Annotated in this window: 38 protein-coding genes, 5 tRNA genes and 3 pseudogenes (1 of these 46 running past the window's edge); 26 read left to right on the top strand and 20 right to left on the bottom strand. The window is 58.6% G+C overall.

Going from position 1 to position 57,671, the window contains the following annotated elements:
• The 3 genes from G471_RS0110285 to G471_RS0110275 form a co-directional block, all read right to left on the bottom strand.
• Positions 1-43, bottom strand: a tRNA-Ala gene (locus G471_RS0110285); it reaches 33 nt to the left of the window's first position.
• A gap of 853 nt (positions 44-896) precedes the next feature.
• Positions 897-1,784: a transporter gene (locus G471_RS0110280; RefSeq protein WP_028995269.1), complete on the bottom strand. Its 888-nt coding sequence runs from the start codon at positions 1,782-1,784 to the stop codon at positions 897-899.
• Positions 1,781-3,685 carry a sensor histidine kinase gene (locus G471_RS0110275; RefSeq protein ID WP_081700216.1) on the bottom strand — a complete coding sequence of 635 codons (1,905 nt, stop codon included), beginning with the start codon at positions 3,683-3,685 and terminating at the stop codon, positions 1,781-1,783. Before G471_RS0110275 ends, G471_RS0110280 begins: the two co-directional genes overlap by 4 nt.
• An 18-nt stretch (positions 3,686-3,703) precedes the next feature.
• Between G471_RS0110275 and G471_RS19145 the strand changes: the two genes are divergently transcribed.
• The 11 genes from G471_RS19145 to G471_RS0110225 all read left to right on the top strand — a co-directional run bounded on the left by G471_RS19145 (position 3,704) and on the right by G471_RS0110225 (position 25,500).
• Positions 3,704-4,420: a response regulator transcription factor gene (locus G471_RS19145; protein ID WP_051295435.1), complete on the top strand. Its 717-nt coding sequence runs from the start codon at positions 3,704-3,706 to the stop codon at positions 4,418-4,420.
• Between the two features lie 132 nt (positions 4,421-4,552).
• A complete protein-coding gene (locus tag G471_RS17360; protein ID WP_081700214.1) occupies positions 4,553-6,190 on the top strand; it encodes a TolC family protein in 1,638 nt (545 codons plus the stop codon).
• A complete protein-coding gene (locus G471_RS0110260; RefSeq protein WP_043421449.1) occupies positions 6,190-6,948 on the top strand; it encodes an efflux RND transporter periplasmic adaptor subunit in 759 nt (252 codons plus the stop codon). Before G471_RS17360 ends, G471_RS0110260 begins: the two co-directional genes overlap by 1 nt.
• A gap of 19 nt (positions 6,949-6,967) precedes the next feature.
• Positions 6,968-13,576 carry a DUF4347 domain-containing protein gene (locus G471_RS19140; protein ID WP_028995265.1) on the top strand — a complete coding sequence of 2,203 codons (6,609 nt, stop codon included), beginning with the start codon at positions 6,968-6,970 and terminating at the stop codon, positions 13,574-13,576.
• A gap of 258 nt (positions 13,577-13,834) precedes the next feature.
• Positions 13,835-15,733, top strand: a complete 1,899-nt coding sequence (locus G471_RS19135) for a hypothetical protein (RefSeq protein ID WP_157272500.1) — start codon at positions 13,835-13,837, stop codon at positions 15,731-15,733.
• Positions 15,730-17,841 carry an aldo/keto reductase gene (locus G471_RS18380; RefSeq protein ID WP_051295434.1) on the top strand — a complete coding sequence of 704 codons (2,112 nt, stop codon included), beginning with the start codon at positions 15,730-15,732 and terminating at the stop codon, positions 17,839-17,841. The genes G471_RS19135 and G471_RS18380 overlap by 4 nt, the downstream gene beginning before the upstream one ends.
• On the top strand, positions 17,838-19,268 hold the full coding sequence (locus tag G471_RS0110240; RefSeq protein WP_051295433.1) for an efflux RND transporter periplasmic adaptor subunit: 1,431 nt from the start codon (positions 17,838-17,840) through the stop codon (positions 19,266-19,268). Before G471_RS18380 ends, G471_RS0110240 begins: the two co-directional genes overlap by 4 nt.
• 6 nt (positions 19,269-19,274) lie before the next feature.
• Entirely contained in the window at positions 19,275-21,413 is a 2,139-nt protein-coding gene (locus G471_RS0110235; RefSeq protein WP_051295432.1) for a site-2 protease family protein, read from the top strand.
• A 1,316-nt stretch (positions 21,414-22,729) separates the two neighbouring features.
• A complete protein-coding gene (locus tag G471_RS0110230) occupies positions 22,730-23,533 on the top strand; it encodes a hypothetical protein (RefSeq protein ID WP_043421447.1) in 804 nt (267 codons plus the stop codon).
• A 279-nt stretch (positions 23,534-23,812) separates the two neighbouring features.
• Positions 23,813-24,442: a YkgJ family cysteine cluster protein gene (locus tag G471_RS18790; protein ID WP_081700212.1), complete on the top strand. Its 630-nt coding sequence runs from the start codon at positions 23,813-23,815 to the stop codon at positions 24,440-24,442.
• A gap of 353 nt (positions 24,443-24,795) precedes the next feature.
• A complete protein-coding gene (locus G471_RS0110225; RefSeq protein ID WP_028995260.1) occupies positions 24,796-25,500 on the top strand; it encodes a hypothetical protein in 705 nt (234 codons plus the stop codon).
• Positions 25,501-25,575: 75 nt separating this feature from the next.
• Here the strand turns inward: G471_RS0110225 and G471_RS0110220 are convergent, their stop codons facing one another.
• The 3 genes from G471_RS0110220 to G471_RS0110210 all read right to left on the bottom strand — a co-directional run bounded on the left by G471_RS0110220 (position 25,576) and on the right by G471_RS0110210 (position 29,760).
• Positions 25,576-27,216, bottom strand: a complete 1,641-nt coding sequence (locus tag G471_RS0110220; protein ID WP_028995259.1) for a nuclease-related domain-containing DEAD/DEAH box helicase — start codon at positions 27,214-27,216, stop codon at positions 25,576-25,578.
• A gap of 164 nt (positions 27,217-27,380) precedes the next feature.
• Positions 27,381-27,944: a lecithin retinol acyltransferase family protein gene (locus tag G471_RS19400; RefSeq protein ID WP_211226419.1), complete on the bottom strand. Its 564-nt coding sequence runs from the start codon at positions 27,942-27,944 to the stop codon at positions 27,381-27,383.
• Between the two features lie 151 nt (positions 27,945-28,095).
• Positions 28,096-29,760, bottom strand: a complete 1,665-nt coding sequence (locus tag G471_RS0110210; protein WP_028995258.1) for a GTPase — start codon at positions 29,758-29,760, stop codon at positions 28,096-28,098.
• On the opposite strand from G471_RS0110210, the gene G471_RS19630 reads away from it, so the two are divergent.
• Positions 29,753-29,932, top strand: coding sequence for a hypothetical protein (locus G471_RS19630; protein WP_425387152.1), 180 nt, complete (start codon positions 29,753-29,755; stop codon positions 29,930-29,932). The genes G471_RS0110210 and G471_RS19630 overlap by 8 nt on opposite strands.
• Positions 29,933-30,886: 954 nt before the next feature.
• Here the strand turns inward: G471_RS19630 and G471_RS19640 are convergent.
• From G471_RS19640 to G471_RS0110190, 4 genes and pseudogenes are all read right to left on the bottom strand, one after another.
• Positions 30,887-31,603: pseudogene (locus tag G471_RS19640) on the bottom strand (dynamin family protein); the annotation flags it as partial.
• 1 nt (position 31,604) lies between these two features.
• On the bottom strand, positions 31,605-32,153 hold the full coding sequence (locus G471_RS0110200) for a hypothetical protein (protein WP_157272499.1): 549 nt from the start codon (positions 32,151-32,153) through the stop codon (positions 31,605-31,607).
• 12 nt (positions 32,154-32,165) lie between these two features.
• Positions 32,166-33,011, bottom strand: a complete 846-nt coding sequence (locus G471_RS17345; RefSeq protein WP_081700211.1) for a GTPase — start codon at positions 33,009-33,011, stop codon at positions 32,166-32,168.
• A 315-nt stretch (positions 33,012-33,326) separates the two neighbouring features.
• The gene (locus G471_RS0110190; RefSeq protein WP_028995255.1) at positions 33,327-34,220 is read right to left on the bottom strand and encodes a helix-turn-helix transcriptional regulator; all 894 of its coding nucleotides are present in this window, start codon (positions 34,218-34,220) and stop codon (positions 33,327-33,329) included.
• Between the two features lie 90 nt (positions 34,221-34,310).
• Here G471_RS0110190 and G471_RS19515 point away from each other — a divergent pair, with 90 nt between their 5' ends.
• From G471_RS19515 to G471_RS17340, 3 genes and pseudogenes are all read left to right on the top strand, one after another.
• Positions 34,311-34,628 (top strand): transposase, encoded by a 318-nt coding sequence (locus G471_RS19515; protein WP_425387151.1) that lies wholly within the window; start codon positions 34,311-34,313, stop codon positions 34,626-34,628.
• 279 nt (positions 34,629-34,907) lie between these two features.
• On the top strand, positions 34,908-35,255 hold the full coding sequence (locus tag G471_RS18785) for a hypothetical protein (protein ID WP_081700210.1): 348 nt from the start codon (positions 34,908-34,910) through the stop codon (positions 35,253-35,255).
• A 312-nt stretch (positions 35,256-35,567) separates the two neighbouring features.
• Positions 35,568-36,755 (top strand): annotated as a pseudogene (locus G471_RS17340) (IS1182 family transposase); the annotation flags it as partial.
• A gap of 47 nt (positions 36,756-36,802) precedes the next feature.
• On the opposite strand, the gene cadR reads toward G471_RS17340, so the two are convergent.
• Positions 36,803-37,291, bottom strand: coding sequence for a Cd(II)/Pb(II)-responsive transcriptional regulator (cadR, locus tag G471_RS0110170; RefSeq protein ID WP_028995253.1), 489 nt, complete (start codon positions 37,289-37,291; stop codon positions 36,803-36,805).
• Between the two features lie 16 nt (positions 37,292-37,307).
• Positions 37,308-37,646 carry a YnfA family protein gene (locus G471_RS0110165; RefSeq protein ID WP_028995252.1) on the bottom strand — a complete coding sequence of 113 codons (339 nt, stop codon included), beginning with the start codon at positions 37,644-37,646 and terminating at the stop codon, positions 37,308-37,310.
• Between the two features lie 89 nt (positions 37,647-37,735).
• On the opposite strand from G471_RS0110165, the gene G471_RS0110160 reads away from it, so the two are divergent.
• The gene (locus G471_RS0110160; RefSeq protein ID WP_028995251.1) at positions 37,736-39,976 is read left to right on the top strand and encodes a heavy metal translocating P-type ATPase; all 2,241 of its coding nucleotides are present in this window, start codon (positions 37,736-37,738) and stop codon (positions 39,974-39,976) included.
• A gap of 36 nt (positions 39,977-40,012) precedes the next feature.
• Here G471_RS0110160 and G471_RS0110155 read toward each other — a convergent pair whose 3' ends face one another.
• Both G471_RS0110155 and G471_RS0110150 read right to left on the bottom strand, forming a co-directional pair.
• Positions 40,013-41,329 (bottom strand): heavy metal sensor histidine kinase, encoded by a 1,317-nt coding sequence (locus tag G471_RS0110155; RefSeq protein ID WP_043421473.1) that lies wholly within the window; start codon positions 41,327-41,329, stop codon positions 40,013-40,015.
• 11 nt (positions 41,330-41,340) lie between these two features.
• Positions 41,341-42,024, bottom strand: coding sequence for a heavy metal response regulator transcription factor (locus G471_RS0110150; RefSeq protein WP_028995249.1), 684 nt, complete (start codon positions 42,022-42,024; stop codon positions 41,341-41,343).
• A 145-nt stretch (positions 42,025-42,169) separates the two neighbouring features.
• On the opposite strand from G471_RS0110150, the gene G471_RS0110145 reads away from it, so the two are divergent.
• Positions 42,170-42,547 (top strand): hypothetical protein, encoded by a 378-nt coding sequence (locus tag G471_RS0110145; RefSeq protein ID WP_028995248.1) that lies wholly within the window; start codon positions 42,170-42,172, stop codon positions 42,545-42,547.
• 3 nt (positions 42,548-42,550) lie between these two features.
• Here G471_RS0110145 and G471_RS19395 read toward each other — a convergent pair whose 3' ends face one another.
• On the bottom strand, positions 42,551-42,925 hold the full coding sequence (locus G471_RS19395) for a hypothetical protein (RefSeq protein WP_157272498.1): 375 nt from the start codon (positions 42,923-42,925) through the stop codon (positions 42,551-42,553).
• A gap of 210 nt (positions 42,926-43,135) precedes the next feature.
• On the opposite strand from G471_RS19395, the gene G471_RS0110135 reads away from it, so the two are divergent.
• From G471_RS0110135 to G471_RS18780, 8 genes and pseudogenes are all read left to right on the top strand, one after another.
• The gene (locus G471_RS0110135) at positions 43,136-44,434 is read left to right on the top strand and encodes a TolC family protein (RefSeq protein ID WP_028995246.1); all 1,299 of its coding nucleotides are present in this window, start codon (positions 43,136-43,138) and stop codon (positions 44,432-44,434) included.
• A gap of 11 nt (positions 44,435-44,445) precedes the next feature.
• Positions 44,446-45,006 (top strand): hypothetical protein, encoded by a 561-nt coding sequence (locus G471_RS0110130; RefSeq protein ID WP_028995245.1) that lies wholly within the window; start codon positions 44,446-44,448, stop codon positions 45,004-45,006.
• Positions 45,003-46,025 carry an efflux RND transporter periplasmic adaptor subunit gene (locus G471_RS0110125; protein WP_028995244.1) on the top strand — a complete coding sequence of 341 codons (1,023 nt, stop codon included), beginning with the start codon at positions 45,003-45,005 and terminating at the stop codon, positions 46,023-46,025. Before G471_RS0110130 ends, G471_RS0110125 begins: the two co-directional genes overlap by 4 nt.
• 12 nt (positions 46,026-46,037) lie before the next feature.
• Positions 46,038-49,157, top strand: coding sequence for an efflux RND transporter permease subunit (locus tag G471_RS0110120; RefSeq protein ID WP_028995243.1), 3,120 nt, complete (start codon positions 46,038-46,040; stop codon positions 49,155-49,157).
• A gap of 25 nt (positions 49,158-49,182) precedes the next feature.
• The gene (locus tag G471_RS0110115) at positions 49,183-49,566 is read left to right on the top strand and encodes a hypothetical protein (RefSeq protein ID WP_028995242.1); all 384 of its coding nucleotides are present in this window, start codon (positions 49,183-49,185) and stop codon (positions 49,564-49,566) included.
• Positions 49,567-49,810: 244 nt separating this feature from the next.
• Positions 49,811-50,371 carry a recombinase family protein gene (locus G471_RS0110110; protein ID WP_028995241.1) on the top strand — a complete coding sequence of 187 codons (561 nt, stop codon included), beginning with the start codon at positions 49,811-49,813 and terminating at the stop codon, positions 50,369-50,371.
• Between the two features lie 2 nt (positions 50,372-50,373).
• Complete coding sequence (locus G471_RS0110105) at positions 50,374-53,343, top strand: Tn3 family transposase (RefSeq protein WP_028995240.1); 2,970 nt, start codon at positions 50,374-50,376, stop codon at positions 53,341-53,343.
• 52 nt (positions 53,344-53,395) lie between these two features.
• Positions 53,396-53,644 (top strand): annotated as a pseudogene (locus tag G471_RS18780) (transposase); the annotation flags it as partial.
• 166 nt (positions 53,645-53,810) lie between these two features.
• On the opposite strand, the gene G471_RS0110095 reads toward G471_RS18780, so the two are convergent.
• The 5 genes from G471_RS0110095 to gltX all read right to left on the bottom strand — a co-directional run bounded on the left by G471_RS0110095 (position 53,811) and on the right by gltX (position 57,243).
• On the bottom strand, positions 53,811-55,421 hold the full coding sequence (locus G471_RS0110095; RefSeq protein WP_169720492.1) for a site-specific integrase: 1,611 nt from the start codon (positions 55,419-55,421) through the stop codon (positions 53,811-53,813).
• Positions 55,422-55,521: 100 nt separating this feature from the next.
• Positions 55,522-55,598, bottom strand: a tRNA-Asp gene (locus G471_RS0110090).
• A gap of 13 nt (positions 55,599-55,611) precedes the next feature.
• Positions 55,612-55,687: transfer RNA gene (locus tag G471_RS0110085), tRNA-Glu, on the bottom strand.
• A gap of 23 nt (positions 55,688-55,710) precedes the next feature.
• A tRNA-Ala gene (locus G471_RS0110080) sits at positions 55,711-55,786 on the bottom strand.
• A gap of 62 nt (positions 55,787-55,848) precedes the next feature.
• On the bottom strand, positions 55,849-57,243 hold the full coding sequence (gene gltX / locus G471_RS0110075; RefSeq protein ID WP_028995238.1) for a glutamate--tRNA ligase: 1,395 nt from the start codon (positions 57,241-57,243) through the stop codon (positions 55,849-55,851).
• A gap of 98 nt (positions 57,244-57,341) precedes the next feature.
• Here gltX and G471_RS0110070 point away from each other — a divergent pair.
• A tRNA-Val gene (locus G471_RS0110070) sits at positions 57,342-57,416 on the top strand.
• Positions 57,417-57,671: the final 255 nt, after the last annotated feature.

Here is a 57,671-nt window from a genome sequence, read left to right as displayed (position 1 = left end):
CTTGCATGCCATGCAAGCGCTCTCCCAGCTGAGCTATACCCCCAGTTCAGAGAGACAGCCGAATCTTTGCTTCATGCCGTCGCCGTCGCGACTGGCAGAAAACAAACCGGATCAACCGGATTTGTAAATTGGCGGAGTGGACGGGGCACTACAGCCAATTCTAAAAATTCTTAAAAATCAAAAACTTGGCTAGAAACTTTTGACTGGATTTGTCCGTCTTTTGTACCCAGTTGCTGTCTCCAGCGCGGCGCGAACTATAGCACAGGTTTTTTGCGATTGGGTAGAGGGTTGATCGATTTTCTGAGAATGCTTTCAGCCGCAGCGCGAGGAAAAGATCGTTCAAGAGCCTTCGGAACCGCTACCGATCTGACCAACCAATCTTCTAAAGGAGAGCAGGCATGGTCCGGGGGCAACAGGCCACAAGCGGTAGTTGGTTCATTCAGGTGAGTTCTAACCTGCACGGCTGCTGCGCTCGGAAACCTGCAGAAAGGCCTACGGAAGGAGCTCGGTCAATGATGTCGTTGGACCTTCGTTCGGTATCGGGCAGGAATGGGGGCTCACCTGCCGTTCGGGTTGAAATCGATCTAATGGTAGCTTCTCGAGTCAGCGAATTCACACTTATCCCCAATCCGGACTTTAGCCTCTCTGGAGGTGGCAAGCTTAGCTTATTGAGCGCAGTAGAATCTTCTGCGAGTTCAGCGCTTGGCTGCTCATGGCCGTGTGTGCGTCGAGGGCATCCATGATGGAGAAAACGATGGCCTGTGAAAGGTCCGGTGAATTGGCGAATTACTCCTTGGAGTTGTTCGCTGCCTGCTGTGCCAGGGGTTCTGAATCGCCTCGCCAACGCAACCCCCTTGGTTGCCAGTTTTGTCTCTTGTTTTTTCACCTCCTCAGGCTCAAAACCGTCTACCCACTCGCAATAGCCATTCACGCTCCAGCCTGAAGCCGTTCCGGGCAACGGTGTCACTGCCATACCGTAGTGATAGCACCGTATTCTGGTCAAAAAAATAGCTGCCCCCCAGCATCAGGCGCTTGTTTCTCACCTCGTCATTTTGCTCGACGCCGTTGATGCGCGTCTCACCACCGGCGTTGGTCTGTGCACCTGCCATCAGCTCCCATTGCTGCGCCACGCGCCAACGCAGGTAGCCGGTGAGCGCGACGGAAACGTCCTGCTTGCGTTCGCGACCGACTAGATAGTCCTTGTTGGTACCATGAAAGGTGAGTTCAGGGATCAACTCAAGCCGCAGTGTGCTGGCAAGCGGCGTCGACCAACCTGCAGCAATCGACAGCTTTCGGCGGTTCTCGCCGATATTGAGAACACGCCGGTTGCTGTAATGACCGGTGGGCTCAAACCATGCCAGGGTTATGCCGAGATATTCGCCGCGCTCTCGGTCGGCCAGCGGCCAGATGGTGGTTGACAGACGCACATCGCCGGCACCCCGCGCTTCGCGGCCAAAGACCGCCGGCATCGTTCCCTCGGTCAACTGCGCCTTCGACCACAATGGCGTAACCGACCAGGCCCACGTCTTGCCGCCGACAAGACCATAGCCGCTGAAACGTAGCGCTACGGTGCCCGCATCCACGGTAGCGCGGTTACTCCGGCTGCCCGCACGATAGGGACCTTCCAGGCGACGGTCGTAAAAATAGGTGGTAACTCCATATTGGCCCGGCTGTAGCGCGACATAATCGCCCGGCAGGATGTCGAGGGCTGCCGCGTGGACAGGCGTAACGCCGTAGATCGTCGCAACAGCCAGCAGACAGCCAGCAAGGAATGATGGATTCATGGTGATGCGGGAATGGTCAAAGTAAAGGAGGTTTCGCTGCCGGTCTTACTGGCAAGCTGAATCGTGCCTCCGTGCAATTTCGCTACTTGATCGACAAGAAAGAGACCCAAGCCGGCACCCGGCGTGCTCTGGCTGTTACGACCACGAAAGTATTTATCGAAGAGTCGAGGCTGCTCGTCGGCCGGAATTCCGGGGCCATCGTCAGCGACACGAAAAGCCACGCCGCCGTTGGCCAGACCTTCCACTGAAAATCTCACGGGGTGACCAGGCGGCGTAAAGCGTAGCGCGTTTGCAAGGAGGTTGGCGAGTGCTACGCGTAGCAATGCCGGATCGCAGAATACTGTTGACGGCACATTGTGCTGCCGAAGCTCTATACGCTGTGTCTGCAGACCACCTAATACAGCAGCAAGGATTTCTTCGAGGCGAACCGATCCCGGCGCAAAGCGGCGAATCTGCCCTTCCATCCGGTCGCGCGTCAGAAACTCGTCCATCAGTGCCGTAAGGCGTGAGACTGCTGCACGTATATTCGCGCAGCGCTCCGACGTCTTTTCCGACTCAGCCTGTGGTTGACCAGCAATACGCTGGGCGCTGGTATCGATGATGGCCAGCGGCGTACGGAACTCGTGGGCGACCATCGCCATGAATTCCTGCTGTTGCTCGAGTGCCAGCTGTTCGGACTCCAGTCGGATTGCCGCCTGCTCCAGAGCATGTCTCTCGCGCTGGGCATGGCGTACTCGCTCGGCCAAGGCGAAGTTGAGCAATACGACATGAATGGCTGTGGCGGCCAGAATGAAATGGTCGAGTTGCACATCCAGCGGCCATAGACCCAGATTGCGCGAGAGCGCGGCGATCACGATCAAAAGCTGCGTACTGAAGGCCAGCACATACAACCAGAGATGCTTTTGTCCTCGCCATAGCAGCCAGGGACCGGCAGCGGTGATGGAGATGGTGGCGGTCAGTGCCACGAATTGCACCAGCGGCGCCACGGCAGCCCAATGCCCCGCCGCAGCGACCAGCGCCGCCGTGGCATAAATCGCCAGAATCACGGGAATCACCCGGCCGATACGCGGAAAGCTTTGCCGCAACTCGAGCACACGATCAAAGAACAACAGCCCGACCAGAAAGGTAAACGCAGCCATGAAGCCAATTGACCGATCGGCCAGCACCGGCCACTGCGGCCACAGCCATTGGGTTGCAAAACCACTGTTTGCCAGATTCAGGACCAGCAGGGTGACGAGATATACCGTGTAGGAACGATAAATACCCTCACGCAACCAAACCCAGAACACCAGATTTGAGAGCACCCCCAATGCAATCAGGCCAAATACCAGCCAGTAGAACGCGTTCTCGATCTGCGTGTTGGCCAACAGCCCATTGCGTTGCCAAAGGTGAAGTGTCTCCACCATCATAGTGCTGGTAGTCTTGACCCTGAGATAAGCAGTCACCGGTTGGCTATCAGCCAAATGAAACGGAAACACCAGTAGCCGATGCGGAATTGGCCGCTCCGCATAAGGAAAACGGTCTCCCAGTTGTAGCGATGCGAAGCCGCCACCAGCGCTGGGCAGAAACAGCGTAACGTCATCCAGATAAGGCATGCCTACTTCCAGCAGCCAATCCGGCGGCGCATCGGTTGCACGTTCCAGCGTAAAACGCAGCCAGCATGTGTCGCTGCTATACCCCTTGATCAACAGTTCCGGCAAGGCGACGAATTCGCTTGCCCGGTCAGGCCGGGCAAGCTCTTCGATCGTGGCACTATCATCAGCCAGGCAATGCGCCGCCAGATTTCCCGACAGTTTCACCGGCGCATGCAGCCCCGTTGCCGGTTCGAGCACGAGCGCCCAGGCCGCAAGCGGCCCGGCCAGAAAAAACCACAAGATCAAACGAAAGAAGCACTGCAACACACTCAGATTTCCTCAGATATGCTCGCGCTGGCTCATGCCAGAATCACGATTATGGCAAACATTATCCTGCTGGAAGACGAAAGCGTGCTCCGGGCCGAACTAGCCGACTTCCTCGGCGAGCAAGGTCATTGCGTCGATACGGCCGGCAGTATCGGCGAATTCGAGCAGAAATTTTGCCCGGAACGGCAACTCATTGCCATCGTTGATCTGGGATTGCCCGACGGGGAAGGTCTCGATCTCATTACCCGGCTCAGGGAGGATGGCGACCGCATCGGCATCATCGTCGCCACTGCAAGAAGTGGAGGACGCAACAAGGCAAAAGGGTTGATTCAGGGTGCCGACCATTACCTCAGCAAACCCTTCGAGCTTGACGAACTGGCAGCCACGATCACTGCACTCGCCCGCCGCCTCGAAGATGGCGCCATCCGGCCGCGCTGGCTACTCGACACCCTGCGCTGCCAATTGACTCCACCCGGCAAGGCCGCCATTGACCTTACTTCGCAAAGCTACATCGTTTTTCGCACCATCGTCAGCGGTGCAGGCAAACCCGTCAGCCGACGCAAAATAGTCGAGGCACTGGGTGAAAACTACCTGCATTACGACCAACGCCGCCTCGATACTCAGATGTATCAATTGCGCAAGCTGGTTCTGGACGCCTGCGGAATGGACCTGCCGGTCGCTACCGCACGGGGGCGAGGCTACCAAATCACCGAGGCAGTCGATTTGCGCGGTTAATTCCCTCTCAGATTTCCTCAGTTTCACCCCATCTCTTTTCCCTAGCATGGCAATTGCCTGAAGCCGGGCTTGGCAAGCCTCCCGGCCATGCCATGACGCTCGCAAAACGGGCCTTTCTTGAGGGAACCGAAAATGAAACAAATCCATCTGATCGCCTCGGCCTCCGGCCTGCTGCTCCTGCTTTCGGGCTGCGCCAGTTTACCCGAGCCGATGAGCCAGGCTGAGATCAAGGCCATTGCCCAAGCCGACCGTGAAGAGGCGCGCAAAGATGTCGCCCCGCTCATTGCGCCGCTCACCCTCGAAGAGGCCATTGCCCGCGGCCTAAAGTACAACCTCGACCACCGCACACGCTTGCTTGAACAGGCACTCGCCAGCGGGCAACTCGAAGCCGGTGGTTTCGACATGCTGCCGCGGGTACTTGCGAGCGCTGGCTATCGAAGCCGGGACAACAGTTCCAACAGCTTCGCGCCGATTCCCGGTACCGATAAACCCTCCAGCACCGAGTCGCCGATCAGCGCTGACCGCACGCACACCACCAGCGACCTCGGCTTATCCTGGAACATTCTTGACTTCGGCATTTCCTATTACAACAGCAAACAGAACGCCGACCGTGTGCTGGTCGCTGCCGAACGCCGACGCAAGGCCATGCATGTGTTGATCCAGAGCATCCGCTCCGCTTTCTGGCGCGTTGCCAGCGCCCAGCGCCTGCAGGCCGAGGTGAACAATACCATCAGGGAAGCAGAGGCTTCCCTGGCCGATGCGCGCAAGGTCAGCGAGGAGCGTATCAAGGCACCTGCCGACGCACTGCGCTACCAGCGCGCCCTGCTCGAGAACCTGCGCACTCTCGAAAGCATCCAGCGCGAAATGGCCACTGCCCGTATCGAACTGGCCCAGCTCATCAATGTCCCGGCAGGCAGTCTGATTCGTGTTGCCGAGCCTGCCAGCTTCCTGCTGGAAGACCGCCTCATGCGCGTCGACGTGACTCGCATGGAAGAACTTGCCATGGCGCACAACGCCGATATTCGTGAGCAGGTATACAACGCACGCATCGCCGCCACGGAAACCCGTAAGGCGCTGCTGCGTCTGTTCCCGGCACTGACCGTCAGCTTCACGGGCAAGCACGATTCCAACAGCTTCCTAGTTAACCAGAGCTGGCAGGAGGTCGCTGCGCAGGTCAGCTTCAACCTCATCAACCTACTTTCCGGCCCCAGCCAGATGGATGTCGCCGAAGCCGGCGTGCGTCTTGCCGAACAGCGCCGTGTTGCCATGCAGATGGCAGTATTTACCCAGTTGCATCTGGCGCGCCAGGATTTTGAAACAGCACTACGCCAATTCATGCGTTCCGACGCCATTTGGGAAGTCGATCGTCAGCTGTACGAGATGACCGCCAAGGGCGAAGCCCAGCAGACGCAAGGCGCCCAAGCCCGGGTTGCCGCGCGTACCGGCGCCATTCTTTCGCTGCTGCGTCGCTACCAGACACTGGCCCAGGCTCACGCTGCCGCTTCGCGCCTACAAGCCAGCATCGGGCTGGAGCCGCAGATCGGCAATCTCGACGCAATCTCTCTGCCCGAGCTGACCCAGACCATTGCCAAGACACTGGCTGACTGGGAGCGGCTCGACCAGTTTCCGCCAGAGGGCTCCATCGTCCCCGAGCCAATGCCAAGCCCCCCGCATGCCGAAGCCACACCAGTACCAACGCCGCTCGCAGCGACTGAAGCAGCCGGAGAAGCCGGCAGCGAAACCGCTATCGTCCAGCAACAGCAGCGCTGATGGCACGCTGGTTAGTCTTGCTGGTCACCTCGGCATGTGGCCTGGCCAGTGCGCAACCAGCGCAGCAGGCCTCTATCGTTCCTGCTGCGCTGGAGCGCGCTGACATCCGAGCGCAACTCTCGCCGCGCCGTTTCACTACGCTCTCCGCCGAAATTCCGGCGCGGCTGGCACGCATCGCGGTCAAGGAGGGCGATGCTTTCAAATCCGGCCAGACGCTCGCCCAGCTCGACTGCAGCCTGCAAGCCTCGGCCCGTGACCGCGCCCGGGCGGCGCTCGGCGGTGCTCAAAAGACGTTCTCAGCGCAAAAACGCCTAGATGAGTTGAACGCCACCGGCAAACTCGAAGTACAAACCGCTCAGGCGGAAGTCGACAAGCTCAAGGCCGAACTGGCGCAGATCAATACGACCTTGAGCAAATGCACGATCACCGCCCCATTCGCCGGGCGCGTGGCGGATCAGAAGGCGCGTGAGAACCAGTACGTTCAGGCCGGTCAACCGATTCTCGACATCCTCGATGACTCGACCCTGGAGCTGGAATTCATCGTTCCCTCGAAATGGCTACGCTGGCTCAAGGCCGGCCACAAATTTGAAGTGGAAATCGACGAGACGGGCAAGAAATATCCGGCCCATATCCAGCGTCTCGGGGCGCGCATCGACCCCGTCAGCCAAAGCCTCAAGGCCAGCGCCGTGATCGACGGCAAATACCCAGAACTCCTTGCCGGCATGAGCGGCCGTTTGCTGCTCAGCCCACCGCAATAAATCTCCCCGGAGAAGCACCATGAACGCACGCGACCCGAAAACCCCAAATCTTGCGCTGGTAACTGGCGATGTTGCCGAAACAGGCCAGAAAAGACGCCGTAAGCTCAAGGGCGGCGGGCCGCGTCCGATGGCGCTGGAACAGCGTATCGTATTCGACGGTGCCGGGGTGGATACGGCAGTGGCCGCCGCGCTGATCGCCGACAAGGCGGCACAAGACGCTGCGGCAGTCATTGATGCACCTGCGCAGGACACACCGACACCTGCACCAACGGCCGCGCCGCAAGAACAGGAAAACACCGCCGTTCCACTAGCGCCGACTTCTGTAGAAATCGCCTTCGTCGACACCCGCCTCACCGACTGGGAAACGCTAGTGGCCGGCATTCGTCCGGGCGTGGAAATCGTCCTCATTGATGGCAACGAAGACGGCCTCGCGCGCATCGCCGACAGCCTACAAGAGCGCAACGGCGTCGACGCCATCCACCTTTTCAGCCATGGAAATCCAGGTAGCCTCTTGCTTGGCAAAACCATCTTGAACAGCGCTACCTTGACGTATCACGCTGACACCTTGTCTTCCATCGGTTCGGCCTTGACCGCTGACGGCGATATCCTGATCTACGGTTGTAATGTGGCCGAGGGCGATAAAGGCCAAGCCTTCCTCCAATCCCTCCGCGCAGCCACCGGTGCAGATATATCGGCATCCGAGGATTTGACTGGCTCGCCCATGAAAGGGGGGGACTGGGTACTGGAATATCAGTCCGGAAAAATCGATGTTGCCACACTCCAGAGCGATGCCTACGCAGAAAATCTTGCCGTCATCAGCTCCAAAACCATTGCCCCCGGAGATAGTTGGAGTTTTGGCAGCGGCACGATCACGTGGTACGGCTCTGGGCCGGTTTATCTACTGGTTGGGTCAACGACGCATGGCGGAACGTGGGAACTGTCCGGACAAATTGGAGGGACCGAGCAGGGGGCGGCTCAATCGACCCTCGCGGCCCCGAGCACAACGGTCATTTCCGATGGTTCGACACATGATCTGGACAATGCCAGCAACTCACAAATCAATGTCAAGCTCTACTTGATGAACCTGACGGCGCCGATGGCTCCCGGCACCTACACGTACAATTTCTTCTTGCAAAACGCATCGGGTTGGGACCTGGATAACGACGGGACAGAGGATCCTGGTTTTGTCCAAAATCCATTCACGTTTGAACTCATCGTCCAAGATCCAAACCAAGCCCCCACTGCTGGGACCGCCGGTACGGTTTATGTCCCCGAAGGCCAGAACATTGGCCCCTACCTGACGAACGCCAACACCAACTCGTCCGACCCCGATGGCGACACCCTGAGCTACTCTAGCGCCTACACGGTGCCGACCAACGTCAGCCTTGCCGGAAACGTTTACCTTGGCATGCAGAACTACAACGTGTCCGACGGTTCGCTGAGTAATACGGGCTGGGTCCATGTTTACGGACAATACGTGGACAGTCCAATCTCTTGGGCCGGTAATCCAACCAACCAGACCTGGACGGCGTCGGGGACGAACAGCTACAACTTTGGTGGCGCTTCCGACCCGGACACGAGCGTTACTTACAGCTATGTGAGCGGCACGAAACCCGCCTGGATGACGGTTGCCAGCAATGGTGTGGTATCGGGCAATGTGGCGCCGGAATATGCTGGGCAGACCTACACCCTCACCGTGCGCGCTAGCGCCACGGGAACGGTGGACAAGACCTTCACGATTACCACCGGCACGGCAGCGCAGTTGAACGATCTTCCCACCTCGGCTGGAGGTTCGCGCTCGGTTGCCGAAGATGGCACACTCACCTTTGCCGCCAGCAACTTCAACTTCGCCGACCTCGACAACTCCGCCGGTGGTTCCACCGGCGTTGGCGCGGCGCTTGCCAGCGTGCGCATCGAGAGTCTGCCGGCGCACGGCACGCTGAAACTCAACGGTGTCGATGTCACGGCGTCCGACATCATCGGTGTCGCCGACCTCGGCAACCTGACCTACGAGCCAGGTGCCAATTACAACGGCAGCGACAGCTTCACCTACCGGGTCAACGACGGCATTGCCTTCTCAACCGCTGCAGCCACGATGACCCTGACCGTCACGCCGGTCAATGACGCACCGGTATTGACCGCCAGCGGCTCGGACATGACCGGTATCGACGAGGACGCCACGGCGAACGCCGGCCAGACCGTCGCCAGCATCATCGCCACTCGAACCGACATCGACACCGGTACCAACGGTGCGGGCGAAGGCACCGGGCAGGGTATCGCCATCTTCAGCACCACCGTGAACGGCCCTTCAACCGGCGGCACGTGGCAATACAAAGTAGGAGCCGGTGCCTGGACCGACATCGGGGCGGTATCGGATAGCACGGCCCTGCTCCTGGCCAGTACCGACATGATCCGCTTCGTGCCGGACGGCAAGAATGGCCAGACGGCGAGCTTCGATTACTACATATGGGATCAGGCCACGGGCAGTGGCAGTGCCGGCACCAAGATGGATGCAAGCACGCGCGGCGGAACGACTGCCTTCTCAACAGCCAGCGACGACGTGAGCATCACCGTCAGCGACATCAACGATGCGCCGACCATCGCCAAACCGGGTGCCCAGACCGTGGCCGAGGACGGTTCGCTCGGCATCACCGGCATCAGCTTCGGCGATGTGGACATCGCTGACCGCAATGACAGCGACACCGCGAATGACGGCATGGAAGCGACGCTCTCGGTCGCTCACGGCACGCTGACCCTGGCTGGAACGGCCGGCATCACCATCACCAGCGGCGCCAATGGCAGCGCCAGCATGACCATCACCGGCACCCGTAATGCGATCAACACGGCCGTAGCCACGCTCACCTATGCACCAACTGCCGACTATAGCGGTAGCGACACGCTCAGCATCGGCATCAGCGATCTCGGCAACGTCGGCAGTGGCGGTACGCTCACTGCATCGGATACCGTGAACATCACCGTGACCCCGGTGAACGACGCCCCGGTGCTGATCGATGGCATGCCGCTGTTGACCACTCGTACCGAAAAGGAAACCACCAATGCCGGCAACCTGGTCAGCGACCTGTTGGCCGGCACGGCGGGGGGCAGCAACCCGGGCGACAAGGCTGGTATAACCGATGTGGACACGCTCAACAACGGTGGCCTCGGCAATGCGCCCGAGGCGGTTGGAGAGGGTATCGCCATCTGGTCGGCAGTGAATAACCAGACCCCGGGGGGAGGCACCTGGCAATACTCGACCGACGGCGGCGGCACCTGGAACGCAATCGGCACAGTCTCCACCAGCCAGGCCCTGTTGTTGCGGGCCACCGACAAGGTACGCTTTGTACCGGATACACAAAACGGCACTGAAGCCACGCTCGGTTTTTATGCATGGGATGGCGCCACCGGTAGTTTCGGCAACAAGGTGGATGCCTCCAGCCGCGGTGGCAGCACAGCGTTTTCCACCGCCAGCGATACCGCCACCATCACCATCACCGCGATCAACGACGCGCCAACAATTACCGGGCTCGATGGTGCGCCGGCCTATACCGAAAACGCGCCAGGCGTGGTGCTCGATAGCGATGTAGTGATCGCCGACCCCGAACTTTCGGTGCTCAACGGCGGCAACGGCAACTATGCCGGCATGACGCTGACCCTGGCCCGAAACGGCGGCGCCATGGCCGAGGACACCTTCACCTTCGACACGACGGGGGCACTGTTCACCGTCGCTGGCAGCAATCTCCAGGCGGGCGGGCAAACCTTCGCCAGCTTCGGCAATAGCGGCGGCACCTTCACCATTACCTTCAACAGCAGCGGCACGCCCGCCACGCAGGCGCTGATCAATGACGTGGCCCGCCGCATTCAGTACAGCAATAGCGGTGACAATCCAGCCGCAAGCATCACCATCAACTGGATGGTTAGCGACGGTAACAGCGGCAGCCAGGGTACCGGCGGCGCATTGACCGTGGCTGGTAGCACCACGGTTGCGCCAATCACGGCGGTGAACGACGCACCAACTTTCAACGGCAGCCTCGATGCCACCACGCTCTTTTATCTTGGCGGCAACCCGGTGGTGCTTGATGCCAACGTCGCCCCCTTCGATGCTGAGCTGGCATATATCAACGGCGGCAATGGCAACTACGCAGGCATGACGCTGACCATCGTCCGTAGCGGCGGTGCCAACGCGCAGGATGTATTGGGCTTCGCCGGCAGCGCCTTGTTTACCGTTTCGGGTAGCAACCTGCAGGCCGGCGGCCAGACCTTCGCCACCTTCACCAATAGCGGCGGCGCGCTGGCAATCACCTTCACCAGCACCGGCACCGTTGCCACCCAGGCCCTGGTCAACGATGTAGCACGCCACATTCTGTATAGCAACGTCGGTGGCATCCCGCCCACCTCCGTAGCCCTGGAATGGACGCTGGCCGACCACAATACCGGTGCCCAAGGCATCGGCGGTGCGCTAACGGCGATGAACACCCTTTCCGTGCAGATTGTCGCCCCGGTAGTTGGCGGAACCGGGACCAGCACCGCGACGGGAACGGGCACCTCGACAAGTACCGGCACATCCACTGGGATATCTACCAGCACCGGCACGTATACCGGAACAGACACCGGTACCAGCACGTCGACCGGTCCTCATACCGGTGGCCCGACTGGCACAGCGACCGGCGTGTTTACCGGTACCGGAACATCAACCACCGGCACGCCGACCGGAACTGCGACCGGCGTCTATACCGGCACGGGAACCTCGGACACCGGCACGGGCGACAATCCAACCGGTACGGCAACAGGTGTTTACACCGGTACTGGCACATCAACTACGGGAACCGGCACCTTCACCAGTAGCGGTCCATTCACCGGAACCGGAACCTTCACCGGCACCGGCACTTCCGACACAGGAACAGGCACTTTCGGTACCGGCGGCACAGGAGGCACGGGTACTGCCGAAACAGGCACAGGAACAGGCGCCTTCACGGGCACCGGGACGTCTGACACCAGCGTTACGGGAAGCTTTACAGGCACGGGTACCGGAGCTTTCACCGGCACGGGAACAGGAACGTCGGATACGGGTACAGGCACTGGCCCATTCACGGGTACCGGCACCGGCACCTTTGCCACGGGTACCGGCACTTCCACTACCGGAACCGGCACGGGTACTTCCACCGGCACCGGTGGCTTCACCAGCAGCCTGCCGCCGAGCGGTACAGGAACCGGCACGGGAACAGCCGACAGCCCGACAGGTACCGGTACCATTGGCACTGGGACCACCGATGGCGGCGGTACCAGCACCGGCGGAGCAGGAGCCTTTACCGGGACGGGAACCGGAACCTTCACCGGCACCGGAACCTCCGATACGGGTACAGGCACTGGCCCATTCACGGGTGCCGGCACCGGCATCTTTGCCACAGGAACAGGCACTTCCACTACCGGCACCGGCACGGGTACTTCCACCGGCACCGGCGGCTTCACCAGCAGTCTGCCACCGAGCGGCACCGGTAGTACGGATACCGGCACAGGCGGAACGGGGGGCACTGGTGGCACGGGGACTGCCGACGCAGGTACCGGAACGGGTGGCTTTACCGGCACGGGGACAGGTCCATTCACTGGCACTGGAACAGGTTCGCCGGATACCGGAACAGGCGGTTTCGCAGGCACAGGTACGGGCACATCCACCGGTACCTCCACCACAGGAAGCGGGACAGGAACGTCGACCGGCACCGATACCGGAACCGGTGGATTCACCAGCAGCCTGCCGCCAAGCGGCACCGGCTCTGGTGGCACAGGCACAACCGACGGCACTGGCGGCGGTACGGGGACCGCAGACATTGGTACGCCGACAGGCTCGAGTAGAGGATCGGGAACGGGTACGTCGGACACCGGAACCGGAAGCACTGGCGGCACGGGGGCCTCTGACGGAGGAGCTACCGGCACAGGCAGTTCGGGTACTAGCGGAACTAGTACAGCAAACGCGGAAGATACCGGCAGATCAGCGTTGGGGGTTGGTGGCGCGGCCAACCGAGCTGGCGCAGGTGGCAGTTCGGAAGGTGGAGCCGGTGATCGCGATACCATCAATGCCGGTAGTGGAGCCCAGGGGCAGTTCGAAAACCGTAGCCTGACCCAGTCTCAAGGCTTCCAGATCGTGGTGATACGTGGCGAAGGTGAACAAGGCGAGGCATTGCGCGTCTTCAAGGGCATCCCGGACGTGGAAATTCCACAGGTGCGCCGGGTGGTCGATCTGGTCGTCCCGCGCGACGCTTTCGCTCACGGCCGATCGGACGTCACCGTAACGCTGGTGGCAACCCTGCTCAATGGTGATCCTTTGCCGGAATGGCTGAAGTTCGATCCGATCAAGGGGCACTTCCAGGGCGACGTACCGGAGGGCTTCGCGGACGAAATAACGATTCGCGTGATCGCCACAGACAATACCGGAGCAACTGTAGAGACGATCTTCCGTATCCGGATCGTCGAGGCCGAGAAGCAAGCGCCCATAGGCAAAGCATCGCTGACCCGACAACTGGCCGAAGCTGGCCGTGCTATGCGACTAGGCGAGCGCGATGCGCTGCTGGCGAAGATGCGCGGCGGCGAGTCGCTGGTTGGCCACGCGGTGCCGCTGAGAGGGCAGAAAGTCTGAGGCTGGTCCGAATTGTTGTTGCCGGATGGCCTGGTCGTACTTGCGATCAGGCCATCCCGGCACGCAGCACCAGAACCATTTTCTTCGGCAGAAGATAGAGATGCCGCGGGTTTAAGAGGGGCAATTCGAATAAGCGGGAGAAAGCAGCCGGGGATCATACCGGCTAATCCAATTCTCAGATTTTCTCAGTTTCGCCGCCTTCCCTTTACCTAACATCACCCCATCCCGGCGTAAGCCCTAAGCGATGGAAATCCCTCAATGAACCCCTCCCTCCGACGCAAGAAAGAACGCGCAACCTTGCGCGTTCGCCACCTCGGCCCGGAGGATGCCTGTGCGGTCCATCTGCGTACGCAATTAGCCGAGCAAGGCCATGCAATATCAGAGCTGGATGGAACTGCTCCCTGCGACGTACTGATCGACCGCACCTCGACTTCTCCGGCCGAGCTGCGGGCGGCCTTTCTGGCGGCAGGTCCGGTGGCGCATTACGTCCTGGTATCGAGCTTTCGCGTCTATCCCGCCGTGCCACGCCTGGCGCCGTGGCGTGAGGATGAGCTCACCCAGGTCAGCGATCTCGCTCCGTGGTCAGACGCCGGCATGGTGCAGGCACGTGCGCTGGAGCGTGAGTTGCGGCTGATTGCCGGCAAGACGCCGTTCACGATACTACGCCCGGCCCCGCTCGAAGGCGGGGAAACCGATTTGGGGATCACGAACTGGGCAGTCGAGCGTGTTCTGGAAGGCGAACTGCTGGTGCTTCCCGAAGGCGAATTGCCCAGTTACCGCATTTGTTCGCCTCTCGATCTGGCCAATGCGCTGGCTACCGTCGCAGGCCGGAAGGAGGCTTTCGGTCAGACCTGCAATGTGGTGAATCAGGGGTTGCTCGGCTATTGGGGCCACGCCGCGCTGATACGCGACGGACTGGGCAAGCACCTGCATTTTGGCTATGTAGGAGCAGGCCGCTGGCGGGCAGCGGGCCTGCAACTACCAGGCATCACGCTGGTTCCAGCCGCCCTGATGGCCGTATCCCCCCTATTGCTCAATCTGGGCTGGGAGCCGCAAGACCCGATCGAATTCATGCACCAGCGCGCGCGCGAAGCTGCGGAAAACCGTGATCCTGTCGCGGGTCAGACGCTGGCGCTTGAACGCCGCCTACTGGCGGAAACGGAAGTCCGAACCCGAATGCCAGCCCCCCGGGCGCAGCACGCTAGCCGGCAATGGAAGCTCTCGGCCTGGGCAGGGCAGCCGGCGAGCCTTTCGCTCACACGCCAGCCCGAGCCGCATGCCATGCCGAACCCGTTGGTCAAGGTTCGCGCTCTGGCCCTTCAGGCGGCCGAAGAGCGCTTTCTGCGCGGCGAATATCCGCAAGTGGGCGAGCGGGCAATCGGTCACAACGCGATTCTTGAAATCCTGCGACTGCCGCCCGATGAAACCGATTTGCGCGTTGGCCAGCAGGTCCTGCCGGTCTCGGCCATGCCCTGTCATGAGCCCGCCTGTCGCCTCTGTGGCGGGCATCATGGCGTTCTCGGCATCGGTTGCGACGGCTATGGTCTGGGCGTGTGCACCACGCCGCTCGGGCATTTGGTGCCAGTACCGGCAAACCTTGGCCAGATAGCACTCCTCGCCGATGCGCTGGCCAGCCTGATCGCCGCCCTCGACGAAGCGCTGAAAGCCGACAATACCCCGGTCTGGATTGCAGGGCGCACGGTCGAAGCCGCACTGGTCAGCTATCTGGTGCAGGATGCCGGACGCCATGCAGTGCATGTGGATCGCCGCGACTGGGGGCACGAGGAATTCCCAGTCACGGCCATCGACCCGCTGCTCGAACGCCTGAACCAAGGCGAATTCACCCGGCCCGGGTTGGCCGTCGATCTCACCGGCTGCGCCGAGGTGTCCTGGTCGCTATCGCATGCGCTCGCCAAGGGCGGGCACCTGTTCGTGCGCCGCCGCCCACCAGGCATCGCACACGGCATCCATTGGCACGAGATGCATGCGGCCGCGCCAAGCCGGGCTGCCTTGGAAAACGCTCTGGAACGCCTGCAACAATGGGCAAAGTTCCGCAACCTTGCCAAACGCATCGGTCCGGCCGTGCCACTAGATTGCTATTGGGATGCGCTCCTGCCGGCCCCCTTCTGCCAACCCTATCTAGAGGAAGCGGCATGAAGACACTGCTGCTCGGTGGCAACCGCTTCGTTGGCGTGGAAATGGCCTGGCAACTGTTGCAGGCCGGCCATCAACTGACCGTGCTGGCACTGGATTCGCCGCCAGCCGATCTACGCCCGCACATCCGCTGGCTGCGCGCCAACCGCGATGACGAAGGGGCGCTGGTCGCGCTCTTTGCCGGAGAAAGCTTTGACTGCGTGGTGGACAACATCGCCTATGTTCCCGAGCACATGAAGCCGACGCTGGCCGCATTGCGGGGCCGCATCGGCCGCTACCTGCTGACCGGCACGACCGACGTGTATCCGCATAACCACCCGCGTAGCTGGCGCGAGGAGGAAGTGGATATCCGCGACTACGACCTCACCGGTCTCTCCGGCCCGGCCCACTACAACTACGGCAAGCGTTCCTGTCAGGCACTACTGGAGGCGTCGGGCGTTGCCTGGACGGTGCTGCGCCCCTGCGTGGTCACCGGACCACGCGACAACCGAACCGGCGCGCCCAACGGCCGAAGCTTGCATTGGTTCGAATCCGGTTCGCGCAGCCATTTCTGGGCATCACGCATCCGGGATGGCGGGCCGATTCTGCTTGCCGCCAACGATGAGACATTGTTCAACTTGGTCTGGGTCGGCGATGTAGCACGCGCGGCGGCGCACCTACTTTCCCGTGATGACACAGTTGGTGAGGCCTACAACGTGGTAGGCGACGAGGTATGGACGAACGAGCGGCTGGTCAAGGGGTTGGCCCATGCAGCCGGGATCACGCCAGAACTGGTCCATTTACCAATGGCCGAGATTGAGGCGGCGGGGCTGGATTATTTCCCGGTCTACGGCACAGGGGCCGGCTGGACGCTCTACGAAAACGCCAAGTTGAAGAGCGTTGGCTGGCAGCCGACACCGGCCGCAGACTGGTTGCCGCGCCTGCTGGAAGCCGATCCGGAACCTGTCCTGAAGAGTTGGTATCACACACGGCTGGCGGAAATCGCGCTGGCAAAGAAGCAACAACGTGAGCGGATACAGGCGCCATCATTCGCATCTATTATCCCGCCAGCGCCGATTTTTTTGATTCGCCACGACGCGCCGCCGATTGCCGGGGTCGCCCGCGTCGAGCCTGGCCGCATCGGGGTTGGTACCTGGATGGGTGATTTGTCCGCCGAGACCGACCGGCGCTATGTTGAGACGCTGGTCCATGCCGCCACGCGCGGCCTCAATGTCTTCGACACCGCCATCAACTACCGTCACATGAAAGCAGAGCGTTGCGTTGGCGCCGCCTTACGCTGCCTCACCCGTCTTGGCATTCCGCGCGAGGCTTTGCTGGTATGCAGCAAAGGGGGATACATCACTCATGACGCCGACGCGGCGCAGGCCGCCGACGCCTGGTTGCGCGAACACTATCTGCTGCCCGGCTTGATCGATGAAGATGCGCTGATCCGCCGTCATTGCATCACTCCCGAATTCATTGCCCATCAACTCGAACAAAGCCGCTCCAACCTCGGGCTCGAAACCTTGGACATCTACTACCTGCACAACCCGGAGGACGATCTGGAAACGCTCGGCGAAGAAGCTTTCTACCGGCAACTCGGTCAAACCTTTGTCGTGCTTGAGGAGGCCGTGGCGGCGGGAAAAATTGCCACGTATGGCCTGGCTACCTGGGATGGTCTGCGGGTGAGCAGCGACGACGCCCGACACCTGTCGCTGGAACGCGCGGTGACCCTGGCTCAGGCTGCGGCCAAGCAGGTCGGCGTGAGTGAACACCATCTGGCCGCCGTGCAACTGCCATGCAATGTGCGCGATCATCAAAGCTACAGCCTGCCTACTCAGCGCGTCGGCAATACCCTGCTGCCGGCGATTGCGGCGGCAGAGCGGCTAGGCATGCACGTTTTCACCAGCGCGAGTGTCTTGCAGGGCCATCAGGCCCCGGCGCGCCTTGAAGCTTTGATGCCCGGACTGACGGCAACGACCGCGGCGCTGGGTGCCGTGGTAAGCATGCCCGGCGTGGGAACCGCGCTGGTGGGCATGAGGAGTCCCGCACGCGTCGAAGAGGCCATGGCCCTGCTGGCGAGACCACTGCTTGATGCGGCGCAACTTCGCAAGGCGCTGGTCGACGCATGAACATGCCCCACGAAGCGGCCACAGGCGAAGTCGTTGCCCTCGCCAACCTGCTGCACCTGACGCGGCGTGTCCGTCAGGCGCGCGATGCGGCCGAGCTCGCCTATGTGGCGATGAACGAAACCCTTCTGCTACTACCCTACCGGCAGGCGGTACTGTGGCTCGATGGCCGCGTGGCGGCCCTCTCTGGTGTGGTCAGCCCGGAAGCCAATGCGCCCTACGTACAATGGTTAAAGCGCCTGATTGCCAGCCTCGACTCGGGCAAAGCGCAGCCGGTTGATCAGACTAGCCTGCCGGACCAGGTGCGCGAGGAGTGGCAGGAATGGCTGCCGGAAAATGCGCTGTGGATACCGCTGCCAGCGGCGGGGAGGCATTTCACGGGCGGTGGCTGGTTGTTGGCCAGGGATGACCCATTCAACGAGGGCGAACTGGCACTGGTGCAGGAATGGGCTGAAATCTGGACGCCGGCCTGGGCGCTGATGCATGTACCGGGCTGGAAGGAAGCGTTCCGGGAATGGCGTGCCGAGTTGATTGCCGCGCTGCCCGACCGGGAGGACTGGCAACAACTCAAACCTGCCCTCCGCCAGCCGGGGCGCTGGCGTGCGACGATCAAAGCCGCCTGGGCGCAAAAACGCTTGAAATGGGCGCTTGGCATCCTGTTAGTGGCGCTATTCCCGGTGCGCCTATCGGTGCTTGCACCCGGCGAACTGGTGCCCGCCCAGCCGGCAGTGCTGCGCGCACCGCTAGATGGCGTTATCGACAAGATTCATGTGCAACCCAACCAGAAGGTGAAAGCCGGCGACCTGCTATTCGAGTTCGACCGAGCCACGCTGGCGAGCAAGCTGGCGGTCGCCGAGCAGGCCTATGCTACGGCCGAAGCGGAGTATCGCCAGTTTGCCCAGCAGGCTCTGCAGGACGACAAGATGAAGGGCAAGATGGTGATCAGTCTCGGCGCGCTCGAGGAAAAGAAAACTGAGGTGCTTTACCTGCGTGAAATCAATCAGCGCAGCAGCGTGACTGCACCGCGCGACGGTGTGGCCATCTTCGATGATCCTACCGAGTGGAGCGGGCGACCGGTGAGCACTGGCGAGAAGGTCATGATGGTGGCTGCCGAAAACGATGTGGAGATCGAAGCATGGCTCTCGCCCGCCGACGTGATCGAACTCGATCAGGGCAATGAGGTAACGCTGTATCTCAACACTCGACCTTTCTCACCGATCAAGGGCAAGGTCCGTTATCTGGCATTCGAAGCACAGCAACGGCCTGAAGGGCATTACGCTTACCGTCTACGCGCCGCCATTGCGCAGGATGACCGCCATGAACGCGCCGGTCTCAAGGGCACCGCAAAGGTCAATGGCAAACGAGTGCCAGCCATTTACTGGGTGCTGAGGAAGCCACTCGCCGCGTTGCGGAATTTCGTCGGGATCTGAAAACCGATGGAAGATACAGCCCCTCCCAACGGTTTTGAATCCCTACTGGCCCCGCTGCCGGAACTGCGTGAGGAACTGACGCTGCATCCGGGGCCACCGGGAGGCGACGGCTCGCCTACCTGGTCGTTGCAGGACCCGGTGCGCAACCTGTTCTTCCGCATCGATTGGACCAGCTTTGAAATACTCTCGCGCTGGTCACTGGGCACGCCCATCGCCGTCGCCGAAGCAGTAACAACGCAAACCACGCTTGATGTCGGCCCGGAGGATGTGTTCGAGGTTGTGCGCTTCCTCACCGAGAACGAGTTGTTGCGCATCGCCGATGCCGCCGGTTCGCAACGATTTGCAGCCATCGCACAGCGCCGCAAAAGCGGCTGGGCGAGATGGCTTCTTCATCACTACCTGTTTTTCCGCGTACCGCTGATTCGCCCCGATAGCTTGCTGGAGCGCCTGTCGCCCCTCGCTTCCTCCCTGTTTACCAGCAGTTTCATCAAACTTACCCTGGCGGTACTGGCTATCGGGTTGATCGAGGTAGCACGTCAGTGGGAGACATTTTCCGCCACACTGATCGACACGTTTAGCTGGCAAGGTCTGATGGGTTACGGCCTGGCGCTGATCTTCGTGAAAATCCTGCATGAATTCGGCCACGCCCTTATGGCCAAACGATTTGGTTGTCGCGTGCCGGTGATGGGGGTGGCTTTCCTGGTGATGTGGCCAATGGCCTATACCGACGTCAACGAGACCTGGAAACTACCTGACCGGCGCCGACGCCTGCTGGTCAGTGGTGCCGGCATCCTGACCGAACTGGTACTGGCCGCCTGGGCAACCCTCGCCTGGGCACTGATGCCGGAGGGGCCGCTCAAGGGCGCGATGTTCCTGTTGGCCACCACCACCTGGGTATCGACACTCGCCATCAACGCCAGTCCATTCCTGCGCTTCGACGGCTACTTCCTGCTGTGCGACTGGCTGGACATGCCCAACCTGCACCAGCGGGCGTTCGCACTGGCGCGCTGGCGCCTGCGCGAAAGTCTATTCGGTCTGGGCGACCCGGTACCGGAACATTTACCGAAGGCACGGCACAAGGGGCTGATCGTCTTTGCCTTCATCACCTGGCTGTATCGTTTGGTGATTTTCCTGGGCATCGCGGTGCTGGTCTATGAATTTTTCGTCAAACTGCTTGGCCTGTTCTTGTTCATCGTCGAAATCGTCTGGTTCATTGCCATCCCTATCTGGTCAGAGCTGAAGGTGTGGTGGCAACGCCGTGCCGACATTCGTGTCACGGCCCGTTCCCGCCGCACGGCATGGTTAGCCGGTGCGCTGATGGTGCTGGCGATCATTCCCTGGCGGCTGACGGTCGAATCTCAGGGAATGCTCAGACCAACCCAGAGTTACGCCGTCATCACACCGGCGGGAGCACGCGTTGCTGGTTTGCCCCACAAGCATCTGAGCACGGTTGCACAGGGCGACGAATTGATCCGGCTGGAGTCGCCGGAGTTGGCACTGCGTCAGGCTAATTTGCGACAGCGGCTGGAAACGCTCAGCTACCAGGCACGCGCCGCGACAGTGGATGACGAACTCAAGAGCCGGCGCCTCGTATTCATGGAGGAATTGGCCGGTGTCGAGGCACAACTGACCGCGATAGAGGATGAACTCCGCCGCCTGCGCCCGCTCGCGCCTTTTGATGGTGTCCTGCTGGATCTGCCGCCCGATGTGGAAGCAGGCCAATGGCTACCGCGCAACACGCATATTGCCACGCTGGCGCGACTCGATGGCTGGCGGGTTGAAACCTTCCTCCCGGAAGCCGAGGTGGCACGTATCGGCATCGGTTACTGGGGCCGATTCATCACCGAGACAGCCGGTGGCGGTAGTTTCTGGCTAAAGGTCGAACGGATTGACGAAGATGCCTCCCGCTCCTTGCCGGAACCGATGCTGGCAGCAACTCGCGGCGGACAGATACTGGCACGCGAAAAGGGCGCAAGCCTCGTTCCTGATCACGCAATGTATCGGGTGACGCTTCGTGCAACAGGACAGCCAGAAGCTCAGCAAATACTGCGCGGCAAAGTCATCATCCTCGGCAACCCGACTACCTTGGCAGCGGCTTTTTTACGGTCGACGTCAGGCTTGTTAATTCGAGAAGCCGGCTTTTGATAGAGCTTCTTAGCAAATTTCAATAGAACTGAGGAAGTGGCTCTGGCAACACTCTGTCCGCAGTCCTGACAGCCGGGGAACGAGAGCGCTCCCCGGCTGAGTTATAAATGTCCTTTCTGACTGAAACCGTAGCCATCAGGCCACGATTTCAGTCCCCAAATTTCCTGCAGCGCTAGTTCCGGCGCCAGCCGGAATTTTCGGATTTCGGGTGCCAACCCTAGATCCGACCCAAGACTGCATAGGCCGCCAGGCCTGATACACACTTTCGCAAACGCTCCCAGCTTTCGGTACGAGGTGCCAACCTCGCTGTTGCTTACGCAACTCCCGATGGACTTCGGTCGTATCGTCCAGTCGGTTTAAAACCTACTCACCAAGTCTCCCTCTCTCTGCGTCGCCCTGAACGGTGCCACCCGATCCAGTCGGCAGAGAGATTCCCCAATTAGATTGCAGCTACTGCGAAATACAACGCCACTGTCTCAGCAAAGCAACTAGCCATTCCGGCTTTCCGTAGATTTCCCCAACTCGATGTTCCATAGCAGTTCAGGTACTCATTGCTTGCGTCATCGACGACGAACCATGGCTCAGTGCCGATGGCTTTGTACTTCTCCGCACAGCACCCTCGAGGGGTGCCGTTACAGGGTTGAGCTATCCATTGACCCCGGATTTCTTCGGGTGCCGATATCGCCAGCTTTCGCCTTGATACCCTCACGCCTCACGACGTGCTCAAAAGCCTTCCTGTGCGGCAAACGTTGCACCCTTTCGGTATGCCCCGCCGGCGAGACTCGACTCGCTTTCACCTACAACCAGGTCACGTGATCATTGCCTATCACGCGCCGTTTCATGGTCGCCCAACACCCCGGTTTCGGTGATTGGGTCGAACAGGGGAATTGCACCCCCGAGCGCCCAGCGTAGCGCAGCGAGCCTGATTAGAGGCACTGCGCTTCAGCGTTTGCTCGACAGGAGATTGGCGATCTCCCGTCTGCTGGTCTGGCGGACCAGCGTGACTTTCGTCTGTGTGTTTTGCAGTTGGCGGCCTGCCTGCTGGAGACACGAACTGGATGGTTCGTATCGCCACGGAGCAGCCCGCCGGGCATGCGCCACCCCCGGTGATCACCGGGGCGCTGCCCTGCAAAAATGTTCTGTCCTGTTTGTGTATAACGCGGATTTTTGGAAATCCGCACACCTCCACATAGGAACATCAATACGTGTGGCTTCGCCACACCAAATCACACTGCAACGATGCGGGTTCGCAACGAACCCGCAAAATGGGACCTCCCCGCACTATACGGAGACATGTTCATCCATGGAGTATCGTCATGTCCCTGCCCAGACCAGCTTCAACCCCGGTCTCTCAGTCGAAATCTGCGGCACTTTCGCGCACGCTGGACTTGGTAACGCGTGGCTACACGCGATACATCACCGGCACCTGTCCCGCCCATAAGGCAATCGGCCTGGCCCAAAAATTCCACGACAAATACGGTATCGGGCGCTCGCCCGCGCAACGGATAACGCGCAAGCAGAAGGGGCTGGCGAATGCCGCGTTGGTCATGTACTGGCCGGGGTATGTCGGCTCTCGGGCTGAGCCCGATCTCTTGTCAGGGGCAGCGCCAATAATGGTTCCTGATTTGAGCACCAACCAGGAATCAACATTGGACATTCCGGTGCCCCCGGAAACCGCGCTGGCAGATTCCTGCAACAGCACCAAAAAGATTCCTGATTCAGTTCCTGAAGTGGCATGGGCGCTGCTCGTTACCGAAGGTGCCGGCCCGGTCGCAGAACAGGAAGAACTCGGTTCCGTATTTGGTCACCGCCGGCTGTCTTGGCTGGGCTATGAACTGGTGCGTCTACCGAAACGCGGAGGCACAAGCTGGACGTGGCGCCGGTCGAAGTCGGAGGTAGCCGAATGGTATGCCCTACTTGGCGACCAGCTTGCTCACAGAAAACAATCTGCGGTCGCCGAAACATTGCGCCTGATTGCACAGCAGCCAGGGTTTGCTGGCGTGCGGAGTCAGAGCTGGGAGCTGATTCAGTTTGCGCGTAGCCGGGGGTACTCCGGGGACGTCCCGTTCTTGTTCCACATGCAGAAGATTTGTCACGGTATCGCATTGAGACTGGGGTGATGCCCATGGTACTGGCTGATTTCCTTGACATCCGCTTCGCAGAGCGCCTAACCTGCGCCCGTTGCCGAAACAAAGGCAACCGGGGGTGGAAGCCCGAATGGAGTTTGACTGAGCTACTGCGCATGCGCAGTAGCTCAGTTGCGCTTGGCGTCCCAATGGGCGGCCGGGCGAGGGGAGCCTTCGGGCTCGCCGGTGCTCCATCGGTCTTCCAACCTTCGTTTCGGTCGCCCACCCGATTGGAAGCGGGTGTGGTGATTCATTTCATCACTGGAGCCGCTCATGAGCGAACAAAACTTATCCCCGGGAAGCAATCCTTCCCAGACATCCGAAACCTCGGCGGGCGAGCGTCTTGTGCGCCTGATTTCTGTCGAACCTTGGCTGCATCCGGCGGTCATGGAGGATGAGACAGCCAACATTGTTTCAATGAACGCTAGCTTTCGCGTTCGACACGCTCGACTGGAACAACTTGCGGATCGCGTCAATGCTGCCATCGCACCACTGGCGGCATGTCGTAAAGGCTGTCGCTACTGTTGCTCGATGGTCACGCTGATTTATCGCTTTGAAGCGGTCAGGTTAGCTGCCGTCACCGGACGGAAGATGGTGGAACTCCCTTACCGTTCTCACGACCAGGTCATTCACATCAATCGCCTGCGGCCTCAGCAACAATGCGTGTTCTTGAAAGACGGGAACTGCTCTGTCTACGAACACCGGCCGATGATATGTCGTTTGCACCATTCACTTGCGAATGATGCTGAGCCTTGCCGGACGTTGGTTCCGGGGCATACCAATGGGGTGATGATGTATGACCCTGATTTTGTCGAGGTGCCATATCACGCGCTGGTTCGTGCGACGCGACCCAGGGAACCCTGGGGCGCAATCACCGAATTTTTCCCGGTTGAGGGAGGGTAGGGGTTTTAGGGAACCCATATCTGCCTGATTGGCTGATTACTGAGGCTCATCGACTGCAAACCGGTTTGCAGTCGGTGGCTATTTCAGTAGATCGGAGGGCTTTCGGAGGTTACGCAGAGCGAAATGCATTTTTGAACTATACGGAAAGTCACCTTTCTGGGGGGGCGTCGACCCATTTGTACCCCCAGTGGGCTCTCGCAGGTGTTGTGGCTTAAGTACAGAAGAACTATAGCGGAGGCTCTAACATCAGAAAAACGAGATGTGGCAAATGAATACAAGGGAGGGCAATGACATCTCCTGTCATTGCGATAGGCGAAACTGACGACTCCTTCTCAACAACACAGGAGCCAGCAATGAACACCAATCTACAAGCAGTGTCGTCTGCGGGATATCGCCGCGCTAACAAAGAAGAGATTGAGCAAGCAGCAATGGCACTGCGTTCGGTCGATGGTGCCGTTGCAGGCCTCATAGAGTCCGACCATGCTCTTGCACTCGGCAACGATCTTGCCATTGTTGTTAGCGATTTTGGCGCGGTGCCGGAAGGTGCGCTTGTGCTCTTGGTTCCTCCTGGAAGGTACTGCGTACCTAGCAAAGTGCTCGAACAGGTGCAATACATCATAGGCCTGGCCTGGAAAGCGAGCGACTATCCGGTGCTTGAATTACAGGCTGAGCCTACTTCTGTGACCAGCTCGGATACTCTTGAAGTCACCGATTTATGCGTTGTTTATACCAGCGCCGGCCTGATCGGTCTTACCCTTGAGGCTTCCCGCCCCACGGTACTAGAACTCTTTTTGGGTGGCGATAGGCAGTTTTCGGATATTTTCTTCAACGTCCACTGGCAAGAAAACGTCGACGGCTACGATCAAGCAAATTGCCGTGCAGTGAACGGCCGGGATTGGTTGATCGCGGCTTATGGTGAAAGCATGTGTCGCCGCCGCAATGTCATCGAAAATGGGCTCGATGCCTTTCACCGGGGCATGATGAACACCATTGACGGTGTGTTCCGCCCTCTGGTTCGTGCTGCAGAAAAGGTTGACCGGATACTCGGGTTGAAATGACCGGATCGGAGCCCGTAAAAAAACTACGGGCTCCAAGTCAGGTCCTGTTGGCGGACTGTTGTCCGATATAACTCTTTACTCGGAGAAATCGGGAAACTCTTCGAGTGCCAGCAGATACAAAATAGCTCGAGCACGGCTCGCACCGATATACAGCCAGTCGGGGTGTTTTGCGGCGTTGGCATCAATACCGACCAGAATGACGACATCGGCCTCTAGGCCCTTGAAACCCTGTATCGTACCGACGCGGATTTTTCCGGTCGAGGGAGTAGCCATATCGGCAGAAGTATTGAATTGAGACAAACCGGTTCGCCATGCAGATTTCGCATTCTCCATCCGATACGGGGAAAGAATGACGATTTGTTCCGGGGTGATATTTTCCTTCTGGGTCAGCTCATGCAATAAGCTTCTCAATTGCCCAGACATTATGTCGAAATCCGCAGAGCGCAGGGTGATCGGCAGGGCTCCGCTCAGCACCCGGAATGCAGCTGGCATTGGATACTGGGCGATATGGGCGGCAAACTCGCCAATCGGCTTCGGGTTACGCAAATTGGTTTCCAATTGCATCGGCGCAGCTACGAAAGGAGCCTCCCAAGTGCTGCCATGTTGATAAATAGCCTGCTGCCTGTCGTAAAAACAGTACCAACCAAAATTGTCACGGCCCAATGCGGACAGCGCTATCCACCAAGTTGAGGCAAAGTCCATCGCCTCATCGACGATCAGGGTGTCAAAACGGACAGTCAGTAGCTCGCTGGCGTTGAGCAACAATTCTGCTGCCCCATCGCGGAAGAAGCGGGCGCGTTGCTCCGGATTGTCGATAATCTCGTAAGGCAAGCCTGCTTGTGTCGCCATCTGGTGCACAAGTTCATGAAAATTGGTGACCTGCACTTCATGGCAATCGGCTAGACAAGCAGCCAGATGGTTGGCCAGTTGCTTGTTGAAACAGGTAACCAAAACCGACTTTCCCTGTGCCGCGTGCTCGCGTGCCAACATGCAGGCGAGCAGCGTCTTGCCCGTTCCTGCGCCGCCTTCGACCAGTAAGCGTGACTGACTGCGCAACATTCGCAATACGGACATCTGCTGCTCGGTTGCCTGATGGAGTGATTCGAGGGTGCTATCAACCTGCACCGATAGCGGCACCAGCAAATGGCAATCCGGCGCTAGCAATTCCTTCAATGCTTGCTGTTGGCTACGACTCCACGCCGGGCCATTGGGAGCAGCCTCACGCAGCAGCGCGAGCAAAGCAGATTCGGGAGCTTTCAAAGCATTGCGGTCCAACAGGAAATGCCGCGAAGGGATTTCCATCGGCGCGGATGCTTTCCAGGTAATCTCGGGAAACCATACGGCATGCGTCACTATCAGCGCATCTGCACCCATCCCAAGGCGTTGCCTTAGTTTTTCCTGCAGGGCGTAGCGATTGCGGCGTGCTTGGGCCATCGGCGACTGCTTCATCGGCAATCCTGACCCGTAATACCAACTGCCGTTACGCACCGCGACTTCCCCAGCCTTGATCTCGAATACCACCAGTCCGTACGCAGGATGGAAAACCACGACATCTGCTTCACCAATGCTTTCGCCGTCACGCTGCAACAGCCGCCACTCCACCGTGGAAAAAAACAGCCATGGCGCGGGAAGGGTAGAAAGGGCAACAAATACGCGAGATTCCGCACGTTGACCGATGGTGTATAGGTGCTGGTTGGGGGCGTCGCTGATTAACATGCAATTAAAGTTCGGTGCTAAGGGGGACCTGTATTGAGTGTATTCCAGCTCCGCAAGTTGCTTCAGCTACTAGCACCATAGGATGCCTCTACTTGGATATTCCCCAAGTCTTTCACTCTTACTCATACCTCAGATAATGAAATAACAATGGCTATGGACAGCGGCTATATCTGCCATGCATCCCAATCCGTTGCCCCCAGGTTTATGCTGGCGGAAATTTTCAACATCCGAAGCAAGCTGTTCGGATTGTTGTAAATACCTGTCAGACAGCCCGAGGTGAATTTGTGGCAATTATTCAACACCAAATGGTACCCCACTCGTTTTCCGACTTGTGCAAGTGCTCGCTCGGCAACACTCGACGATCCGACAGCTTGACCTTTGCTGCTTGACACGCGAATTCGTAAGCCGAGTCCACCACTGACAAATTGCTCAGGGGCGACCAGACAGACATCTCCTTCACTGTTCAACTCAACGATCCGGTTGTCACCTACATAAATGCCGGAATGCTGCATATAGTTGGGGATCAGCTCGGTGTAAACGACGCTGCCGGGTACTGGAGAAACTCCGGACCCGGCATAAAGATCACTCGCTGCGAGACTTGCCAACAGCGGGTATGCTCCGACTGAAGTGTCGGTGAATTTACCAATATATCCAGCTGGGTTGCTTCTGAATTCCTCCAGCGTGCCTTGGACAATTTTTCCAAGCATTTCTGTGAGAACAAAAGACATGTTCGATGGCACCCTGAGTTCATACATAGATTGGCTTCCGGCGTGTCAGAAAAACTGCTTACAAACGGGGAGCGACTGCATCCTGAATGACGCTGGACGATACGTATCCCATCCCCGATACAACGATGACCAGGATTGGGATGTGTCAGTTTCAGGTAGCCAAAATACGTTGTTGGATTGCAGCCGCCTTTTCCATTATTTCGCTGTTGGCACGATCTTCCTTACTGAAACCTTCACGCAATGCATCAATCTGCATCGAGATATTGGCAAAAAAAGTATCGATCGATGGGGTAATGGCGGCTGTTGTTGCCGATTCAAAATCGTTTGCCAGCTTTCGGGCGAGATCGTCGATTTCTTGCAGAGCTCGTTCGCGTTGCTGACTTTGCTCGTCAATCTGACGTTCGAGCTGTTTTGTGTCGGAGTCGCCGGAAAAAATGTCCCACAATCCCATCACAACAGTGATGGCGGGGCCGATGTATGGCACTTTCGTCATGATGCTACCAGCCAGTTTTTCCATCGTTTTTGGGCCGATTCCTTTCATTAGGGTCGGGAGCCAATCCTTAGTCAGTTTTAGTGCCTCGACGATATGCCCTGGCTTAACTAATGCCGCAATCTGGGTCGCCATCTGGGCGACATTGTCAGGAGAGATTGTAGAAGCCGGTGAGGTACTTTCTGTGCCGGTATTTTTTTCCTGCACAGCACCTACAGTCGTTTGTTCGGGGATTGTGATTTTTTCTCCCCCCAAATTAATTGAGGGCAAAGCCGCCTGCAGTTCCTCGATGTCATCTTGGATTTTGTGCACGAAGACGGTAAGTTCGTTCTCAAGGGAAATCGAAATGTGCTGCCCTTTTTGCTGGATCAACACTTCGATGGCGTTCTGGCTACTTTTCGGCGAACTTCTGAGCAGCGCCTTACTGCTCTCGTAAATTGTTTGGCGGCAGCGGGAAATTTCCTGATGGATTTCCTTCCTTGTTTTATGCTTTTGTACTTCTGTTTGTTTCAGAAGCATGCCATATTTTTTCACTAGATCGGCGCTTGAAAGCCCCTTGAGTGCTTGTATATATTGCTCTGAAAACGTTCCCAGTTTTTCTTTTAATCGACAATAAACATCGTCGTGGGAAATACCTTCTAGAAAATTCAGAAGGTCAGCTTCGAACTCGGGGAAGCCACTACTTGCAAACAGCTTTTCCCAATGGGCCATTTTTTCTGTACGGCTTTGGAATGCTCGCTTTGCATTGACCTTGAGGATCGGAATATCTTTGAGTACCTCTGTGAGTCCGTGTTCCGTGGCTAGTTTTTGCAAACGTTGGCGAGTTTGATCCTTGAGTTTGATGTAATCCGCTTCGCCTATGGCATCTTTCTCGTTGAAAACCAGAAAGACCTGTTTTTTCTCCTTGACAAGCTCGATCAAGGTACTCAGGGTTTTTTCTTCTTCGGCAACTCCGATCGGGTTGACGACAAAAATTATCGCGTCCGCTTTCAGCAGCTGACTATTGGTGACATTTTCGTGTTCGATGGGGGCATCGATGCCTGGAGTATCCAGAATACGGAATTGCCGCCAAACGTAAGTAGCAACCGAATCGGTTGTCGGTACGTCGTCAACGACAGCGGCTTCCTCGCCGATCAGGGCATTGATCAGAGTGCTTTTGCCAGCGTTATAAACACCGTACACCATGATTGATGCATCTGGTTCGTTTTTTTTGGCTTCAAAAGCTGGTTTGATATTGCTGAATTCGCTTTCCAGCAGTGGTTTGGTAACAAGCAGGCTTTGCATTTCATCGTAGGCCCCAAACAATTTGGCAGCGTTGATGCTCATGGTGGTGTATTCCTTATATGTGGCTCAGTTTCATTTGGGTCTTGTCGATCAGGTTTTGCAGTGTCTTTTCGACGGATGCAATTTCGTTTCCCAAGTCGTCAGTCAATCGCTGTGCATCCTTGACCAAGGCGGTGAGAAGAATTTCAGCTTGTGTAGTGATCGTTTCCTCTAGGCAATGGATGCATACGGTCATTGCTGATTGCTTGATGGCTTGGAGGTTGTCTCCTAGAGTGATTTCAATAGTCCGAGTTTCCTTCGTTGCGTCGCTACCGGTCATGGCGCCGCCCGCACCACCAACTGCTGCCCCAATCGCCATACCGACCGGGCCGAACAGGGAACCCACCGTTGCCCCAATCAAACTTCCAAGGCCGCTATTGCGCTTGCGCGTCCCCCCCCTGACGCCGACTGGAATTTCCTCCTCTGCCGTGTCGATTGCAAACTCTGGGAGTTTGACTAGGTCGCTGGTTTGATAGGTATATATGACCGAATTGCGGAAATCCTGCATGACCTCGGTGAAGACTTGTGCCAAGCCATCTTCAATCAAGCCCTGTAGCTTTTCGCCGAGTTGCCCCTGCATTTTTTTGATGCTTCTTTGTGTAATTTCCCGATTGTTTCGGTTTTTTTCTAGCGCGTCGAATTGATGGTGTATTTCATTGCGCATGTTTTCTTGAGCAACGTGAATTACCTGCCTGAGCGCTCTAGGGATCTTTTTCTGAATTTCACTGATAGGTATTTCGAGATTCTGAATAAGCTGACGATAAGGTTTCAGGTCATCCATGCAGCCTTCCAGAAACTTCCGAAAATTAGTCATCGGCACTTGTTGCTTGAGCCTGATTCCTTCGGCATTGATAAGTTCGCCAATAGCACTGAACAGCTCCCCCATACCGCTGTCGGTAAGGGCTTTGGCATCATCCTCGTGTAATTGGGCGTAGCGAGCTGAGAATGAAACGATGCGGATATCCCGTGTTTCCGGCAAATTCAGCTTATTCAACTCGTTGCGCACGTGAGCATGCTGTTTTGCGCAACGGTCCTTGTCCTTCATGATTACGGTACGGATGGGCTGTTCGGTTGCTTCGTCCCATTCTTCGACGACATCGTCGCTACCGGTCAAAAGCAGTAGGGTTTTCTTGTCTTTTCTAACAAGTTCTTTGATTTCTGCGAGATCGCTTGCACGCCCCGGTGCATCAGATTTCATCGTGTAAAGAATCAGGTCGGCATGGTCCACATACTCTTTTGCCAGTTGTCCATTCTCCTTGTTGACCGAATGGAGACCGGGCGAGTCGACCCAAGTCAACCCAGAGAGCTTGAATCCCTGGATGGTGCTGGTTGCTTCCGTCGCTCCAACACGAAATTCGCGCTGCTGTTCCGCTTCCTTAGGCGCATCTCCACCTATGACACCGCTGTTGTCGTGCGAGAAATACTTGGGCAGAAGCGAGGGGGGTACTTTAGTTTTTTCGATACCCTTCGGGTCGGTATTGCCCCAGGCTATGTAGTTGCCCAAGGAGCTCTTGCAAGATTTGACCTTACCGTAGACGAAAACAAGTAGCGAATCATTGAAGCCGGCGCGGAATTCAAGACCCTTGTTACGGCTTGAGATTTTCCTGTCCCAAGCTTCGTTGGTTTTGCTTATCAACGAGATGAAACCTTTGATGTTTTCTGTCAAAGGGTTGTTGTCGGGAAGTTTTCCTTGTGCTTCGTACAACCTGCCGGTGAGGCGTTGTTGAAACGTTGTGCGGATACTTTCGAAATCTTCATCCTGCAGTTTGGCTTCGGTTAGTGCCTGACTGAACTGGATTTCGAGTTTTTCAAAGGTATGAAGCAACTCTTGGCGACAGATTGGCATTTTAATTAGTGGTGTTTTTTAATTTGTGTTTGATTTTCATCAAGGCCAGCTTCTTATGCTTCAAATCATTGATGGATGACGTGGATGCTTCGATTTCCTCGCTGAAATATTTGAATTGCGTGGCCGGAGATATATTAACTGAATAGTTTTGACCAAGAAACGAAAGGTTCGTTTGAACTTCAGGTGTGAGGTGCTTATGGGCCCAGAAAATCTGTTGGTCGCTGCCCGCCTGAAGTCCGCTGCGAAGGGTGTGACTAAATCCATGATTTTCAAATTGCAAGAAAATTAGGTCTTGTAGCGCATAAGTAATATCCCGGCTGAATTTTTCGCCGGTGCTGGCAAATTCAATCTCAAGAAGTTCGATTTTTTTGTCTTTTTCTGCTTTTCTGGCTTTTCTTTCGGCTTTTTCCTGTCGGCGACGCTCTTCTTCGTAAGATGAGTAGTCATCTCGGCTGCTAGAAGAGCTATCGTCCTCTGTCATTTTTTTGGCTGCATAGCCAACAACAGACGCAGTTATTGCACCGGCTATCCATAATAAAGGAAGTGGCATTTGTTGCTCCTTTTAAATGTTTTTGTATTGGTTTTCGAAGTTTTCAATAGTGCTGCGAAGCGTGTCGATTAGCCGATTGAAAGGAACGAAACTTTCGTGCAGTTTATTTTGGACGTTTACGCGGTAGCGCTCTAGTTCCGCTTCAGTCAGTTCCATCCTCTCTAGGAGTGCATCGATAGTCTGTATCACTCTGATATCGCGTGTTTCTACGCTGGCATCGGCAACGATTTTTATATGGCTGGCAAGGTCGTTAATGTGGCTGTGTCGGATCAGGCCATCCTTGTGCTGTTGGGTACCACTTTTGAAGCGCTGTCCGGATACCTTGAATATTCTTGGCGAAAAGTTCAGAAATTCGAGGCATTGCTGTTGTACCTTATCTGCAATTTCGTCAATTTTTTCCTGCTCTTCCTTGTCTGTCTTGCTTAAGACCAGAATGATGTTTTGCTCGGCAAATTCTCCGAATGATTGCTTGAGGCGGCACAGAAATTCCTTTTCGTTTTCCTCAAGCTCCCCCTGTGGCTGGTGAACAAAAAGAACGACATCGGCCTGATCAATGCCGGTCATTGCTTCCCCGGTATCTGAATCGCTGGCATCGAGGCCCGGAGTATCAACATAGATATAGTTATCCGTCTCCAGCATCTTGACTCGGGCCGTTTCCCTTTGATCGGCTACTGGGAAGAATTCATCATCGATATGCTGTGTAAGCATGTTTAGAAGATAACTTTTTCCGGCATTGACCAACCCGCAGGCTGCAATCATGGGTTTGTCTGAGCGAGATGACGGGGTGAGAATCAAATCTGCTTTCCGACACAGAGTTTCTTTTCGATCTATCAAAATTGCGATGTTGCTATTGACCATTTGATGTTTTAGCCTTATTCGGAATTGATGTTGACGTAATCTTCTGATCGCTTAGTGGCAGGATGTGTCGCCTTAGGCTCAATTTTTGATGGACGTTAACTTAAAGACGGCCTAATGGTTTCGAGAATAACGAGCTCAGCTTGTTCAGAAGGTTGGCTGGTGTTGCGTTGAGTGCGTCGCTACCGCACTTCCCGCATTTTTCGGGCGGCAGTTTGGTCAGGGCATCGGATGAGGGCGCATGCAAGGTACTCCATCCGCATTGTCGGCATTGGTACTGCATTGATTGGGGTTTGATAGGCATCTTTACTCCTTGTTTCAGGTGTTCAGGTAAGCTTGCAATTGCTGCTCCATCTGAACCTGCCATGCTTCCGGGCTGATGATTCGTACATGGGGTATCCAGTAGCGCACGATGGGCAGAATCTGGTTGGGATGGGCGAACTTGCCAGAAACGATCAGTCCCCCGTTTTCCAATTCCTTTTCGATGACCTGATGCGATATAAGCTTGCGTCGCTGAAAGTAGGGGGCTACGGTCGGGGTGATGGCGAGAATGACTTCGGTTTTTTTGGTGTTGAGCCAGATGCTGTCTTCTTGGTCAAGTTGCGCGCTGATTGCCGGGTCCGGGGCGTAACTTTCATCCAGGCAACTTAGTGAGGAAATTTTGGCGAAGGCGTAGGATTTTGCCTGCCCCCCGTCGTCAGCGGCGAGATACCAAATGCCTGCGTTATTTACTAGGCGATAGGGTGCGACCTCAACCCATTTTGGATCATCAGATTTCAGGTAGAAAAAGCGAACTTTGCTGCGTTCGCTGATGGCTGTCTGCAAGGTGCGGAAGTCGCCCATGCGCTGCCGGAGGTCTTCGCGGCCCCCTTCGTGAACGGTGAAGGTATCGTCGAGCCTGCTATCGAAAAGTTCCCGAAGGAATTGTGTATCGAGACCGGGAAATAAGCCGGTGACGCCGGCAAGGTTGGCGAAGCGCTCGACGTCGCGAAAGGTGATGCGCCCGAGATAAGCTGGATTGAGCGCGTACAAGCCGTTGGTTTTTTCCAGTGGCAAGAAGGCAAATCGCTCCTGCAGGTCGCGCTGGATCGTTCGTCTGTGTACGTTGAATTCCTCGGCCAAGCTACCAATGTCAAGACGTTCCCCCTGGTTAAGTTTCATCAGGATACTAGCGAGTCGCCAAGCAAGCAGATCGTGATCAGGTTGCGTCATACAGTTATCAGCCCCAAAGCATGTCGGTTTGACAGAACCTTAAAGTAGGAAAGTGACAGGTGGTGTCGCACGGCAGAGTAAGAGGGGGAAATTGAGAGAAAAGTGTCACAAATACGAAACGTCTTTAGCATAACCCAAATTTGCTTAATGTCATATCGGGCGCCGACCAAGAGGCCGGCTGGCGGAGTTCTGACGGAGGAGCAGAGAGCCATCAACCGGATGCTGCCCTCGGTGCGGGCAATTGTTGAACATCCGTTCCGGGTAGTGCAACGCCAGTTTGGCTTTGTGAAAGTTCGCTACCGTGGTCTGGCGAAGAATACGGGGCAGATCGTGACGCTGTTTGCCCTGGCCAATTTGTGGATGGCTCGCAGGCGATTGCTGCCTTTGGTGGGCGAGGTGCGCCCGTGAAACGGGAAGTGCAGGGAAAAACTCTGGGATTTCACGGTTAAGGGTCGAAGATCGCCGGTTTTTCAGCTTTTTTATGACAGCCTGCGCGGACGTTGCGGGTTGTTCAGAAAATCCTTAAGCTGGAACTTGGCGATCTTGCGAAACACAGGGAGTTGCTCGAACAACTCCTGAAGGCCGCCTACGAGAATCGTGGGTGAGGTCGAACCCATCATTCCTGACCTTGCGCATAAAGCTGCGCAAGGCCGGTGAATTTATACGTTATGCGCAAAGGAGAGGAGCATGCCCACTTGTCCAAAATGTCACTCAACCAACATCGATAAGCTGAATTATGGGAAGCGTGCAGGAGCTACCGTTGGTGGCTTAGGAGGTGCTGCTGGTGGTGCAGCAACTGCTATAGCTGGCGGAGCCGCCGGTGGCAAAGCAGGTGCTGCATTAGGTGCCTTTGGTGGCCCTGTAGGTATTGCTGCGGGCGCAACTGTTGGCACCATCGCAGGCGCAATTGCAGGAGCACTTGCTGGTGGCACGGTCGGGGTTACAGCTGGTGCAGTTGTAGGACGTGCTATTGATGAACACATCCTGGATAACTACAAGTGCATGGAGTGCGAACACAAATTTAACGAGGAGTGAGGTTCGCATAACAATTCATTTCAGCCGACGCCCGCTTGCGGGCGTCGGCTGAGTTTAAACGTTGAATGACCGTTTTCCCAATCTGTCGACTTCCGCATTGGGTCGGGAGCACTTATTCGCTAAATGAGAAAGCTGCTGGTCGCCATTAAGTATGGCCCCAACGGCAGCTTACTGCCGGACTGCTGAGCGATATTGACCGATCAGCCAACGTTGGCAAAGGCCGGAGACTGTGTGAAAACACCCGGACTGTGTACTCCAAACGGGTGGTTGATGCGTTAAATCCTCTATGACGAAGGGTGTCGGGAGGCTGGCATGAAGCGCTTCATTGAGGGTGACAATCGGCAGCAGATTACGCTCCTACCGGAGTCACTCGACGAGTACATCGATGCAGAGAATCCGGTCCGTATTGTTGATCTGTTTGTCGACCAACTCGATCTTGGCGGCCTGGGTTTCTCTGTCGAGCCTGCCGCTACGGGGCGGCCTTCATATCACCCATCGACGTTGCTGAAGCTCTATGTCTACGGTTATCTCAATCGCATTCAATCAAGCCGCCGGCTAGAGCGGGAGGCGCAACGGAATGTCGAATTGATGTGGCTGCTCGGGCGGCTATCTCCGGATTTCAAGACCATTGCAGACTTCAGGCGGGACAACGGCAAAGGCATCCGCAACGCCTGTCGTCAGTTTGTCGTGCTCTGTCGCCAACTGAATCTCTTTGCCCAAGCTATCGTGGCCATTGATGGCAGCAAGTTCAAAGCGGTCAATGCCCATGATCGCAACTTTACGCGGGGCAAACTCGAAAAGCGGATGCAGGAAATCGACCGTTGCATCGAGCGCTATCTGACCGAGATGGATACCGCCGATCGCCAGCCTGCCGAGATTGCCGAAGCGAGAACGACACGACTCAAAGAGAAGATGGCAACGCTGAAGGCCAGGATGGAGCAACTGAAGGAAATTCAGTCTCAATTGGAGCAGTCGCCCACCGGGCAAATCTCGCTCACCGATCCAGATGCCCGCGCCATGGCAACCAGTACCAGTCGGGGGTTAGTGGGCTACAACGTTCAAACGGCCGTCGATACCCAACACCATCTCATCGTTGCCCACGAGGTCACCAATATCGGTAGCGACCGGCGCCAACTGGCAAAGATGGCCAGACAAGCCAAGGTTGCGATGGCCGCGCCCGATCTCCAGGTCATTGCGGACCGTGGCTATTATCACGGCGAGGAAATTCACGCCTGCGAGGAAGCGGGCATCACCCCGTTTGTTTCGAAGCCCATGACTTCCTTGGCCAAAGCAAATGGCCGATTCGACAAGGAGGATTTCGTCTTCGAGCCAGAGACTGGTGAGTATCAGTGTCCGGCCGGTAGCCGACTGATCTGGCGTTTCTCAACCGTTGAACGTGGCGCACTGATCCATAAATACTGGAGCTCCGATTGCCCACGCTGCGCGATGAAGGAGAAATGTACGCCGAGCCCCTATCGGCGCGTTGCTCGCGGGGAATATGGGGTCAACTCACGAAACGGAAAAAATCGTACGCTAACCCAATGTCATCAAACTTGGTTGCCTTGATTACCCTTCGCCAAGCTGCGGTTTGCAGCATGCCGATGCGTTCCCTGAACGTGGGATGCCGTCTCGCCGCCAGGCACAATCGCTTGAGACAAGCCGTCAAGAATGCCGCAGTGCGCAGCTTCCCGTGCCTCGCCACACCGCTCACGCAGGTCTTTTAGTTGCCTTTCCAGTTCCTGAAGCTCTTGCATCCGTTGGGCGACGTGCCCAATGTGTCGGTCAAGCAGGCGATTCACATCCGCGCAGTTCTCCTGTGGTGACTCCTTGAAGTGCAGCAAGACCCGGATCTCATCCAGCGTCATGTCCAGACTGCGACAACGCCGAATAAAGGACAGTCGCTGGACATGGGTTTCCCCATAGATGCGGTAGTTGCCTTCGCTGCGGGCCGGTACGGGCAGCAGCCCATCACGCTCGTAATAGCGGATCGTTTCCACATTCGTCCCGGCAAGGCGGGCCAGTTCACCGATTTTCATCTTCGTCTCCTGATGTTCAAACGGGTCGAGCCGGTTGGAGCATGATGATCGCCATACCGGCCAGTGAGACCGCACTGCCGACAAGATCCCATCGGGTTGGCACGACGCCATCGATCCGCCATAGCCAGATCAGGGCAATCGCCACGTAGACTCCCCCGTAGGCGGCGTAGGTTCGCCCGGCGGCGCCTGGGTGCAGGGTCAGCAGCCAGGCAAACACACCCAGGGAAACGGCGGCGGGGATCAATAACCAAACTGAACGCTGCTGGGTCAGCACCAGCCACGGCAGATAGCAGCCGAGAATCTCGGCCAGCGCTGTTATGGCGAACAATCCCAGAACTTTGACGAACTCAAGCATTGCTTTGGCTCCAACTATTTTCCATTATTGTAATCACTTGACTCTGTAGTCACTCAAGGGTTTCTAATGCGGGAAACAAGGAGAACGCCATGAGTCTTGATCCCAACCCGAAGCCCCTTCAGGAAACCGCCCATAGCGGATGTGCAGGCGGCTGTTCCGCAGCAGTCCCCATGGCCGCAGAAATCCCGGCAGTCTTCGATCTCGCACAAAGCGATGGCGTGCCCGTCTTCGTGATTCCAACCATGGACTGCCCGAACGAGGAGAATGACATCCGCCGTGCGGTGGCCGGCATCGAGGGCATCCGTTCCCTGCGTTTCCAACTGTCGGCACGCACCGTTTCGATAGATGCGACGACGGATGCCCTCGATGCCGCCTTGGCCGCTATCCGCAAGGCGGGATTCAGCCCCAAAGCGGTCTCGGCAGACCAAGCGGCAACGAAAAACGTCGGCGTCAGTGAGCTATGGCGAAGCATTCTGGCGCTGGGGCTGGCCGTCGGTGCGGAAGCGCTGGATTTCTTCGCGCCCGACACATTGCCTTTCAAGGGCTTCGGTATGGCATTGGCCATCGCCGCCCTCTGGCTGTCCGGCATTTCCACCTATAGCAAAGGCGTGGCGGCATTGCGGCGCGGGCAGTTGAACATGAACGCGCTGATGGGCGTAGCGGTGACCGGTGCCTTCCTCATTGGACAGTGGCCCGAGGCGGCGATGGTTATGGCCTTGTATGCCATTGCCGAACTGATCGAGGCCCGCTCCGTGGATCGGGCGCGTAACGCCATCAAGGGCCTGCTTGACTTGACGCCGGAGACGGCGGAAGTTCGGCAGGTTGATGGAACATGGCGGGAAATACCCGCCGCAGAGGTAAAGCTGGAAGCCTGCGTTCGGGTCAAACCCGGCGCCAGGATACCGCTCGATGGTCAGGTGACGGCAGGAACCAGTGCGGTCAATCAGGCGCCGGTCACCGGCGAAAGCATCCCGATTGACAAGGTGGCCGGCGACCCGGTATTCGCCGGCACGATCAACGAAACCGGCATTCTGGAGTTCCGTGTGACGGCTGCTGCCGACAACACCACGCTGGCCCGCATCATCCACGCGGTCGAACAGGCGCAGGGGACGCAAGCGCCAACCCAACGCTTCGTGGATCAGTTTGCCGCAATCTACACCCCGGCTGTGTTCTGCATCGCACTTGCCGTGGCCATTTTGACACCCTGGCTCCTCGGCTGGACTTGGACGCAGGCGATCTACAAGGCCCTGGTGCTGCTGGTCATCGCTTGCCCCTGCGCGTTGGTGCTTGCCACGCCGGTAACGGTCGTCAGCGGACTGGCGGCAGCAGCTCGACGCGGCATCCTGATCAAGGGCGGTGTCTATCTCGAAGAGGCCCGAAAACTGCGGGTCATTGCCCTCGACAAGACCGGTACCATTACCGAAGGCAAACCCCGTCTGGTCGCCACGGAAATACTTCCCTCGGCGGTCCCCGAATCGCAAGTGCTTGCCTGGGCGGCCAGCCTGGCCGGACACTCGGACCATCCGGTCTCAAAAGCGATTGCGACCGGTCTCAAGCTTCCAGAGAACGGCTTGACCGATTTTGTCGCACTCGCCGGACGAGGTGTTGAAGCTCGCACGGATGGCCAACTCCTCTTTCTCGGCAACCATCGACTGGTTGAGGAGCGCAAGCTGTGCAGTGCCGAAATCGAGGCGCGCCTTCAGGTGCACGAGATGCAAGGCCGGACGGTGACCATGCTGGCGTCTGCACAGCAGGTGCTGGCGATTTTTGCGGTGGCGGACACCATCAAGGAAAGTTCGCGGGAGGCAGTGGCCGATCTGCACCGTCTCGGTGTCGTCTCGATCATGCTGACCGGCGACAATGTGGCGACGGCCGCGAGCATTGCCAAGGAAGCCGGCATCGACGACGCCCGGGGCAATCTTCTCCCAGAGGACAAACTGGCGGCCATCGAAGATTTGCAGCGTCGCTATGGCCCGACCGCGATGACCGGCGACGGCATCAACGACGCACCCGCGCTTGCCAGGGCCGACATCGGCGTAGCCATGGGCGCGGCCGGCACGGACACGGCGATGGAGGCCGCCGACGTGGTGATCATGAACGACGACCTGCGGCGCATTCCCGAGACCATTCGCCTGTCCCGGCGCACCCATTCGGTCCTCTGGCAAAACATCGGGCTGGCCCTGGGCATTAAGGCGATTTTTCTCGGGCTCGCGGTGTTCGGAAATGCCACCATGTGGATGGCGGTGTTTGCCGACATGGGCGCCAGCCTGCTGGTCGTCGCCAACGGTCTGCGGATATTGCGAACCTCTGCACCGCAAACCAAAGACTAAAGACCCATTGTTGGTTGGCAAAAAGCAGCGGGGCCATCAGCCGGCCAGTCGTACGCCTATTTCTGTCTCACCATGGGCGGATTTTGCGAAGGCCTCCCCGTCATGCATTCGGGCAATCGCGCCAACGATGGCGAGACCCAGTCCATGATTCTGATGGCCGTGGCTACGTGAGGCATCTACGCGGAAAAAGCGGTCGAAGATATGAGGCAGACTTTCAGCAGAAATCGGTTCTCCTCGATTGATCATCGAGAGCTTGATGTGTCCATGAGTTTCCACGACGATACGAATCACGATTGAACTTCCGGGATCGGCATACCGAGCCGCATTATTCAGCAGATTGGACAGTACGCGCCGGAGCAGCGCCGCGTCGTACTGGCCTGATGCATCGCCTTCGATAGACCATTGAAGGTCAGATTCGATCAGCACCGCTTCGTAGTAGTCGGCCACTTCGGCGCAGAGCTGGGCAAGGCTATGAATGGGCATCCGCCGGGCTTTAGCACCCCGGTCGGCTTGCGACAGAAACAGCATATCATTGACGATGCACGAAAGCCTGTGCATTTCTTCGAGATTCGAACCGATGCAATCACGCAGGTGTTCGTCCTTGTCGTTGCTACGCAAGGCCAACTCGCTGCTGGCGATGATGTTCGCCAATGGGGTTCTCAATTCGTGCGCCACGTCGGAATTGAACCCTTCGAGTTGCTGATAGGCCTTTTCCAGTCGATTCAGCAAGTCGTTGAAATGATCGATGAGAACTTGCAACTCGGCAGGGATCCCCTCTGTTTCCAAGCGCGTGTCGAGGGAAAGTATTGCGAGACTGCGCGTTTGCTCTGCCAGCGTCCGAATGGGGGCCAGTCCGTAATACACGATCAGGTAGCCGCCCAGGGTGATTGCGGCACTCCCGATCAAGGCAGCCCCCCAGAGGATGGCTGCGAGGCGATCCAGAATCGCTTCATCAGGCGCAATCTCAAGTGCCAATTCGGCAACGGCAAAATCTGTCCTCTGCGCTTCATCGGGGAGTGCAAACGAATAAAAACGAGCTTTTGATGGCCACGCACTTGGCGTCGAGATGAAGCGAGCCTCACCCAGCCTATCGATTAACTTGAGATGCGAGTCCCGATTGATTTTTAGAAGATCCTCCAGGTCGTGTTCAAGCGATCCCGGTTGCAGGTGTTCCGGTGTTTCTTCAAACAGGTGCCGAATTGCCGTGCTGAGCTTTTCAAGGCGCTGGTCCTGTTGTGTTCCAAGATTGGCTTTGACCGAAAAAAAAACGCCGAGGCACAAGCATCCCAGAACACCCAGGCTCAGCGAAGCGAGCCAGCGTATGAGGCGACCGCTCAGCGTCGGATTGATCATCCTTCCCAGTCTCATTCGCGCAGTTCAAGGACATAGCCCATACCGCGTACGGTATGCAGCAACGGTATCTCGAAGGGCGTATCTATTTTGGCGCGCAGTCGCTTGATCGAAACTTCGACGACGTTGGTGTTGCTGTCGAAATTCATATCCCAAACCTGCTCGGCAATCTCGGTTCGCGACAGCACCTCACCTTGTTTCCTGAGAAACAGAGAAAGCAACAGGAACTCCTTGGCGCTCAGATCGATGCGCTGACCGTTCCTGAGAACCTTGCGGCGGGCCAGATCCATTTCAAGATCGTGTAAAGCAAGACGGTTCGACGTGGCTTCCGGTTGCTGCGTGGCCGACCGGCGCAACAGTCCCTGAATTCGAGCAATCAGCTCGGAAAAGGCAAACGGCTTGACCAGATAATCGTCGGCGCCGGTTTGCAAACCGTTAACCCGGTCCTCCACTTTGCCACGCGCGGTCAGCATCAATACCGGTGTTTGCTTCTTAGTGCGCAAGGCAGCCAACAAGGAGAGCCCGTCCATGCCGGGCAGCATGGAGTCGAGGATGATGGCCGCGTAATCGAACTCCAAGCTCATGTGGAGTCCCGTTACGCCGTCGTGGGCAAGGTCAACGACAAAGCCTGCGGTACCCAATCCCTTTTGCAGGTATTGGGCAAGCTTTTGCTCATCTTCGACAACCAATAGTTTCATTTCTTCACGAATCGAAAGATGTCAATTTTGTAAACTTCCTGTTGGCGTTCTGTCAGTGCTGATTTTTTATAGTTCATCCATGCCGTTCAGTTGTTCGGCATACCCCAAACCCGATGAACCTAAACATCATTGAAGGAGTTCTATCATGAACGTCAAACAAGCCCTTTCCATCCCCGTTCTCTGTGCTGGTTTGGCCCTGTCAGGGCAAGTGTTGGCCGAGTCGGTCATGCACAGCACGCCGGAGGGTACGACAAAATTCTACCCGGCGCATGATTCGGGCAGCAAATCCGCCGCGCAAGTGCAACAGGAACTCGATAACTTCAAACGCAATCCGGTTAGCGCTGATGGCCAGTATCGTTACGTGGGCGGTGACCAAGGCTGGGCGCTGATTCCGCACGAATATGCCTATCGCGATGGGAAATGGCAACACGTCGACAAGCTCAGGCACGATACACCCGCACCATCCTTGGACATGACTTCGGAAGAAAGGAAGCAACGCGATGCCCTGTATCAAGGAGGTTAATCGTTATTTCTGACACACTCGACCGCCCATCCGACAATGGCCAGGACGCGAATTCTTGGCCATCTGTTTTTGCCCCCCAATAGTTCTGCTAACATCCGCCCAATGCGTCGCTGGCTTTCCATCCTTCTGCTCGCTTTTCTGCCGTTCCAGTTCACCTGGGCGGCGGTCGGTGGCTATTGCCAGCACGAAACCGGTGCGGCCGCTCAGCATTTTGGGCATCATGAACACAAGCATCATGCCGATGAGAGCGGTGATATCGACGCCAAAGCCTTGGGCGGCGGCATCGATGGCGACTGCGCCGCCTGTCATGCCAGTTGCGCCGCAGCGCTGACCGGCATTGCGGCGGTCCCCCTCATGGCTACGACTTTCGTCGATCATCCTTGGCATCCGGGCGTTTTAGCTTCGCCGCCCACGGTCCAACCCGAACGCCCCAACTGGTCCGTCCTCGCCTAATCGGCGGGGTGGATAGCACTTTTCTGCGCTTCTCCCTTGCGGCTGTGGTGGACTGATCCGCCCTGACGCATTGCGACGCTTCCCGGTCGCACCTCGCCGATTCCCCGTGTGTCTTTTTCATCACTGGAGAATCGGATGTCCAAAAGTAATTCTGTTCCACGAACGACATTTTTACCGGCCCGCCTGCTCGTTACCGGGCTGTGCTCGCTCGCTGCGCTATCGACCGGCGACCTATGGGCGCAATCGACGCCAGCCCCCGCTGGTGCCACGATTACCTTGCCGCAAGCCTTTGCTGCTGCCTGGGCAAGACAACCTGAGGCACAATCCATCGATCTGCGGCGCGATGCGGCCGAGGCGCGTCGGCAAGTTGCCGACAGTTGGACGGCTCAACCACCGTCGCTGGATTTGGCCGGCAAGACCGACCAACTGAGCAAGAATCAAGGCAGCCGCGAATACGCGGCCGGCGTCGCCTTGCCCCTGTGGCTGCCGGGCGAGCGCTCCCGTCAGGGCGCCCTGGCCGATGCCGAATCCAAAGCCCTGGATAGCCGGGTGACGGCGGCCCAACTGCGTACTGCCGCCGCCGTGCGTGATGCCTGGTGGAACTGGCAGCGGGCTCGCGGCGAACAGGCTCTGGCCCGCGAGCGCCTGGTCAGTGCGCAAAAACTGGCAGAAGATGTCCGCCGCCGGGTCAAGGCTGGCGACCTGGCCCGCTCGGACCAGCATCAGGCCGATGGCGCGGCGGCCAGCGCCGAGGTGACGCTGGCGGAAAGCGCCAGCCTGCTGGCCGCCAGCACTCAGCAACTGCGCGCCTTGGTCGGCAAGCTGCCGGATGAGAAAGCAGCCGACGGACCTGAAACCCCGCCGGCGGTGCCTGCCGACTTCACCGCCCTGGATGCGACCCACCCGGCGGTCGTCGAACTGTTCGACCGAGCCGAAGTCGCCCGCCGCAGCGCCGATCTGGCCAGTGTGCAGACAAGGAACAATCCCGAACTGTTGTTGGCCACCACCCGTGAGCGAGGCGCTTTCGGTGACGACTATCAGCAGACCGTCACACTCGGTGTACGCATCCCGTTTGGTTCGGATAGCCGAAATCGCGCCAAACTCGGCCTGGCCCGTGCCGAAGCCCTCGAAACCGAAGGTCAACTTCGCCTTGAACGCGAGCGCCTGGCAGCCGATCTGGAAGCGGCGCGGGTGCGCGTCGAATCCAGCCGCACGCAACTGGTGGCTGCCGAGAAGCGCGCTCAACTGGCGCGTGAGTCGCGGGGGTTCTTCGAGAAGTCCTTCCGTCTGGGCGAAAGCGATCTGCCAACCCGCTTGCGTATCGAACTCGAAGCCGTCGAAGCTGAACGGCAAAACGCTCGCGCCCGGATTGATCTGGCCGCCGCGATCTCCGCCCTGCGCCAGGCCTTGGGCCTGCTCCCCGAACAAAAATGAGGAACCCGAACATGAGAGCAACAAACACGCTGGCCGCTTTGGGATGGGCCGCCTGGATCGCCTTGGCCGCGCCACTGGCCTGGGCCGGTGACGGGCACGACCACGGCGAGGCGCCTGCTTCATCCGCCGGTCCCGCCGCGCCACGTTTTGCGGCAACGTCCGAAACCTTTGAACTGGTCGGCGTCGTCAATGGCAAGCAACTGACGCTCTATCTCGACCGCTATGCCGACGGCAGCCCGGTCAAAAACGCCCAGCTCGAACTGGAACTCGGCGGCGTCAAAGTCCCCGTCGAACCGCATGCCGACGGGGAGTTCGAGGCGACGCTGGCGCAGGAACTCAAGCCGGGGGTCGTGTCGGTCGCGGCGACCGTTATCGCCGGCGAGGAAACCGACTTGCTGGCTGGTGAACTCGACATGCACGAGGAGGCGCATGCCGAAACGACCGCCCACACACATGGCTGGAAGGAATACGCCCTGTGGGGTGGTGCCGCCGGAGGGGGGCTGTTGATCCTTGCCGCTCTATTGCGCCGCCTGCGTGCTTCCCGTAAACCGCATTTCGGAGGTGCCGCATGAAGCCCCGTCTGTTATTGAGCGCCCTTTGCCTTTCCCTCTTGTTCTCTCCAATGCCGGCTCTGGCCGGCGACGGCCATGACCACGGCGACGCCCCGCCCGTTGCCAGCGGCAACGGCCCGAAACGCCAGCCGGACGGCAGCGTCTTCCTGCCCAAACCGGCGCAACGCCAGATCGGTGTTCGTACCCTGCTGGTTGAACCCGGCGAACTGCCCCGTACCCATGAACTGGCCGGCAAGGTGGTCATGGACCCGAATGCCGGCGGCAAAGTGCAGGCCATCGTCGCCGGCCGTGTCACGCCGGGGCCACGCGGTCTGCCGCTGCCCGGCCAGCAGGTCAAGAAAGGAGAGGTGCTGGCTTACGTGACGCCAGAAGTCGGCGGCAATAGCCGCTCGCTGGCGGAAAGCCGCCTGCGCCGCCTACGCGAACTGTCCGATACCGTGCCGCGCAAGCTCATCGAGGAAGCCGAGGCCGCCGTGGCCAACGAACAACTGGTGGCGCCGGTCAGTGGCGTTATCGCCTCGGCCAACGTCGTTTCCGGTCAGGTGCTCGAAGCCCGCGAAACCCTGTTCGAGATCGTCAATCCGGAACGCATGCTGATCGAGGCGCTGGCTTTCGATATGGCCGTCGCCAGCGATGTGGCTGGTGCCTTTGTTGCCGTTGGTGAGCAGAAGCTGCCGCTACGCCTAGTCGGCGTCGCCCGCAGCCTGCGTGAGCAGGCACTGCCGCTGACCTTCCGGGGTGAAGGCGGCGCTTTGGCGGCGTTGGCCGTCGGCCAGCCAGTTCGGGTCTTCGTGCAGACGCGCAGCACGGTGCCGGGCATCCGCGTGCCGATGGCGGCGCTAATGAAGAACCCTGCGAACCAGAGCATCGTCTGGGTCAAGACGGCGCCGGAACGCTTTGAGCCGCGCACAGTCACCGCCGAGCCGCTGGACGGCACCCACGTGGCGGTGACCAGCGGTCTGAAAGCCGGGGATCGGGTTGCCGTCCGCGCGGCCACTCTGATTAACCAGATACGCTGAGCGGAGCCAATCATGTTCAAGTGGCTTCTCGACAACAGCCTTGCCAACCGCCTGCTGGTCATCATCGCCAGCTTGGTGCTGATGGCTTATGGGGCATTCACGCTCTCCCGCACACCGGTGGATGTGTTTCCGGACCTCAACAAACCGACGGTCACCATCATGACCGAGTCCGGCGGTATGGCCGCCGAGGAAGTGGAACAACTGATCACCTTCCCGCTGGAAACGACCATGAACGGTCTGCCAGGGGTGGAAAGCGTGCGCTCGGTCTCCAGCGCCGGCCTCTCTTTCATTTATGTGACCTTCAACTGGAAAACAGAGATTTTCCGGGCTAGGCAGATGGTGTCTGAACGTCTTTCCTCGATGGAGGAAGGGCTGCCAGCGGGCGTCACGCCGCGCATGGGGCCGATCAGTTCGATCATGGGCGAAATCATGCAGATCGCCATTCCCATCGACACGGCGAAGATTTCGCCGATGCAGGTGCGCGAATACGCCGACTGGGTGCTGCGTCCGCGTCTGATGGCCATCGCCGGTGTGGCTCAGGTGATCCCCATCGGCGGCGAGGTCCGCCAGTTCCAGGTGCAACCGAACACGACACGCATGGCGGAACTGGGTATCACACACGAGCAGTTAACCGGGGCGCTCAAGGGCTACTCGGCCAACACCTCCGGCGGCTTCCTGGAACTCAACGGGCGCGAATACCTGATTCGCCATCTCGGCCGCACGTCGCGTCTGGATGACCTGAAGAACCTGGCGCTGACGGCCCGCCACGGTCAACCCGTTTTATTGCGGCAAATCGCCGACGTGACCTTCGCACCGGCCATCAAGCGGGGCGATGCCGGTTTCGAGGGCAAACCGGCGGTGATTCTGGGCATCCAGAAGCAGCCGACGGCCGATACCATCCATCTGACCCGGAGCATCGAGGCCGCCGTGGAGGATCTGAAGAAATCGCTGCCAGCCGGTATGGAGGCGCCCAAGGTGACTTTCCGCCAGGCGAGTTTCATCGAGTCGTCGATCAGCACGCTGCAAGGCAAGCTGATCGGGGCATCGGTCTTCGTCGCGGTCATCCTGTTCTTCTTTCTGGGCACCTTGCGCCCGACGGTGATCGCCCTAACCGCTATCCCGGTGTCGATTTTCATGACGGCGCTGGTTTTTGACTATTACGGCTTGTCGATTAACACCATGACCCTTGGTGGCCTGGCCATCGCCATCGGTGGCCTGGTCGATGACGCGGTAGTCGGTGTCGAGAACGTGCTGCGACGGCTAAAGGAGGACCGGGCCAAACACCACGATCACCGGATGCACCCGATTGAACTGGTGGCCCATGCGACGATGGAGGTGCGTTCAGCCATCCTCTACGCAACGATCATCATCGTGCTGGTTTTCCTGCCGCTCTTCGCGCTGCCCGGCATGGAAGGGCGCTTGTTCGTGCCGCTCGGCATCGCTTTCATCGTTTCGACGCTGGCTTCGCTGGTGGTGTCGGTGACGGTGACGCCGGTGCTCTCCTTCTACCTGTTGCCAAGCATGAAGTCGCTCGATCATGGCGACACGAAACTGCTGGCCTGGCTGAAGGCCGGCTACGGCCGCAGTTTGCAGACGGTGCTCAACCATCCCAAAGCGGCGTTGGCGGCCGGTGCCGTCGCTATTTTGGTGGCAGCAGTCGCGGTGCCCTTCTTCCCCAAGACTTTCCTGCCGCCCTTCAATGAGGGGACGCTGCTGATTGGCATGCGCCTCAACCCCGGCGTCACGCTGGCCGAGTCGTCGGCTCTGGCGCAACAGGCCGAGGTGCTGGTCAAGGCGGTGCCTGAAGTGGTGCACGTCGGGCGACGCAGCGGCCGGGCGGAACTGGATGAGCATGCTGAAGGTGTTCATGTTAGCGAACTGGATGTCGGTCTGAAACCGGCGTCCGAAATGACGCGCACAATGGATGAGATTTCGGCGGACATTCGCGCCCGCCTGATCAACCTGCCGGCGGCGATAGCCATTGGCCAGCCCATCTCGCACCGTATCGACCACATGCTGTCCGGGGTGCGTTCGCAGATCGCCATCAAGATTTTTGGCGATGACTTGGACACCCTACGCGGTCAGGCCGACGTCTTGCGCGGCAGACTGGCCGGTATCCCCGGCATCGCCGATCTGGAAATCGAGAAGCAGGTGCTGGCGCCGCAGATCAAGGTCAGCGTCAATTACGCGACGGCTGCACAGTACGGCGTGCCGACGCCGCAGATTCTGGCGACGCTGCAAAGCCTGGTCGAAGGCGAAAAGGTAACGCAGGTGGTCGAGGGCGGTCGGCGCTTTGCGCTGGTTGTGCGCTTGCCCGAGTCGTCCCGCTCGTTGCAAGGGCTGGGGCAGATCTTGCTGGAAACGCCCGGTGGGCCGATTCCCTTGGCCAAAATCGCCACCATCGAGGACGGCGACGGGCCGAACCAGGTCAGCCGCGACGACGGCAAGCGGCGCATCGTGCTTTCAGCCAACGCCCAAGGGCGGGCGCTGTCCGAGATCGTCGAGGACATCCGTAAGGTGGTCGGCGACAGCAAGCTGCCGGAGGGCTACTTCATCACCCTGGGTGGGCAGTTCCAGGCGCAGGAGGAGGCGTCGCGGCTGGTTGGCCTGCTCTCCATCGTCTCGCTGGTGCTGATGTTCGTGGTGCTGTTCAGCCGCTACAAATCGGTCGTGCTATCGGCGCTGATCATGGCCAACATTCCGCTGGCACTGGTCGGCGCGGTGCTCGGCTTGTGGCTTTCCGGGCAGCCGCTGTCGGTCGCCGCGCTGGTCGGTTTCATCACGCTGGCCGGCATTTCGGTGCGCAACGGCATCCTCAAGGTCAGCCACTACATCAACCTGATGCGCATGGAAGGCGAGAACTTCGACCACCAGATGATCCTGCGCGGCTCGCTGGAACGTCTTGCGCCCGTCTTGATGACGGCGCTGGTCACCGCCTTCGCGCTGGCGCCGCTGCTGTTCGAGGCCGAGCGGCCGGGTACGGAAATTTTGCATCCGGTGGCGGTGGTCATCTTCTCTGGCCTGATCAGTTCAACCCTGCTCGACACCTTCCTGACACCTGCCATGTTCTGGCTGTTTGGCCGCAAGGATGTGGAACGCCTGATGGCCGACCGCGATGCCGGTGCGCTTTGATTATTACTCAACGAAAGGAAATCTCATGAAACCGATTCATCTTCTCGCCGCTTTTGCCTTCTCCATATCCGGCCTTGCCTTCGCCGCTGGTGGCCACGAGCACGATCACGAACACAAGCCGCTCCACGGTGGCGTGGTCAGTGAGGTCAAGGATATGGATTACGAACTGGTTGCCAAGCCGGATTTGATTCAGTTGTATTTGCGCGATCATGGCAAGCCAGTGGATGTTTCAAAGACCAACGCCAAACTGACCATCCTCGTCGGCGCCGACAAGCAGGAAGTCGAGTTGAAACCGGCTGGTCAGCAACTGGAGGCCACAGGCAGTTTCAAACTTGCCAACAGCAAGATTGTGGCCTTCGTATCCGTCCCGGGCAAAGCCCCGGCAACGGTTCGCTTCGTGTTGAAGTAGAAGGCGAGCCTGTTTCGGGAAGCATAAAAAGCCAAAAAGGCGACAAGCCCATGGTTTTGGTTCGTGCTTCCCGAATAGCGGATTTTCGTTGTGTGGCCTCATGGTGTCATTTTGAGCTACACCCTAACCGGATGTCAGGCTAAGCCATCTGGAAGCGTCAGAATAGAGCCGCGATTGCAATTTCTTGACGTATGCCGCACAAGGCCATAGATTTCTGCCTGACACTTTCAGCTCGGGAGGCATCTTGCAGGGGCATCGCATCGGCTACGTCCGCGTCAGCAGCTTCGACCAGAACCCGGAACGGCAACTGGAACAGGTCCAGGTGGACAAGGTGTTCACCGACAAGGCGTCGGGCAAGGACACGCAGCGTCCGCAGCTCGACGCGCTGCTCGGGTTCGTGCGCGAGGGTGACACGGTGGTGGTGCACAGCATGGACCGCCTGGCCCGCAACCTGGACGATCTGCGCCGCTTGGTGCAGGGCCTCACGCAACGCGGCGTGCGCATCGAGTTCGTCAAAGAACACTTGACCTTCACCGGCGAGGACTCGCCGATGGCAAACCTGATGCTCTCGGTGATGGGCGCATTCGCCGAGTTCGAGCGCGCCCTGATCCGCGAGCGGCAGCGCGAGGGCATCGCGCTCGCCAAGCAGCGCGGGGCCTATCGGGGCCGCAAGAAGGCGCTCGCGCCGGAGCGGGTGGCTGAGTTGCGGCGTCGCGCTGCGGCCGGCGAAAAGAAGGCACAACTTGCCCGCGAGTTCGGCATCAGCCGCGAAACCCTGTACCAGTATCTGAGAACGGATGACTGACCATGCCCCGTCGCAATTTACTGACGCCAACTGAGCGCACCGGCCTGCTCGCCTTCCCGACCACCGACGACGAACTCATTCAGCATTACACCTTTGCCGAACCCGACCTATCGGTGATCCGCCAGCGGCGCGGCAGCCACAACCGACTCGGCTTCGCGGTGCAGTTATGCTACCTGCGTTATCCCGGCTTTGCCCTGCCGACTGATGCAGAGCCGCCCGCCTCCCTGCTGAACATCGTCGGCCGCCAGTTGCGCATCGAGCCGGACATCTGGCCGCAGTACGCGCAGCGGCCGGAAACCCGGCGCGAGCATCTGTTGGAGTTGCAGGCGTGGCTGAAGCTGACGCCGTTCGCTGTCGCTGACTATCGGCACTTCGTCCACCTGCTCGCTGATCTGGCCCAGCAGACCGACCGGGGTATCGTGCTGGCCGAAGCGCTGGTCGAGTTGCTGCGGCAGCAACGCATCATCCTTCCGACCGTCGATGTCATCGAGCGCGTGTGCAGCGAGGCGCTGACACGTGGCACGCGCCAAGTCTATGAAGCGCTCACCGCGCCGCTTGGTGATTTCCACCGCCGCTTGCTCGAAGGCCTGCTGGCGATCCGCGAGGGCACCAAGGGCAGCGGGCTGATCTGGCTACGCCAGCCGCCCGGCCCGCCGAAGCCCAAGCATGTGCTGGCCCACCTGGAACGGCTGAAAACCATCCGCGACCTGGCGCTGCCGGGCGACCTGGAACACGCCATTCACCAGAACCGCCTACTGAAGCTCGCCCGTGAAGGCGGACAAATGACGGCACAGCACCTGCGCGACCTGGAGCTGAACCGTCGCCATGCAACCTTGGTCGCGGTGATCCTTGACACCCGCGCTACGCTGATCGACGAAATCATCGACCTGCACGACCGTTTCATGGGCTCGCTATTCAGCAAAGCCAAGCGCAACCACGCCGACCGCTTCCAGCAGTCCGGCAAGGCGATCAACGACAAGGTGCGGCTGTACTCGCGCATCGGGCGCGCCCTGCTGGAAGCCAAGCAATCGGGCTACGACCCGTTCGCCGCCATCGAGGCGATCATCCCCTGGAATGTATTCAGCGAAAGCATCACTGAAGCGGAAACGCTGGCCCGGCCGGAAGACTTCGATTTCCTGTCCCTGGTCGGTGACGGCTTCACCCAGCTCCGGCGCTACACGCCGACCCTGCTGGAAGCATTGACCGTGAAGGCCGCGCCGGCAGCGCGCGAACTGCTGGCCGGCGTCGAAGTGCTCAAAGGGATGAACGACCGTCAGGCGCGCAAGGTGCCGGACGACGCGCCCACGTCGTTCGTGCGCAAGCGCTGGGAAAACCTGGTGCGCACGGAAGATGGCCTGGATCGGCGTTTCTACGAGCTATGCGTGTTGTCGGAACTAAAGAACTCGCTACGCTCGGGTGACATATGGGTGCAGGGATCGCGCCAGTTCAAGGATTTCGAGGAATACCTGCTGCCAGCGCCCCGCTTCGCGGCGCAGCGCCAGCAGCAGGAGCTGGGCCTCGCGGTCGAAACCGACTGTGAACGCTTCCTGGCGGCACGGCTGGCTGTGCTGGAACGCGAGCTGGCCACCGTGGAACGGCTCGCCGCCGCCAACGAACTGCCCGACGCGGCGATCACCAGCGCCGGCCGCCTCAAGATCACGCCACTGGACAACGGCGTGCCCGACGAGGCCGAGGCGCTGATACAGCAGGCGTATGGCATGTTGCCGCACCTGAAGATCACCGAGTTGCTGCTGGAAGTCGATAGCTGGACCGGCTTCACGCAGCACTTCAAGCATCTCAAGAGCGGTACGGCGGCCGAAGACCAGCATCTGCTGCTGACCACCATCCTGGCCGACGCCATCAACCTGGGCCTCTCCAAGATGGCGGAATCCTGCCCCGGCACGACCTACGCCAAGCTGGCCTGGTTGCAGGCGTGGCACATCCGCGACGAAACCTACTCGGCTGGGCTGGCCGAGTTGGTCAACGCGCAGTTCCGCCAGCCCTTCGCTGCTTATTGGGGCGATGGCACCACCTCATCGTCGGACGGCCAGAACTTCAAGGCCGGCGGCCGAGGCCAGTTCGCCGGCCAAGTGAACCTGAAGTATGGCCAAGAGCCGGGGGTACAGTTCTACACCCACATTTCCGACCAATATGCGCCATTCCATACCAAAGTCATCAACGCGACCGTGCGCGACGCCACCCACGTCCTGGATGGACTGCTGTACCACGAGTCCGACTTGCGGATCGAGGAGCACTATACCGACACAGCCGGCTTCACCGACCATGTGTTCGGGTTGATGCACCTGCTCGGGTTCCGCTTTGCGCCGCGCATCCGCGACCTGGCCGACAAGCGCCTGTACGTCCACGGCGATGCGAAGCAGTATCCAACGCTGGCCGGCCTGATCGGCGGCAGCATCAACGTGAAGCACATCCGTGCACATTGGGACGAAATTCTCCGGCTGGCAGCGTCGATCAAGCAGGGCACCGTCACCGCCTCGCTGATGCTGCGCAAGCTCGGTAGCTACCCGCGTCAGAACGGCCTGGCGGTGGCGCTGCGCGAACTGGGACGGATCGAGCGCACGCTGTTCGCGCTCGACTGGATGCAGAACGTCGAACTGCGCCGCCGTGTGCAGATCGGCTTGAACAAGGGCGAGGCCAAGAATTCACTGGCCCGCGCCGTGTTCCTGAACCGGCTCGGCGAGATCCGCGACCGGAGCTTCGAGAACCAGCGCTATCGCGCCAGCGGTCTCAACTTGGTGGTAACTGCCATCGTACTGTGGAACACGGTCTATCTGGAACGAGCGGTCCAGGCGCTGCGCGACTCCGGTGTGAGCATTGACGAGAAGCTGTTGCCGCATCTGTCGCCGCTGGGCTGGGAGCACATCAACCTGACCGGTGACTACATCTGGCGTCAAAACAAGCAACTCGGACAGGGCCAGTTCCGGCCGCTACGGATGCCCGGCGAAGCTTAGCGGCAATGCCGATGTCTTAGCGTACGATTTTTTCCGTTTCGTGAGTTGAACCCAATATGAATCTAGCCTGGAAGCGATGCAGAAACGCCTCGATAAGAAACCCGAAGCCATGCGGACGCGACGACAGACTGTTGAGCATCCATTCGGCACGCTAAAGGATTGGATGGGTGCCACCCATTTCCTGACCCGGACCCTGGATCGGGTCAGTACCGAAATGAGCCTGCATGTCCTTGCCTACAATCTGAAACGAGTCATGAAAATCATCGGCATTGCAGATCTAAAGGCAGCCATGCAGGCCTAACCAGGCCTTTTTGCCCTTCCTATTCGGAATGCCAACCGGAAAACCCGAAATTAGCCGGCAGAATTTCTGCCCCCAACCTGTAGCAGCCAAAATTTCCGAACGTTTCCACACAGCCTCGCCGATGAGCGGTAATAGCTTTAAAGAAGCCGGCGAGAAAATGTTGCCGCTATTTGACCATTATCTTCGGCAGTGATACCGGTGGTATTACACGTTGCAGTTCTTCCGCTAGCACATCAACACGCCGCCCGGCACCATACTTGCCGCCCACCGTCCCCGGTTCGTGGCCGCAAATCTGGTCAATTACGGCATCCTCGATCCGAGCGTTCCGGCACAGGTCTTTGAACAGGTGTCGGAAACTGTGAAATACCTTGGATTTCGCGGATATCCCGAGTCTGTCGAGGTGGCGCGCCCACCATTTCGAGAACGATGCGCTCTGCACCTCATCCTTGGATTTGACCTTGGGAAAGAGGCGGTCGTGACAACTGCGCACATACTCCAATAAGCCGGCCCGGATCAGTTCAGGGTGGATCGGAACGTCCCGATCAGCGCTGTTCTCATTCTTGCCGTCGAGGATGTGAATGTAGTGGTTGCCCTTGGCGTCGACCTGGAACTGCTTTTTGGTGAGCGTGGCAATTTCTTCGAGGCGCATTCCCGTCAGATATGCGATGGCTGGAATCCAGGCACAGGCTTCACCAGCGCCGCCGGCCGGGCGCTTGTGTTCGGTGTATATCGGGCTGTTGAAAATCATCTTCAGCTCGGCATCGGTGAAAGGCTGTCGCTTCTCACCTGCAGTGCCACGCTGGGCACGCTTGACCTTGATGTCGGCAAACGGATTCTCGGGAAGTCGCTTGACCAGGGTTGGGCTGTCGCGTCCAGTGGCGAACAGGGTGCCAACAAAGCCCAGTTTGTTGGCGATGGTGCCGGGGGCAAGCTTCTTTTCGTCACGCAGAAAATCGCGGAAGGCGAGGGCGTCCTCGCGGGTAACTTCGGTAGGGTTCTTGCTACAGAATGCAGAGAACAGATTCATGGCAGCAAGGTAGGAAGCCCTGGTGTTTTCGCGCCTTTCGCATTCCTTGTCCCATATGTCGTAAAGCATTTGCCAGGAGATGGTGTCATCGGTGGTGGCGACAGCCTTGCTGGCGTTCTGGGCGATAAATTGGCTGGGCAGTATCTCGGCTTTGTCTTCGCCAACGATAGCGCCTTCATGGCGCTTTCTGATGCCTTCGTAGGCTTCCAGGTTAGCTTGGGTGGCGACATACGCGATCTTTCGCCAGTCGCTTTCAGAGAACTCGGGTACATAGCCACGCCCGATCAGGAAAATGCGGGTGCTCTCAAGCATTGGCTCGACCAATCCCATCGCTAGTTGCTTGCGCAAGGCTGTAATGGCCTGGTCGATGTGCTCGCCGTATTCCTCGAATTCCTCGGTGGTCATTCCGGCGATGCGCTTGCGCCGATCCGTATCGAGCAGTGAAGCACGAACCAGATTACCCAGTTGTGTTTCCAGTTCCGGCGTTACCTCGTTCAGTGTAACGAGGTGTGTACGACGAATTCCTTGGCTGGAAAGGGGGTCGACAGGCATCGCATCGAGGCGAGTGCGAGCTTCTGCGATGAGGTTGTCTGCGAGCAAAGCGTAGCGTTTGCACTCGCGAACAGCCGCAGGGTAACTCTGGCCTAGGGATTTTTTGATTTCCCGTTTGCCGATGAGGGGACGCAACTCGGCCGGGATGCTTTGGCGGAAATAATAGGTGTTGTTTTTGAGGGTGAGGTAAGGCGGCATGTCCAGTCCTGACTGGCTGCGCTTTGTACCCTGTTTTTGTACCAACTTACTCACCATAGTGGCTGATTATATCTACATAATCAGCCACTTGGGAATAAATTGGCGGAGTGGACGGGGCTCGAACCCGCGACCCCCGGCGTGACAGGCCGGTATTCTAACCAACTGAACTACCACTCCGCACCAAAACCTTTGGCATCCCCATGGGGATTCGAACCCCAGTTACCGCCGTGAAAGGGCGGTGTCCTAGGCCTCTAGACGATGGGGACCCGGACTTTCCTTCGAGCTTTTATGGTGGAGGTAAGCGGGATCGAACCGCTGACCTCTTGCATGCCATGCAAGCGCTCTCCCAGCTGAGCTATACCCCCGCTCGAAAGAAGGCCGCATTATAGGGAGCGTCTTTCCCCTTGTAAAGGGCCTTTCACGATTTTTAGAGATATTTTTTCAGGGCAGCCAGTACACGGTCGCGACCGATCAGCTCGATCACTGCATCGACCGACGGCGTTTGCGTCTGTCCGACCAGGATGGCACGCAGCGGCATCGCCAGTTTCGGCATCTTGAGGCCGTGGCGGGCAATGGTTTCCTTGATCAGGGCGGTAATCGCCGGGATCTCCCAGGCGACTTCGGCGATCCCGGCAGAAAAATCGGCCAGCGCCGGCCGGGTTTCCTCGGTCAGGTGCTGGGCGAGCAGTTCCGCGCTCGGGGTGACCGTGGTGTAGAACACCTCGACTGCGTCAGCCAGCACGTTGAGCGTGTTGCAGCGGTCGACGTAGAGGGCGACGGCCTTCTCCAGGCAGGGGCCGGCATCGCTGTCGATACCGCGGGCGGCAAGCCGGCGCTTGATGTGTGCGGCCAGTTCCGCGACCGGGAGCTGTTTCATGTAGTGCTGGTTCAACCACAGCAGCTTTTCGGTATTGAACTGGGCGGCGGAGGCGGTGATGTGGTCGAGGTCGAACCATTCGACGAACTGCTCGCGGGTGAAGATTTCGTCGTCGCCGTGCGACCAGCCCAGGCGCGCCAGGTAGTTGATCACGGCTTCCTTGAGGAAGCCGTCTTCGTCGTACTGCATGACTGAGACGGCACCGTGGCGCTTGGACAGCTTGGCGCCGTCGTCGCCGAGGATCATTGACAGGTGGCCGTAGATCGGCACTTCGGCGCCGAGCGCCTGCAGGATGTTGATCTGGCGCGGGGTGTTGTTGACGTGGTCGTCACCGCGGATGACGTGGGTGATGCCCATGTCCCAGTCGTCGACGCAGACGCAGAAGTTGTAGGTCGGTGTGCCGTCGGCGCGGGCGATGATCAGGTCGTCGAGTTCGGCGTTGGCGATTTCGATGCGTCCCTTGACCGCATCGTCCCAGGCGACCACGCCGTCCTTGGGATTACGGAAGCGGATCACTGGCGGCACGCCGGCCGGCGGCGTCGGCAGGGTCTTGCCCGCCTCGGGGCGCCAGCGGCCGTCGTAGCGCGGCTTTTCCTTGCGCGCATCCTGCTCGGCGCGCAGGGCGTCCAGTTCCTCGCGGCTGGTGTAGCAATAGTAGGCGGTGCCGGCCGCCAGCATCTGCTGGATCACTTCGCGATAGCGGTCCATGCGCTGCATCTGGTAGAAGGGGCCTTCATCGTGGGTCAGTTCCAGCCAGGCCATGCCGTCGAGAATGGCCTGGACGGCTTCCGGGGTAGAGCGCGCGACATCGGTGTCTTCGATGCGCAGGATGAACTGGCCCCCGTGGCGGCGCGCATAGGCCCAGGAGAACAGGGCAGTGCGGGCGCCGCCGATGTGCAGGTAACCGGTGGGGCTGGGGGCAAAACGGGTGCGGACAGGCTTCATTGGAATCGAATCGTCGGTCTGGATCAAAGTCCGGTATTCTAGCCGACCAAGGTTTGACCCGTCGCGCGAGTTATGGTTAAATGCGCGCCTTCCTCGATGGGCGGTTAGCTCAGTGGTAGAGCACTGCCTTCACACGGCAGGGGTCACTGGTTCGAACCCAGTACCGCCCACCATCGAGCACCTGAAGGCCCGAGAAATCAGGCCTTTTCTTTTCTAGTCCTCAAGCGTTGCCCCTTTCGCCGGTCCCCAGTTTTGGGTTTCGGGTGACTCAGGGTGACAGCCGGGTGACCGACTGCCTATATCCAGGCTACCACAGCAGCACCTACCCCACCAGTCTTGACAGCACAGGAAGCCCCTACAAGAGCCCACCCTCTCCAGGCATAGGTGCGTGTAGGCAAAGGCATTACAGCGCCTTCTAGGCCCCTTCC

The organism is Azonexus hydrophilus DSM 23864 (assembly GCF_000429605.1).
Taxonomy (GTDB): Bacteria; Pseudomonadota; Gammaproteobacteria; order Burkholderiales; family Rhodocyclaceae; genus Azonexus; species Azonexus hydrophilus.
The sequence above is the reverse complement of the archived record's forward strand: the minus strand, read 5'-3'. Positions and strand labels throughout refer to the sequence as shown.

What these genes read in the sequence shown, in the direction of transcription:
- G471_RS0110280 (WP_028995269.1), bottom strand. Translation starts at nt 1,784, where the DNA reads ATGAATCCATCATTCCTTGCTGGCTGTCTGCTGGCTGTTGCGACGATC.
- G471_RS19145 (WP_051295435.1), top strand. Translation starts at nt 3,704, where the DNA reads ATGCTCGCGCTGGCTCATGCCAGAATCACGATTATGGCAAACATTATC.
- G471_RS17360 (WP_081700214.1), top strand. Translation starts at nt 4,553, where the DNA reads ATGAAACAAATCCATCTGATCGCCTCGGCCTCCGGCCTGCTGCTCCTG.
- G471_RS0110260 (WP_043421449.1), top strand. Translation starts at nt 6,190, where the DNA reads ATGGCACGCTGGTTAGTCTTGCTGGTCACCTCGGCATGTGGCCTGGCC.
- G471_RS19140 (WP_028995265.1), top strand. Translation starts at nt 6,968, where the DNA reads ATGAACGCACGCGACCCGAAAACCCCAAATCTTGCGCTGGTAACTGGC.
- G471_RS19135 (WP_157272500.1), top strand. Translation starts at nt 13,835, where the DNA reads ATGAACCCCTCCCTCCGACGCAAGAAAGAACGCGCAACCTTGCGCGTT.
- G471_RS18380 (WP_051295434.1), top strand. Translation starts at nt 15,730, where the DNA reads ATGAAGACACTGCTGCTCGGTGGCAACCGCTTCGTTGGCGTGGAAATG.
- G471_RS0110240 (WP_051295433.1), top strand. Translation starts at nt 17,838, where the DNA reads ATGAACATGCCCCACGAAGCGGCCACAGGCGAAGTCGTTGCCCTCGCC.
- G471_RS0110235 (WP_051295432.1), top strand. Translation starts at nt 19,275, where the DNA reads ATGGAAGATACAGCCCCTCCCAACGGTTTTGAATCCCTACTGGCCCCG.
- G471_RS0110230 (WP_043421447.1), top strand. Translation starts at nt 22,730, where the DNA reads ATGTCCCTGCCCAGACCAGCTTCAACCCCGGTCTCTCAGTCGAAATCT.
- G471_RS18790 (WP_081700212.1), top strand. Translation starts at nt 23,813, where the DNA reads ATGAGCGAACAAAACTTATCCCCGGGAAGCAATCCTTCCCAGACATCC.
- G471_RS0110225 (WP_028995260.1), top strand. Translation starts at nt 24,796, where the DNA reads ATGAACACCAATCTACAAGCAGTGTCGTCTGCGGGATATCGCCGCGCT.
- G471_RS0110220 (WP_028995259.1), bottom strand. Translation starts at nt 27,216, where the DNA reads ATGTTAATCAGCGACGCCCCCAACCAGCACCTATACACCATCGGTCAA.
- G471_RS19400 (WP_211226419.1), bottom strand. Translation starts at nt 27,944, where the DNA reads ATGTCTTTTGTTCTCACAGAAATGCTTGGAAAAATTGTCCAAGGCACG.
- G471_RS19630 (WP_425387152.1), top strand. Translation starts at nt 29,753, where the DNA reads ATGCTCATGGTGGTGTATTCCTTATATGTGGCTCAGTTTCATTTGGGT.
- G471_RS0110210 (WP_028995258.1), bottom strand. Translation starts at nt 29,760, where the DNA reads ATGAGCATCAACGCTGCCAAATTGTTTGGGGCCTACGATGAAATGCAA.
- G471_RS0110200 (WP_157272499.1), bottom strand. Translation starts at nt 32,153, where the DNA reads ATGCCACTTCCTTTATTATGGATAGCCGGTGCAATAACTGCGTCTGTT.
- G471_RS17345 (WP_081700211.1), bottom strand. Translation starts at nt 33,011, where the DNA reads ATGGTCAATAGCAACATCGCAATTTTGATAGATCGAAAAGAAACTCTG.
- G471_RS0110190 (WP_028995255.1), bottom strand. Translation starts at nt 34,220, where the DNA reads ATGACGCAACCTGATCACGATCTGCTTGCTTGGCGACTCGCTAGTATC.
- G471_RS18785 (WP_081700210.1), top strand. Translation starts at nt 34,908, where the DNA reads ATGCCCACTTGTCCAAAATGTCACTCAACCAACATCGATAAGCTGAAT.
- cadR (WP_028995253.1), bottom strand. Translation starts at nt 37,291, where the DNA reads ATGAAAATCGGTGAACTGGCCCGCCTTGCCGGGACGAATGTGGAAACG.
- G471_RS0110165 (WP_028995252.1), bottom strand. Translation starts at nt 37,646, where the DNA reads ATGCTTGAGTTCGTCAAAGTTCTGGGATTGTTCGCCATAACAGCGCTG.
- G471_RS0110160 (WP_028995251.1), top strand. Translation starts at nt 37,736, where the DNA reads ATGAGTCTTGATCCCAACCCGAAGCCCCTTCAGGAAACCGCCCATAGC.
- G471_RS0110155 (WP_043421473.1), bottom strand. Translation starts at nt 41,329, where the DNA reads ATGATCAATCCGACGCTGAGCGGTCGCCTCATACGCTGGCTCGCTTCG.
- G471_RS0110150 (WP_028995249.1), bottom strand. Translation starts at nt 42,024, where the DNA reads ATGAAACTATTGGTTGTCGAAGATGAGCAAAAGCTTGCCCAATACCTG.
- G471_RS0110145 (WP_028995248.1), top strand. Translation starts at nt 42,170, where the DNA reads ATGAACGTCAAACAAGCCCTTTCCATCCCCGTTCTCTGTGCTGGTTTG.
- G471_RS19395 (WP_157272498.1), bottom strand. Translation starts at nt 42,925, where the DNA reads ATGATCGACGAAAGTCGTAGCCATGAGGGGGACCGCCGCAATGCCGGT.
- G471_RS0110135 (WP_028995246.1), top strand. Translation starts at nt 43,136, where the DNA reads ATGTCCAAAAGTAATTCTGTTCCACGAACGACATTTTTACCGGCCCGC.
- G471_RS0110130 (WP_028995245.1), top strand. Translation starts at nt 44,446, where the DNA reads ATGAGAGCAACAAACACGCTGGCCGCTTTGGGATGGGCCGCCTGGATC.
- G471_RS0110125 (WP_028995244.1), top strand. Translation starts at nt 45,003, where the DNA reads ATGAAGCCCCGTCTGTTATTGAGCGCCCTTTGCCTTTCCCTCTTGTTC.
- G471_RS0110120 (WP_028995243.1), top strand. Translation starts at nt 46,038, where the DNA reads ATGTTCAAGTGGCTTCTCGACAACAGCCTTGCCAACCGCCTGCTGGTC.
- G471_RS0110115 (WP_028995242.1), top strand. Translation starts at nt 49,183, where the DNA reads ATGAAACCGATTCATCTTCTCGCCGCTTTTGCCTTCTCCATATCCGGC.
- G471_RS0110105 (WP_028995240.1), top strand. Translation starts at nt 50,374, where the DNA reads ATGCCCCGTCGCAATTTACTGACGCCAACTGAGCGCACCGGCCTGCTC.
- G471_RS0110095 (WP_169720492.1), bottom strand. Translation starts at nt 55,421, where the DNA reads ATGCCGCCTTACCTCACCCTCAAAAACAACACCTATTATTTCCGCCAA.
- gltX (WP_028995238.1), bottom strand. Translation starts at nt 57,243, where the DNA reads ATGAAGCCTGTCCGCACCCGTTTTGCCCCCAGCCCCACCGGTTACCTG.